Annotated in this window: 46 protein-coding genes and 1 pseudogene (2 of these 47 running past the window's edge); 33 read left to right on the top strand and 14 right to left on the bottom strand. The window is 71.3% G+C overall.

Going from position 1 to position 57,671, the window contains the following annotated elements; translation table 11 throughout:
- Window positions 1-295, bottom strand: partial view of a type II toxin-antitoxin system RelE/ParE family toxin gene (locus NBY69_RS05185; protein ID WP_250298530.1) — the 5' portion only. 89 nt of this gene lie to the left of the window's left edge; 295 of the gene's 384 nt are visible here — the first part of the coding sequence; it begins with the start codon at window positions 293-295; the stop codon falls past the left edge of the window.
- Window positions 296-464: 169 nt separating this feature from the next.
- Between NBY69_RS05185 and NBY69_RS05180 the strand changes: the two genes are divergently transcribed.
- The 6 genes from NBY69_RS05180 to NBY69_RS05155 all read left to right on the top strand — a co-directional run bounded on the left by NBY69_RS05180 (window position 465) and on the right by NBY69_RS05155 (window position 11,842).
- Complete coding sequence (locus NBY69_RS05180; protein ID WP_250298529.1) at window positions 465-1,391, top strand: serine hydrolase; 927 nt, start codon at window positions 465-467, stop codon at window positions 1,389-1,391.
- Window positions 1,392-1,503: 112 nt separating this feature from the next.
- Window positions 1,504-5,280, top strand: coding sequence for an ABC transporter ATP-binding protein (locus tag NBY69_RS05175; RefSeq protein ID WP_250298528.1), 3,777 nt, complete (start codon window positions 1,504-1,506; stop codon window positions 5,278-5,280).
- 204 nt (window positions 5,281-5,484) lie between these two features.
- Window positions 5,485-5,856 (top strand): hypothetical protein, encoded by a 372-nt coding sequence (locus tag NBY69_RS05170; RefSeq protein WP_250298527.1) that lies wholly within the window; start codon window positions 5,485-5,487, stop codon window positions 5,854-5,856.
- On the top strand, window positions 5,840-9,775 hold the full coding sequence (locus NBY69_RS05165) for a hypothetical protein (RefSeq protein ID WP_250298526.1): 3,936 nt from the start codon (window positions 5,840-5,842) through the stop codon (window positions 9,773-9,775). The genes NBY69_RS05170 and NBY69_RS05165 overlap by 17 nt, the downstream gene beginning before the upstream one ends.
- A gap of 118 nt (window positions 9,776-9,893) precedes the next feature.
- Window positions 9,894-10,298, top strand: a complete 405-nt coding sequence (locus NBY69_RS05160) for a hypothetical protein (RefSeq protein ID WP_266645052.1) — start codon at window positions 9,894-9,896, stop codon at window positions 10,296-10,298.
- Window positions 10,299-10,408: 110 nt separating this feature from the next.
- Complete coding sequence (locus tag NBY69_RS05155) at window positions 10,409-11,842, top strand: S28 family serine protease (RefSeq protein WP_250298524.1); 1,434 nt, start codon at window positions 10,409-10,411, stop codon at window positions 11,840-11,842.
- Between the two features lie 106 nt (window positions 11,843-11,948).
- Here the strand turns inward: NBY69_RS05155 and NBY69_RS05150 are convergent, their stop codons facing one another.
- The gene (locus NBY69_RS05150; protein WP_250298523.1) at window positions 11,949-13,760 is read right to left on the bottom strand and encodes a glycoside hydrolase family 3 protein; all 1,812 of its coding nucleotides are present in this window, start codon (window positions 13,758-13,760) and stop codon (window positions 11,949-11,951) included.
- Window positions 13,761-14,002: 242 nt separating this feature from the next.
- Here NBY69_RS05150 and NBY69_RS05145 point away from each other — a divergent pair, with 242 nt between their 5' ends.
- Complete coding sequence (locus tag NBY69_RS05145) at window positions 14,003-14,560, top strand: DinB family protein (RefSeq protein WP_250298522.1); 558 nt, start codon at window positions 14,003-14,005, stop codon at window positions 14,558-14,560.
- Window positions 14,561-14,659: 99 nt separating this feature from the next.
- Here NBY69_RS05145 and NBY69_RS05140 read toward each other — a convergent pair whose 3' ends face one another.
- A complete protein-coding gene (locus NBY69_RS05140) occupies window positions 14,660-15,568 on the bottom strand; it encodes a LysR family transcriptional regulator (protein ID WP_250298557.1) in 909 nt (302 codons plus the stop codon).
- Window positions 15,569-15,680: 112 nt separating this feature from the next.
- Here NBY69_RS05140 and NBY69_RS05135 point away from each other — a divergent pair.
- Window positions 15,681-16,625: pseudogene (locus tag NBY69_RS05135) on the top strand (EamA family transporter); the annotation flags it as partial.
- Here NBY69_RS05135 and NBY69_RS05130 read toward each other — a convergent pair.
- Window positions 16,513-17,310 carry a sugar phosphate isomerase/epimerase family protein gene (locus tag NBY69_RS05130; protein WP_308409463.1) on the bottom strand — a complete coding sequence of 266 codons (798 nt, stop codon included), beginning with the start codon at window positions 17,308-17,310 and terminating at the stop codon, window positions 16,513-16,515. The pseudogene NBY69_RS05135 and the gene NBY69_RS05130 sit on opposite strands and share 113 nt — an antisense overlap.
- A gap of 140 nt (window positions 17,311-17,450) precedes the next feature.
- Window positions 17,451-18,512 carry a LacI family DNA-binding transcriptional regulator gene (locus NBY69_RS05125; protein ID WP_250298520.1) on the bottom strand — a complete coding sequence of 354 codons (1,062 nt, stop codon included), beginning with the start codon at window positions 18,510-18,512 and terminating at the stop codon, window positions 17,451-17,453.
- 122 nt (window positions 18,513-18,634) lie between these two features.
- Between NBY69_RS05125 and NBY69_RS05120 the strand changes: the two genes are divergently transcribed.
- The 6 genes from NBY69_RS05120 to NBY69_RS05095 all read left to right on the top strand — a co-directional run bounded on the left by NBY69_RS05120 (window position 18,635) and on the right by NBY69_RS05095 (window position 25,916).
- Complete coding sequence (locus NBY69_RS05120) at window positions 18,635-19,795, top strand: Gfo/Idh/MocA family protein (RefSeq protein WP_250298519.1); 1,161 nt, start codon at window positions 18,635-18,637, stop codon at window positions 19,793-19,795.
- Window positions 19,792-20,952, top strand: a complete 1,161-nt coding sequence (locus tag NBY69_RS05115; RefSeq protein WP_250298518.1) for a dihydrodipicolinate synthase family protein — start codon at window positions 19,792-19,794, stop codon at window positions 20,950-20,952. Before NBY69_RS05120 ends, NBY69_RS05115 begins: the two co-directional genes overlap by 4 nt.
- On the top strand, window positions 20,949-21,785 hold the full coding sequence (locus tag NBY69_RS05110) for a sugar phosphate isomerase/epimerase (RefSeq protein WP_250298517.1): 837 nt from the start codon (window positions 20,949-20,951) through the stop codon (window positions 21,783-21,785). The genes NBY69_RS05115 and NBY69_RS05110 overlap by 4 nt, the downstream gene beginning before the upstream one ends.
- 376 nt (window positions 21,786-22,161) lie before the next feature.
- Complete coding sequence (locus NBY69_RS05105) at window positions 22,162-23,571, top strand: family 2B encapsulin nanocompartment shell protein (RefSeq protein ID WP_250298516.1); 1,410 nt, start codon at window positions 22,162-22,164, stop codon at window positions 23,569-23,571.
- Window positions 23,572-23,761: 190 nt separating this feature from the next.
- Window positions 23,762-25,021: a family 2 encapsulin nanocompartment cargo protein terpene cyclase gene (locus tag NBY69_RS05100; RefSeq protein WP_250298515.1), complete on the top strand. Its 1,260-nt coding sequence runs from the start codon at window positions 23,762-23,764 to the stop codon at window positions 25,019-25,021.
- A 16-nt stretch (window positions 25,022-25,037) separates the two neighbouring features.
- Window positions 25,038-25,916, top strand: coding sequence for a geranyl diphosphate 2-C-methyltransferase (locus NBY69_RS05095; protein ID WP_250298514.1), 879 nt, complete (start codon window positions 25,038-25,040; stop codon window positions 25,914-25,916).
- A gap of 345 nt (window positions 25,917-26,261) precedes the next feature.
- Here the strand turns inward: NBY69_RS05095 and NBY69_RS05090 are convergent, their stop codons facing one another.
- Window positions 26,262-27,167 (bottom strand): ribokinase, encoded by a 906-nt coding sequence (locus NBY69_RS05090; RefSeq protein WP_250298513.1) that lies wholly within the window; start codon window positions 27,165-27,167, stop codon window positions 26,262-26,264.
- 15 nt (window positions 27,168-27,182) lie between these two features.
- Window positions 27,183-28,208 (bottom strand): LacI family DNA-binding transcriptional regulator, encoded by a 1,026-nt coding sequence (locus NBY69_RS05085; RefSeq protein WP_250298512.1) that lies wholly within the window; start codon window positions 28,206-28,208, stop codon window positions 27,183-27,185.
- Between the two features lie 198 nt (window positions 28,209-28,406).
- Between NBY69_RS05085 and NBY69_RS05080 the strand changes: the two genes are divergently transcribed.
- Together NBY69_RS05080 and NBY69_RS05075 are read left to right on the top strand one after the other, a co-directional pair.
- On the top strand, window positions 28,407-30,677 hold the full coding sequence (locus NBY69_RS05080; RefSeq protein ID WP_250298511.1) for an ATP-dependent RecD-like DNA helicase: 2,271 nt from the start codon (window positions 28,407-28,409) through the stop codon (window positions 30,675-30,677).
- Between the two features lie 133 nt (window positions 30,678-30,810).
- Entirely contained in the window at window positions 30,811-32,100 is a 1,290-nt protein-coding gene (locus NBY69_RS05075) for a citrate synthase (protein WP_250298510.1), read from the top strand.
- Window positions 32,101-32,833: 733 nt separating this feature from the next.
- Here the strand turns inward: NBY69_RS05075 and NBY69_RS05070 are convergent.
- Complete coding sequence (locus NBY69_RS05070; protein ID WP_250298509.1) at window positions 32,834-33,550, bottom strand: TetR/AcrR family transcriptional regulator; 717 nt, start codon at window positions 33,548-33,550, stop codon at window positions 32,834-32,836.
- Window positions 33,551-33,730: 180 nt separating this feature from the next.
- Here NBY69_RS05070 and NBY69_RS05065 point away from each other — a divergent pair, with 180 nt between their 5' ends.
- A complete protein-coding gene (locus NBY69_RS05065; RefSeq protein ID WP_250298508.1) occupies window positions 33,731-34,978 on the top strand; it encodes an FAD-dependent monooxygenase in 1,248 nt (415 codons plus the stop codon).
- 148 nt (window positions 34,979-35,126) lie between these two features.
- Here NBY69_RS05065 and NBY69_RS05060 read toward each other — a convergent pair whose 3' ends face one another.
- The 3 genes from NBY69_RS05060 to NBY69_RS05050 form a co-directional block, all read right to left on the bottom strand.
- Window positions 35,127-35,447, bottom strand: a complete 321-nt coding sequence (locus NBY69_RS05060; protein WP_250298507.1) for a heavy-metal-associated domain-containing protein — start codon at window positions 35,445-35,447, stop codon at window positions 35,127-35,129.
- A gap of 175 nt (window positions 35,448-35,622) precedes the next feature.
- Complete coding sequence (locus tag NBY69_RS05055) at window positions 35,623-35,817, bottom strand: AlpA family transcriptional regulator (protein WP_250298506.1); 195 nt, start codon at window positions 35,815-35,817, stop codon at window positions 35,623-35,625.
- Window positions 35,818-36,108: 291 nt separating this feature from the next.
- Window positions 36,109-37,008 carry a sugar phosphate isomerase/epimerase gene (locus NBY69_RS05050; protein WP_250298505.1) on the bottom strand — a complete coding sequence of 300 codons (900 nt, stop codon included), beginning with the start codon at window positions 37,006-37,008 and terminating at the stop codon, window positions 36,109-36,111.
- 187 nt (window positions 37,009-37,195) lie between these two features.
- Between NBY69_RS05050 and iolC the strand changes: the two genes are divergently transcribed.
- The 9 genes from iolC (at window position 37,196) to NBY69_RS05005 (ending at window position 48,723) form a co-directional block, all read left to right on the top strand.
- Window positions 37,196-38,212, top strand: a complete 1,017-nt coding sequence (gene iolC / locus NBY69_RS05045) for a 5-dehydro-2-deoxygluconokinase (RefSeq protein ID WP_250298556.1) — start codon at window positions 37,196-37,198, stop codon at window positions 38,210-38,212.
- A complete protein-coding gene (locus NBY69_RS05040; protein WP_250298504.1) occupies window positions 38,209-39,111 on the top strand; it encodes a deoxyribose-phosphate aldolase in 903 nt (300 codons plus the stop codon). Before iolC ends, NBY69_RS05040 begins: the two co-directional genes overlap by 4 nt.
- Window positions 39,111-40,031 carry a 5-deoxy-glucuronate isomerase gene (gene iolB, locus NBY69_RS05035; protein ID WP_250298503.1) on the top strand — a complete coding sequence of 307 codons (921 nt, stop codon included), beginning with the start codon at window positions 39,111-39,113 and terminating at the stop codon, window positions 40,029-40,031. Before NBY69_RS05040 ends, iolB begins: the two co-directional genes overlap by 1 nt.
- Window positions 40,028-41,920 carry a 3D-(3,5/4)-trihydroxycyclohexane-1,2-dione acylhydrolase (decyclizing) gene (iolD, locus tag NBY69_RS05030; RefSeq protein WP_250298502.1) on the top strand — a complete coding sequence of 631 codons (1,893 nt, stop codon included), beginning with the start codon at window positions 40,028-40,030 and terminating at the stop codon, window positions 41,918-41,920. The genes iolB and iolD overlap by 4 nt, the downstream gene beginning before the upstream one ends.
- A gap of 11 nt (window positions 41,921-41,931) precedes the next feature.
- Window positions 41,932-43,431, top strand: coding sequence for a CoA-acylating methylmalonate-semialdehyde dehydrogenase (locus tag NBY69_RS05025; protein WP_250298501.1), 1,500 nt, complete (start codon window positions 41,932-41,934; stop codon window positions 43,429-43,431).
- Between the two features lie 196 nt (window positions 43,432-43,627).
- The gene (locus NBY69_RS05020) at window positions 43,628-44,929 is read left to right on the top strand and encodes an EfeM/EfeO family lipoprotein (RefSeq protein WP_250298500.1); all 1,302 of its coding nucleotides are present in this window, start codon (window positions 43,628-43,630) and stop codon (window positions 44,927-44,929) included.
- Window positions 44,926-46,236, top strand: coding sequence for an iron uptake transporter deferrochelatase/peroxidase subunit (gene efeB / locus NBY69_RS05015; RefSeq protein WP_250298499.1), 1,311 nt, complete (start codon window positions 44,926-44,928; stop codon window positions 46,234-46,236). Before NBY69_RS05020 ends, efeB begins: the two co-directional genes overlap by 4 nt.
- Window positions 46,237-46,439: 203 nt before the next feature.
- Entirely contained in the window at window positions 46,440-48,326 is a 1,887-nt protein-coding gene (locus NBY69_RS05010; RefSeq protein WP_250298498.1) for a phospholipase C, read from the top strand.
- A 211-nt stretch (window positions 48,327-48,537) separates the two neighbouring features.
- Complete coding sequence (locus NBY69_RS05005; protein ID WP_250298497.1) at window positions 48,538-48,723, top strand: hypothetical protein; 186 nt, start codon at window positions 48,538-48,540, stop codon at window positions 48,721-48,723.
- Window positions 48,724-48,813: 90 nt separating this feature from the next.
- On the opposite strand, the gene NBY69_RS05000 is transcribed toward NBY69_RS05005, so the two are convergent.
- Window positions 48,814-49,662, bottom strand: a complete 849-nt coding sequence (locus NBY69_RS05000) for a hypothetical protein (RefSeq protein WP_250298496.1) — start codon at window positions 49,660-49,662, stop codon at window positions 48,814-48,816.
- Window positions 49,663-49,825: 163 nt separating this feature from the next.
- Here NBY69_RS05000 and NBY69_RS37590 point away from each other — a divergent pair, with 163 nt between their 5' ends.
- From NBY69_RS37590 to NBY69_RS04970, 6 genes are all read left to right on the top strand, one after another.
- Window positions 49,826-49,984, top strand: a complete 159-nt coding sequence (locus NBY69_RS37590; protein WP_374211209.1) for a Scr1 family TA system antitoxin-like transcriptional regulator — start codon at window positions 49,826-49,828, stop codon at window positions 49,982-49,984.
- Window positions 49,985-50,004: 20 nt separating this feature from the next.
- Window positions 50,005-50,184: a DUF397 domain-containing protein gene (locus NBY69_RS04990; RefSeq protein ID WP_250298495.1), complete on the top strand. Its 180-nt coding sequence runs from the start codon at window positions 50,005-50,007 to the stop codon at window positions 50,182-50,184.
- Window positions 50,185-50,219: 35 nt separating this feature from the next.
- Window positions 50,220-51,026: an aminoglycoside phosphotransferase family protein gene (locus NBY69_RS04985; RefSeq protein WP_250298494.1), complete on the top strand. Its 807-nt coding sequence runs from the start codon at window positions 50,220-50,222 to the stop codon at window positions 51,024-51,026.
- Window positions 51,007-51,549, top strand: coding sequence for a nucleotidyltransferase domain-containing protein (locus NBY69_RS04980; protein WP_250298493.1), 543 nt, complete (start codon window positions 51,007-51,009; stop codon window positions 51,547-51,549). Before NBY69_RS04985 ends, NBY69_RS04980 begins: the two co-directional genes overlap by 20 nt.
- A gap of 193 nt (window positions 51,550-51,742) precedes the next feature.
- Window positions 51,743-54,361, top strand: a complete 2,619-nt coding sequence (locus NBY69_RS04975; RefSeq protein WP_250298492.1) for an alpha/beta fold hydrolase — start codon at window positions 51,743-51,745, stop codon at window positions 54,359-54,361.
- Window positions 54,358-55,269 carry an ABC transporter permease gene (locus NBY69_RS04970; protein WP_250298491.1) on the top strand — a complete coding sequence of 304 codons (912 nt, stop codon included), beginning with the start codon at window positions 54,358-54,360 and terminating at the stop codon, window positions 55,267-55,269. Before NBY69_RS04975 ends, NBY69_RS04970 begins: the two co-directional genes overlap by 4 nt.
- A 280-nt stretch (window positions 55,270-55,549) precedes the next feature.
- Here the strand turns inward: NBY69_RS04970 and NBY69_RS04960 are convergent, their stop codons facing one another.
- Window positions 55,550-56,005 carry a tellurite resistance TerB family protein gene (locus NBY69_RS04960; RefSeq protein ID WP_250298490.1) on the bottom strand — a complete coding sequence of 152 codons (456 nt, stop codon included), beginning with the start codon at window positions 56,003-56,005 and terminating at the stop codon, window positions 55,550-55,552.
- A 120-nt stretch (window positions 56,006-56,125) separates the two neighbouring features.
- Window positions 56,126-56,767, bottom strand: a complete 642-nt coding sequence (locus NBY69_RS04955; RefSeq protein WP_250298489.1) for an HAD family hydrolase — start codon at window positions 56,765-56,767, stop codon at window positions 56,126-56,128.
- A gap of 353 nt (window positions 56,768-57,120) precedes the next feature.
- Between NBY69_RS04955 and NBY69_RS04950 the strand changes: the two genes are divergently transcribed.
- Window positions 57,121-57,671: the 5' portion of an Lrp/AsnC family transcriptional regulator gene (locus NBY69_RS04950; protein ID WP_250298488.1), read on the top strand. 349 nt of this gene lie beyond the right edge of the window; 551 of the gene's 900 nt are visible here — the first part of the coding sequence; the start codon lies at window positions 57,121-57,123; its stop codon lies off the right edge, out of view.

Genomic DNA, 57,671 nt, shown 5'->3' with positions numbered 1-57,671 from the left:
GAGCGACCTCGGCGTCTTCGCGCGATCTGGTCTTGCGGAAGATCGTCAGCAGCACGATCCGGCGGTCCGGTGCGAGCCAGTACGAGACCCGTATGGCATCTCGATTGTGCCCCAGAGCGAAGCGCAACTCTCTTACACCGTCGCCCAGATGTCGCGAGTAGGGCTCCCCGAGGGTGGTCGGGCTGTCTGCCAGTCGCCCGGCGACGTGGTCCACCACTGCGTAGTCCCGGTCCGAGAGGTTCATCAACCACAGCCGGACCTCCGGTTCGATCTCGATCACATAGGGGGCATCCATATAGCCGAACGTATAGCTACTCCAGTGTATATCGGCACGTTCATCTGCGGAATCAGCCTCAGGAGTGAAAGACGCAGGGTCCTGCCGTGCAACTTTCCGGCCGCCCGCGAGTCATCTGAGGCGGGGCGCCAGGGCGCTCCCGAATGACCTCAGGGGACGGGAAACCTCCATGACACACCACCGAATACCCCGCCGGACAGCTGCCGCGACCGCCGCGGCGCTGGCCGCCGGAGTCCTCGCGCCGCTCGCCTTCACGGCGGCTCCGGCGGAGGCCGCGACGCCCGCCGTGGCGTGCACCTCCGCCAGGGCCGGGCTGGCCGCGAAGCTGAAGACGGACATCACCGCCGCGCTCAAGGGGCGGAAATCGACCGTCGCGGTCGGTCTCTACGACCGGTCGACGAAGACCACCTGCACCCTGCGCGGGGACACGACGTACGACTCCGCGAGCGTCGTGAAGGCCACCGTGCTCGCGACGCTGCTCTGGGACAACAAGAAGCACAACCGCTATCTGACGGCCCGCGAGACCAGCCTCGCCACCGCCATGATCACCAAGTCGGACAACAACGCCACCTCCACCCTGTGGAAGCAGCTCGGCGCGACGAAGGTCAAGGGCTTCCTCAAGGCGGCGGGCATGACCCGGACGGTTCCCGGTTCCGGCACGTACTGGGGGCTCACGCAGATCACCGTCCGGGACGAGCAGAAGCTGCTGGCCCTGCTCACCGCCAAGAACTCCGTACTGAGCGACAGCTCACGGGCGTACGAGCTCGGGCTGATGCACAAGGTCATCTCGTCCCAGCGCTGGGGCACCCCCGCCGGGGCCCCGGCGGGAGCGACCGTACAGGTCAAGAACGGCTGGCTGCAGCGGTCCACGCACGGGTGGCGGGTGCACTCGATCGGGGCCTTCACCGGCAAGGGCCACGACTACACGATCACCGTGCTCACCCAGGACAACAGGACGATGACCGACGGCGTGAACACCATCCAGGCCGTCGCCCGCGCGATCCACAAGGACCTCAACGCCAAGGCCGCTCTGCGCGCGACCGTCGAGCCGCCGGCCACGCCCCACGAGGTGGCCCCCGCGGTCCCGAACGCGTAGGTCCGGCGACCGGTCTCCCCCGGCCTTCCGGCCCGTGATTGTTGCGGCGGGATGAAATCCCCTGGTCGCCGCGTTGGTTCCTTCCGGTGGTATCGGACAACGGGAGGCACCAGTGGCGGACGCCGCGACAACACGGGAACAGGGCTGGGGGAGACGGCTCACCGGGTACGCCTGGCGCTACCGGCGCAATGTGCTGCTGGCCCTCGGCTCCTCACTCGCCGGGATGGCCGTCATGGCCCTCGTCCCGCTGGTCACCAAGGTGATCATCGATGACGTCATCGGGAACCACACGCGGTCCCTCGGGGTGTGGACGGGGCTGCTGATCGGCGCGGCCGTCGTCGTCTACGTACTCACCTACATCCGGCGGTACTACGGCGGCCGTCTCGCCCTCGACGTCCAGCACGACCTCCGGACCGAGATGTACGGCACGATCCTGAAGCTGGACGGGCGGCGGCAGGACGAACTCTCCACCGGCCAGGTCATCGGCCGTGCCACCAGCGACCTCCAGCTGATCCAGGGCCTGCTCTTCATGCTGCCGATGACCCTCGGCAACGTCCTGCTCTTCGTGATCTCCCTGGGGATCATGGCCTGGCTCTCCCCGCTGCTGACCCTGATCGCCGTCGCCGTCGCCCCCGCGCTGTGGATCATCGCCAAGCGCAGCAGGACCCGGCTCTTCCCCGCCACCTGGTACGCCCAGGGGCAGGCGGCGGCCGTCGCGGGCGTCGTGGACGGGGCCGTCACCGGCGTCCGCGTGGTGAAGGGCTTCGGCCAGGAGGACCAGGAGACGGGCAAGCTCCGCGAGGTCAGCCGCAGGCTCTTCGCGGGCCGGCTGCGCACCATCAAGCTGAACTCCCGCTACACCCCGGCGCTCCAGGCCGTCCCCGCCCTCGGGCAGGTCGCGATGCTGGCGCTCGGCGGCTGGCTGGCCACCCGCGGCGAGATCACCCTCGGCACGTTCGTCGCCTTCTCCTCCTACCTCGCCCAGCTCGTCGGCCCGGTCCGGATGCTGGCGATGGTGCTCACCGTCGGCCAGCAGGCACGGGCGGGCGTCGAGCGCGTACTGGAGCTGATCGACACCGAACCGTCCATCCCCGACGGGACGAAGGAACTCCCCGCGGACGCCGGGGCGAGCGTCGAGTTCGACGACGTGTCGTTCGGCTACGCGCAGGAGCGGCCCGTGCTCGACGGCTTCTCGCTGGCCATCGCGCCCGGCGAGACCGTCGCCGTCGTCGGCTCGTCCGGCAGCGGGAAGTCGACCGTCTCGCTGCTGCTCCCGCGTTTCTACGACGTCTCGCACGGCGCCGTACTCATCGGCGGCCACGACGTACGCGAACTGACCCTGGAATCGCTGCGGGCCGCCATCGGCCTCGTGCCCGAGGACAGCTTCCTGTTCTCCGACACCGTCCGCGCCAACATCGCGTACGGCCACCCCGACGCCACCGACGAGCAGATCCGCACCGCGGTCCGCGCCGCCCAGGCCGACCGCTTCATCGACGAACTGCCCGCCGGGTACGACACCACCGTCGGCGAACACGGCCTCACCCTCTCCGGCGGCCAGCGCCAGCGCATCGCCCTGGCCCGCGCCATCCTCACCGACCCCCGGCTGCTCCTCCTCGACGACGCCACCTCCGCGGTGGACGCCCGCGTCGAGCACGAGATCCACGAGGCACTGCGCGGCGTGATGGCCGGCCGTACGACGCTGCTCATCGCCCACCGCCGCTCCACCCTCAACCTCGCCGACCGCATCGCGGTGCTCGACGGGGGCCGCCTCGCCGACATCGGTACGCACGAGGAGCTGGAGGAGCGCTGCGCGCTCTACCGGCGGCTGCTCACCGACCCCGAGGAACTGGGCGGGGTCTCACCCGGCCACGCCCTCCCGGCCGACGCCGACGCGCTGGAGGACACCTCCGTACGGGACGAGCTGGACGCCGAGTTCGACGTCGAGCGCGGCATCACCCCGCCCCTGTGGGTACGCACCGAGGCGCCCGCCGGGAGCGCTGAAGGCGCGCCCGCCGCACCCGGCGGGATGCCCGCCACCCCCGAACTCCTCGCCCAGGTCGAGGCGCTGCCGCCCGCCACGGACACCCCGGACGTCGACGAGGCGCACGCCGTCACGGCCGAGACGTCCTACGGACTGCGCAGACTACTGCGCGGCTTCGGACCCGTCCTGCTGATCAGCCTGCTGCTGGTGGCGGTCGACGCGGGCATGGGGCTGCTCCTGCCGGTACTGATCCGGCACGGCATCGACCAGGGCGTCACCCGGCTCGCCACCGGCGCGGTGTGGACCGCGGCCGGGCTCGCGCTGGTGACCGTGGCCGTCCAGTGGCTGGCGCAGACCGGCGAGACCCGGATGACCGGACGGACCGGCGAGCGCGTTCTCTACACCCTCCGTCTGAAGATCTTCGCCCAGCTCCAGCGGCTCGGACTCGACTACTACGAGCGCGAGTTGACGGGCCGGATCATGACCCGGATGACCACCGACGTGGACGCGCTGTCCACCTTCCTGCAGACCGGTCTGGTCACCGCGTTCGTCTCGGTCGTCACGTTCTTCGGCATCCTCGTCGTGCTCGTCGTGATCGATGTGCAGCTGGCTCTGGTGGTCTTCGCCACGCTGCCGTTCCTGATCGTCGCCACGTACTTCTTCCGGAAGAAGAGCGTCAAGGCGTACGAGCTGGCGCGCGAGCGGGTCTCCGCCGTCAACGCCGACCTCCAGGAGACGGTGTCCGGGCTGCGGATCGTGCAGGCCTTCCAGGGCGAGGGCACCGGCTCGGCGCGCTTCGCGGGCCGCAGCGACCACTACCGGCAGGCGCGGGTGCGCGGGCAGTGGCTGATCTCGGTCTACTTCCCCTTCGTGCAGCTGCTGTCGTCGGTGGCCGCGGCGGCCGTACTGATCGTGGGCTCGGGCCGCATCGAGGGGGGCACGCTCACCACGGGCGCGCTGGTCGCGTACCTGCTCTACATCGACCTGTTCTTCGCCCCCGTGCAGCAGCTCTCGCAGGTCTTCGACGGGTACCAGCAGGCCACGGTCTCGCTCAAGCGCATCCAGGAACTGCTCCAGGAGCCCACGTCGACGAAGGGCGCCGCCGCGCCACTGGACGTGACCTCGCTGCGCGGCGAGATCGCCTTCGAGGGCGTCTCGTTCGCCTACGGTCCCGCCGACGGCGGCGCGGACGGTCCGGCCGACCAGCCCGAAGCGGCGCTCAGCGGCATCGACCTGCGGATCCCGGCCGGGCAGACGGTCGCCTTCGTGGGGGAGACGGGCGCGGGCAAGTCCACGCTGGTCAAGCTGGTCGCCCGGTTCTACGACCCGACGTCGGGCCGGGTCACCGCGGACGGTACGGATCTGCGGGACATGGACATGACGGCGTACCGCCACCGGCTCGGCGTCGTCCCGCAGGAGGCGTACCTCTTCGCGGGTACGGTCCGGGACGCCATCGCCTACGGCCGCGCGGACGCGACGGACGCCGAGGTCGAGGCGGCGGCGCGGGCGGTCGGCGCGCACGACATGATCGCCACGCTGGACGGCGGCTATCTGCACACCGTGGCCGAGCGGGGACGCAATCTCTCCGCGGGGCAGCGGCAGCTGATCGCGCTGGCCCGCGCGGAGCTGGTGGACCCGGACATCCTGCTGCTCGACGAGGCGACGGCCGCACTCGACCTGGCGTCGGAGGCCCAGGTCAACCAGGCCACGGACCGGATCGCGGGCCGTCGTACGACGCTGGTGGTGGCCCACCGCCTGACGACGGCGGCGCGGGCGGACCGGGTGGTGGTGATGGACCACGGACGGGTCGTCGAGGACGGCACGCACGAGGAACTGCTGGCGCTGGACGGCAGCTACGCGCGGCTGTGGCGGACGTTCGTGGGGGAGCCCGCCGAGGTGGTGGCGTAGGGAGTCCGGTCCTCCGGGGGGTCGGCGGCCCCCGGGGATCCGGCTGTTCCAGGAGCGCGGCAGCTGCCGGGAGTCCGGCTGCTCCGGGAGTTCGGTTGTTCCCGGGACCGGAGCCGTGGACGGCGTTACCATGACGATCTGTCAGGTAGGGGGGGCGGGATGGATCCACTGGTTTTGGCCGCCGGGACAACCTTGGTCAGTGCGATGGCCACGGACGGGTGGCAGCAGGCCCGTGAGTCGGTCCTGGGGCTGTGGCGCCGGGTGCACCCCGAGCGGGTGGACGCCGTCGGGGCGGAACTCGCCGAGGTCCGTGCCGAGTTGCTGGCAGCCCGCCGGGCCGGAGACGAGCAGACGGAAGCGGAACTGGCGGCCGACTGGCAGCGTCGGCTGCGCCGGCTGCTGGAGCGCGACCCGAGCCTCGGGGGCGAGCTCCGTCGCGTTCTGGACGAGGAGCTGGGTCCGCTGGTTCCGCCGCCGGGCCCGCACTCGGTGACGCAGCGGGCCACGGTCTCCGGGCGCGGCAACAGAACCTTCCAGGCAGGAGGCAGCATCACCCACCATGAGTCAGCCCCCTGAGTTACCCGCACCGGCGGATTCTGTTCAGCAGCACGCGACGGCCTCCGGTGACAGCCAGATCGTTCAGGCGGGTCGCGACGCGTACGTCGTCTTCACCAGCGGGTTTGTCGCGTCCGGGGAGCTGCCGGGGCAGGAAGCCCGCCAAGCCGTGCCCGCGGAAGGCGAGTTGTGCCCGTACCCCGGCCTGGCGTCCTTCGGAGTGGAACAGGCCAGATGGTTCTTCGGCCGTGAGGCGCTGATCGGGGAACTGCTCGGACAGCTCGTCGAGGGCAGCCCACTGGCCGTGGTCGGCCCGTCCGGAGCGGGCAAGTCCTCCCTGCTGATGGCGGGTCTGCGACCGGCACTGACCAGCGGCAGGCTTCCGGTCGACGGATCCCGTGAGTGGCCGCACGCGGTTCTCACACCCACCTCGCGCCCCATGACGGTGCTGGCCGAACAGCTCGCCCTCGCTGCCGGAGGCAGCGTGGAAGCCGTTCGGCAGGCTCTGGACGCCGACCCCGGGGCGTACGTCGCGGAGCTGCGCAGGACACTCGGCGCCGGAGCGGGGTCCCCGGCGAGCCGGCGACTCGTGCTGATCGTCGATCAGTTGGAAGAGCTCTTCACCCTCTGCGCGGACAAGGCCGAACGCGCGCGCTTCATCGACGTGATCAGCCGGCTCGCGACGCCCGGGGACGGATGCACACGCCCCGACGTCCTGCTGGTGCTCGGCCTCCGGGCGGACTTCTACGGTTACTGCATCGCCGAGCCGCTCCTGCGCGCGATGCTGCAGGACCGTCAGGTGCTGGTGGGACCGATGGCGGAGAGCGAGCTGCGGGACGCGATCACCGCACCCGCGGCGGCCACCGGGCTGACGATGGAGCCGGGCCTCGAAGAGCTGCTGCTCCGGGATCTGGGCGTCTTCCCCTCGGACCTGAGCAGGGACCGCCCCGATACCGGCACGTGGTTCTCCGCGGGCAGGCTGCCGCTGCTCGCGCACGCACTGCAGATGACATGGGTCCAGCGCAGGGACCGGGTCCTCACCGTCGCCGACTACCAGGCCACCGGGGGGATCCACCGGGCGATCTCCAGGACTGCCGAGCGGCGTTTCGAAAGCCTGGACGCGTCGGCCCGGCGGGGAGCGGAAGCGCTGTTCCTGCGCCTGGTCAGAATCGGTGACGGGGCGGAGGACACCCGCAAGCGGGTATCGCTCGGCATGTTGGAGGCAAGCGATACGGAGGCCTCGGCAACCGCCGCCGCGCTGACCGCGTTCACCCGGGAGCGGTTGCTCACCGTGGACGGGGATCTCGCGGCGGTGGCCGACATGACGGTCCAGATCACCCATGAGGCCCTGATCAAGGCGTGGCCGCGGCTGCGCCGGTGGATCGAACACGGCCGGTCCGACGTCCTGGTCCGCCAGGAACTCGAAGAGGCCGCCCGGGGGTGGGACACCCAGCGCTCGGACGGCTCCCTGCTGTACCGGGGCAGCCGACTGGAGAGCGCGGCCAGGGCTGCCGCAGCCGCGCCGGGGCACCTGAGCCGGACCGCTCTCGACTTCCTCGCCCTGTCCAGGCAGCAGGCGGCGAGGGCGGCCCGGGTCCGCCGAAGCGTCATCGCCGTGCTGACAGCGCTGGTACTCGCCGTCTCCGGAACGGCGATCTTCGCCTTCCAGCAGCGCGCGACGGCGCAGAGCCAGCGTGACTCCGCCCGGGAACAGCGGGACACCGCGGTGGCGGGCCAGATCGCCATCGAGGCCGACCGGATCCGCTCCACCGACCCCTCACTCGCGGCCCAGCTCGACCTCGCCTCGTACCGCATGCGCCCCAACGACAGCACGTACACGAATCTGCTGGCGTGGGAGAACAGCCCGCTGTCCACCGTGCTGCCGGGCGCGGTCGGCACACCGGTGTTCGACAGGGACGGGCACCGGCTGGTGACGCGGCAGGGCGACGGCTCGCTCCGTCTCTGGGACAGCCGTGATCCGGCCCGTCCGAGGCCGCTCAGCCCGCCGATCCATGCCCTGAAGGGGACGGGCGGTATCGCGCTGAGCGCGGACGGGCGCACCCTCGTGGCTCATGTCGCCGGACAGGGCACGGCACCGGGGCACGACGGCGGGCCGGCCCTCTGGGATCTCTCCGATCCGGCTCGGCCACGGCGGTCCGGTCCGCCCATCGGCAGCGCCGACGACTGGATCATCGGCCTCTCGCCGAACGGCCGCACGGTGGTGACCAGAGACCAGGACAAGATGACCACGACGCTCCGGGACGTCACCGACCCCACGAACCCGACCGTCCTCACGACGCTGCCCGGCACAGCCGTTGCCCTGAGCCCGGACGGCAGGACCCTCGCCGTCTGGCAGGACGTGGAAAACGCCCTCCAGTTCTTCGACATCTCCCGCGCCGCGGCCCCGGTGCCGCTGCTGCCGAACGGTTTGGACGTGGTGAGCACGCTGCGGCCGGGGGCCGTGTTCAGCGGGGACGGCCACCGGTTGGTCACGACCGGCGATCCGGGCGGCAACGGTGTGGTCAGTGCGGACGGTCAGGACACGATCCGGGTGTGGGACGTGACGGAACCGCGCCACCCGCGCCTGCGCAACGAAGGGGTGGTTGCCCGTGGTTCGGCGCTTGCCCTGGCGTTGCGGCCCGACGGCCAGGTGGTTGCCACCGCGGGCCAGGACCGCACGATTCAGCTCTGGAGAACCGACGACACCGAGGGCGGTGAACCGGCGCCTCCGTCCTCCTCGGACCCGGAGCGGGCCGGCGCACTCGTGGAGATGAACGCACCGCTCGGCGGACACACCGATGCCCTCGCCGATCTGGTGTTCAGTCCCGACGGCTCGGCCCTGGCCAGCAGCGACGGCAGTACGGTCCGGCTGTGGTCCCTCCCGCGCGCGGCCTCCACCCCCGGCGGAACAGCGGACCGGCTGGCGATCACGCAGAAGGGGAAGACCCTCGTCACCGGCACCGAGGACAGCACCGGTGTGCACCCACGGCTGGTGAGGCTGTGGGATCTCACGGCTCCCCGCGGGCCGAAGCCGCTCGGCGGATCCCTGGTCGGGAACATCGGGAAATTCACCGTGCCGGCGGCGGTCAGCCCGGACGGCAGGACCCTGGGCACGCTCGACAAGGACTCCGCGATCCGTCTGTGGAACATCGCGGACCCGGCTCACCCGGTGCCCTACGGTGTCCCGTTCGCCGGTACGGGCAGCGGGGACAGCCTGGACTTCGCACCGGACGGCCGCACGCTGTGGAGGGTGGATCCGGTCGGCAGGATCCATGTGTGGAATGTCGCCGATCCGGCGCATCCCCGAGCCGTCGACTTCTCCGGCCCGGAGGGCCTGACCAATGTCCGCGCGTTCAGCCCGGACAGCCGCATTCTCGTCAGCAGTGACACCAGCGACACCAGCACGGCGCGGTTGTGGGACATCAGTGATCCGGCGGAGCCGAAGGAACTGAGCCATGTCGGGGCCGACACGAGCCACGACAACCCCGCGGCGTTCTCCGCGGACGGGCGCATCCTCGCCACGCCGGGGAGCGACCGCACGGTGCGTCTCTGGGACGTCAGCGATCCACGGCATCCCGCCGCCGTCGGCGGTCCGCTGGCCGGGCACACCGACACCGTCACCGCCATTGGCTTCGTGCCGCACACCCGGCTGCTGGCCACCGCCGCCCGGGACAACACCGTCAGGCTCTGGGACCTCTCCGACCTCAGGCATCCCAAGGCGAAGGGACGCGCGGTCAGCGCGCCCGGGGCAGGTCCGCTCGGCTTCAGCCCCGACGGGCGGACCTTGGCCACCGGTGGGGTCTCCGGGACGGTGCAGGTCTGGGACCTGGATGTGGAACACGCCGCAGCGCGTATCTGCTCCGCCACCTCCCATGTCCTGAGCGCGGAAGTATGGGAGCGGCACTTCTTGGGAATTCAGTACCGCCCCGCCTGCCGCTGAGCGGTTGCACCGAACCTGTCACCATCTGTCCGTTTATGCGGTGCAACCGGTGGGCGGCCCTGTGCGTCCGTACGTACATACATACGACCGTGTGGCCGAGGGGGAAGAAGTGTTCGACATGTGGCGCGGACCGAGGCGCGTACGGCGTGGTGTGCGGCGCGGAGCGGGGGCGCTGACCGCAGCCGCCGCGCTGGCCCTCGCCTTCGTGGGGCCCGGCACGCAGCCCGCCGCCGCGGCGTCCGGCTGTCCCGGGCACCAGGTGAGGACGGTGCCCTTCGCCACCGGGCAGTTGCAGGTCTACCGGAGCGGCCAGTACGTCTGTGCCGTCACGCTCGCCAGGTCGCCGGGCCCCAGGAGGCAGATGTCCGTCTCGCTCCAGGCGCGTGGCGCCCGAGCGGTCGTGGACAGCGGCCGGTTCACCCGACTGGCGGGGCCGGTGAAGGTCCGTGCCACGCACCGCTGTGTGCGGGCCGTGGGCGTGGTCTCCGGCAAGAAGGGCGCCTCCGGCTGGATGCTCTGCTGAGTGCCCGACCTCCCTCCGATGGTCAACGGATGGTCAACTGGGTCTGGCGTGCCATGCGTTACCCCCGCTAGGTTCGCGGCTACTCGTAGTGATCTCCAGGGGAGGGCTGAATGCGCAAGGCGCTCAGATGGCTGCTCGCGTTCGTGGTGCTCATAGGCACCTTGAGCGTGGCAGGAGCTTCGGCCGGTGCGGCCACCGCGGCAGGACCGGACACGCCGGACATCAAGGACCGGATCCTCGCGATACCGGGAATGAAGCTCATCGAGGAGAAGCCCTACACGGGCTACCGTTTCTTCGTCCTCCAGTACACCCAGCCCATCGACCACCGTCACCCGTCGAAGGGCACCTTCGAGCAGCGCCTCACGCTGCTGCACAAGGACACCAGCCGGCCCACGGTCCTCTACACCGGCGGCTACAACGTCTCCACCAGTCCCAGCCGCTCCGAGCCGACCAGGATCGTCGACGGCAACCAGGTGTCGCTGGAGTACCGGTACTTCACCCCCTCCCGGCCGCAGCCCGCCGACTGGTCGAAGCTGGACATCTGGCAGGCCGCGAGCGACCAGCACCGGCTGTTCACGGCGCTGAAGAAGATCTACACCAGGAACTGGCTCACCACCGGCGGTTCCAAGGGCGGCATGACCGCCACCTATTACGAGCGTTACTACCCGCGCGACATGGACGGGGTCGTCGCCTACGTCGCCCCGAACGACGTCGTCAACGACGAGGACTCGGCGTACGACCGCTTCCTCGCAGGGGTCGGCACCAAGGAGTGCCGCGACAGGCTGGAGGGCGTGCAGCGCGAAGCGCTCGTCCGGCGGGAGCCGCTGGAGAAGAAGTACGCCCAGTACGCGGCGGACCACGGCTACACCTTCACCACCACCGGCTCCCTCGACCGTTCCTACGAGGCCGTGGTGATGGACTACATCTGGGGCTTCTGGCAGTACAGCCTGCTCTCCGACTGCGACACCGTCCCCGCCGACGCCCCGCACGCCACCGACCAGGCCATCTGGGACTCCGTCGACACGATCTCCGGCTTCTCCTTCTACACCGACCAGGGGCTGGAGCCGTACACGCCGTACTACTACCAGGCGGGCACCCAGCTCGGTTCGCCGGACATCCAGCAGCCCTGGCTCGGCAAGCTGAGCCGCTACGGCTACCAGGCGCCGCGTCACTTCGTGCCCCGCTCCATCCCGATGCGGTTCCAGCCGTCCGTGATGGCGGACGTGGACCGCTGGGTGAAGCACAACGCCCACCACATGCTCTACGTGTACGGGCAGAACGACCCGTGGGGCGCCGAGCGCTTCAGCGTCGGGAAGCACGCGGACGACAGTTACGTCTTCACCGCGCCCGGGATGAACCACGGCGCCAACGTCGACGGGCTCGCCCCCGCCGACAAGGCGAAGGCCACCGCCCGCATCCTGGCCTGGGCCGGCGTCGCCCCGGCCGCGGTCCAGGCCGACCCGGCGCAGGCCGCACCGCTCGCCGCGTACGACGCGCAGCTCGACAGGACCACCGTGGGACGCGAGCGGGTCCTGCGGCCCTGACGCACAACTCCACGCACAACTCCACACACTGTGCCCGCCGTCGACCGGAGTTCCGGACGCGGCGGGCACAGCCGTGCGGTGGTGCCTGGACCGGTGAATGCGGCGGTCAGTACGTCAGACCGTGGCCGACCGGGTACAGCACCTGCGTGGGATCGTCGGCGCGCTGGACGGGCACGGGCAGTTGGCCCCGCGGCTCCGCCCGTCCGGCGATCACCCGGGCCGCGGCCCGGAGTTCGACGTCGGTCCAGCTGTAGGTGGCGAGCGCGGCGCCGACACCGGGCAGGTTCGCGATGTCGTACGGGTTGCGGATCGCGATCTGCACCACCGTGGCACCGGCCGCCAGGAGCGCGGCCACCAGCTTGGACTGCGCGTCACCCGCCGCCACGTCGTACGTGCCGACGATCACCGCGTCCTTGCCCCGCGCGGCGGCGACGGCGCCCTCGATCTGCGCCGCGGTGGGAGCCGTGCCGGTGGACAGCACCGTGGTGGTGAACCCGAGCCCGGTCAGCTCCTTGCCCAGCACGCCCGTCGGCGGCCCCGTCGTCCCCGAGGGCGAAGCCGGGTCGGCGCCGACGACCAGCAGGCTGCGGGTGCGCCGCCGGGAGAGCGGGAGGAGCCGGTCCCGGTTCGCCAGCAGGGTGGTGGTCCGCTCCGCGATCCGGTCGGCGGTGGCCAGATGGGACCGGGTGCCGACGACGTGGTCCACCTGGCGGTCGTCCACGTACGGAGCGCGGAACAGCCCGCGCCGCTCCTTGAGCCGGAGGATCCGCAGGATCGATTCGTCGAGCCGGTCCTCGGTGATCTCCCCGCTCTTCACGGCGCTCAGTACGCCGTTCCAGGCGGTGGCGAGGTCCGGCGGGTTCAGCAGCTGGTCCGCTCCCGCTCCGAGTGCCAGCACCGGGACCCGGTCGTCGCCGTACTTGTCCCGTACGCCCTGCATCCCCAGCGAATCGGTGATGACCACGCCGTCGTACCCGAGTTCCTCGCGCAGGATGCCGGTGAGGATCGGGCGGGACAGGGTGGCCGGGTCGTTGCTCGGGTCCAGTGCGGGGAACTGGATGTGCGCCGTCATGATCGAGTCGATCCCGGCGGCGACGGCCGCCTTGAACGGCGGTGCGTCGATGCGCTCCCACTCCTCGCGGGTGTGGGTGATGATCGGGATACCCGTGTGGCTGTCGACCGAGGTGTCGCCGTGGCCGGGGAAGTGCTTGGCGGTGGCGGCGACCTGCGAGCTCTGGTAGCCCTGCACCTCGGCGCCGACCATCCGGGCCACGGCCGCCGGTTCGGAGCCGAAGGACCGGACCCCGATGACCGGGTTGGCGGGGTTGACGTTGACGTCCGCGTCGGTCGAGTAGTCCTGCCGGATGCCGATCGCGTGCAGTTCGGCCCCGGAGATGCGGCCCACCGTACGGGCGTCCTCGCGCGAGCGGCCCGCACCCAGCGCCATCGCGCCGGGGAACAGCGTGGCCGGGTAGCCGACCCGGCAGACGATGCCGTGTTCCTGGTCGGTGGCGATCAGCAGGGGCACGGGGGTGGGCTGGGCGAGCCCCGCCCGCTGGATGCCGTTGGAGAGGGCGGCGATCTGGTGCGGGTCCCGGGTGTTGTGCGCCCAGGTGAAGTAGATGATGCCGCCGACGTGGTACTTCGCGATCAGTTCGGCGGCGGTGCGGACCCCGATCTCAGCGAGGTTGGCGTCGATGTCGGCCTGGTCGGGCGCTGTCGCGGAGTGCCCGTACACCCGCATCACGAAGAGCTGACCGACCTTCTCCTCGATGCTCATGCGGGCGATCAGCTTCTTGAGCTGCCGGTCCTGACCGTGGTCGCGGGGGTCGGCGTACGCCGTGGTCCCGGTGGCTGCCACCGCGGCCACCGCGGCGGTAGCGGTGAGCAGGGTGCGTCTGGAGGTGCGGTACTGCACTGGTGCCCCTTCCGGCCGTACTGCGCAAGGAAAATGAAGGAAACTTCCAAGGGGAACGGATATCCGGAAAGTAACTGCCAGGTCAAGGGTGCGGGCAGAATGAAGCCCATTGGCGCACACGGGGGAACGGCCGGCGTCGTGCTCGGACTGCGATCAGCCCGCGATAAAGGTCAGACGCTGACCTAGTCGGCCTCTAGCGTGCTTCTCGTCCGGCGGAACAGGAACGACAGAAGGCAGAGACCATGAACGCCAATGACCCGATCGCCCACGACGAGGCCGGAGTTCCGGCCGTCACCGGCGAGCGTGCCGACCTGCTGGAGGCGCTGGCCAAGCAACGGCACTTCCTGCGGTTCACCACCCGTGACCTCACCGACGAGCAGGCCGGGCTGCGGACCACCGCGGGTGAACTGTGCCTCGGCGGTCTCATCAAGCACGTCGCCGCGGTCGAGCGGACCTGGGCGGGCTTCATCGTGGACGGCCCGTCGGTGATGAGGGACTTCACCGCCATGACCGAGGCCGACTGGGTCCAGCGGGCCGACGAGTTCCGGCTGCTGCCCGGTGAGACGCTGGCAGGCGTGCTGGCCGACTACGCCGAGGTGGCCCACCGGACCGACGAACTGATCGCCACCCTGCCCGACCTGGACGCCGCCCGGCCGCTGCCGAAAGCCCCTTGGTTCGAGCCCGGCGCGCGGTGGTCGGCCCGCCGGGTGCTGCTGCACCTCATCGCCGAGACCGCTCAGCACGCCGGTCACGCCGACATCCTCCGCGAGTCCCTGGACGGCGCCAAGTCCATGGGCTGACCGGCGGCGCGGCCGGGCCCGGCCGGATCCCCGTCGGATCCTCAGGCCCGGCCGGATCCCTGTCGGATCCTCAGGCCCGGCCGGATCCCTGTCGGATCCTCAGGCCCGGCCCCCGCGGGCCCGGTGCTCCTGGAGCATGCGTACGGTCTCGGTGATCGCGGGGCGCCGGGCGGCGCCCGTCCGCCACAGCGCGTACAGCCTGCGCACCGGCATCGGATCGAGCGGCACCGCCACCGCCCCGTCCGGCACCGGCCCCCGCCCCAGCCGGGGGATCACCGCGACCCCGAGCCCGGCGGCGACCAGGGCGAGCAGGGTGGGGTTCTCCTCCGCCTGGTGCACGATGTCCGGCTCCTGACCGGCCGCGCGCAGGGTGCGCACCAGCCAGTCGTGGCAGACCCGGCCGGGCGGCTGGCAGACCCACCGCTCCCCGGCCAGCTCCTCGCGCCGTACCGCGGTGCGCCCGGCCAGCGGATGCCCGCCGGGAACGAGCAGATCGCACACGTCGTCGCCGATCACCGCCTGTTCGACCCCTTCGGGGGCGGGCAGCGGGGCGATGTCCCAGTCGTGCGCCACCACCAGATCCGTCACGCCCTTCGCCACCAGATCGAGCGAGAGGTGCGGATCGACCTCGGTGAGCCTGGTGTCCAACGACGGGTGGGCGACGGCCAGTTCGGCCAGCACCCCGGGGAGCAGCCCGCGTGCGGCGGACGCGAACGCGGCGATCGTCAGCCGTCCCGTCGGCCGGCCCTTCCGCTCCTCCAGCGTCGTCTCCGCGCGCTCGACGATCGCCAGCAACTCCTGGGCGGTGGCGGCGAGATGCAGCGCCTCCTCGGTCAGCGCGATGCCCCGGCCGCGGCGCTCCAGCAGGGTGGTCCTGGTCTCCCGTTCCAACTTGGTGATCTGCTGCGAGACGGCGGACGGGGTGTACCCGAGCGCGCTCGCGGCGGCGACCACCGAACCGTGTACGGAGACCGCGTGCAGGGCGCGCAGCCGGGCGAGATCGAGCACGGGGCGCCCTTCCGTTCCGTCGGTCCGTTCCGCCATTCATAAGCGATGCTCAATTCAACCATGAAGAATTCCGCGCTGGTGCTACATGGTCCGCTCCGGTGATGCTCGGTCCATGCGTCCCCTCCACATCGCCCTCGCCGTGGTCGTCACCGCGGTCTGGGGGATCAACTTCACCGTCATCGAGGTCGGCCTCGGCCACTTCCCGCCGCTGCTCTTCTCCGCCCTGCGGTTCCTGGTGGCCGCGCTGCCCGCGGTGTTCTTCGTGGGCCGCCCGAAGGTGGCCTGGAAGTACGTCGTCTCCGTCGGACTGGTGCTGGGGGTGGCCAAGTTCGGGCTGCTCTTCATCGGCATGGACCACGGGATGGACGCCGGGCTCTCCTCGCTGGTGCTCCAGGTCCAGGCGGTCTTCACCGCGCTGTTCGCCGCCGTGGCGCTGGGGGAGCGGCCGGGCCGGACACGGATCGCCGGGATGGCCGTGGCGCTCGCGGGCATCGCCGTCGCGGCCGTCGACGAGGGCGCGAGCGGCCCGGTGACCGCCTTCGTGCTGGTCGTCGCGGCGGCGGCCTGCTGGGGAGTGTCGAACGTCCTCACCCGCAGGGCCGCCCCGCCCGACGCGCTGAACTTCATGGTGTGGGTGTCCACCGTGCCGGTCCTGCCGCTGTTCGGACTCTCCCTGCTCTCCGAGGGCTGGAGCGCCGACGCGCACGCCCTGACCTCCCTCGACCCGAGCGGCGTGGGCATCGTCCTCTACGTCGCGTGGGTCACCACGGTCTTCGGCTTCGGCGCCTGGGGATTCCTGCTCAGCCGGCATCCCGCGTCGTCGGTGGCCCCCTTCACCCTGCTCGTCCCGGTCTTCGGGATGTCCTCGGCCGCGCTGGTGCTGCACGAGGGGATGACCCCGCTGCGCTGGTGCGCCGCGGTGCTGCTGGCCGGCGGGGTCGCCGTCACTTCACTGTCGCGCCCCGGCTCAGCTGCTCCAGGTACTCCCGCCCCGCCACCAGCAGACCGGGCAGCTCCGCCGCTTGCGGGTACCAGCGCTTCTCGTACTCCCAGCACAGCCATCCGTCGGGCGAGTTGAGCAGCTCCACGCACTCGCGGAGCGGCAGCACGCCCGCCCCCAGCGGCAGCGGGGTGGTGTCCTCGGCCGACGCGATGTCCTTGACCTGGGCGTAACCGAGGTGCGGGGCGAGTACGGCATGGCTGGCCGCCGGGGACTCGCCCCCCAGCCAGGTGTGCATCACGTCCCAGAGCGCTCCGGCGTTCCGGTGGCCGACCGGGCCCAGTACCCGGGCCGCGTCGGCGCCGGTGCGGTGCGAGTCGTGGGTCTCCAGGAGGATCCGTACGCCCTTGTCGGCGGCGATCTCGGCGGCTGCGCCGAGCCGTCGGGCGGCAGCCGCGTCCGCCTCCGCCGGTTCCTGGCCGCCCGCGCCGGGGAAGACCCGGACGAACGGGGCGCCGAGGTCGGCGGCGAGGAAGACCAGCTCGGCGAGGCCGGCCTCGATCTCCTTGTCGTCACCCTCGGCGGCCACCCGTACGTACCCGGCGACCCCGAGGATCTCGATGCCGCCGCGCGCGAACTCCTCGGCCGCGGCGGCCCGTTCCCGTGACCCGGTGCCGGGGTGCAGCGCCTCCTCGGGGTGCGCGCGCAGCTCGACCCCCTGATAGCCGGTGTCCGCGGCGAGTCGCACCACGTCCTGGACGGTGATTCCTGGCACCCCGAGGGTGGAGAACGCGTACTTCAACGCACTGTTCCTTCCTGAAGCCTGAGCATCTCGAACGTGAAGACCGATGCCTGCATGATTGCTGTCGGTGCCAGGACATCATTGGTCCACGACGCCCGTTCGCGGTAGCCCGGCTCGCGGGCGGGGGCCGCCGCACCCCCTCACCGGCCCGGCGCCGCCGTGGACGCCCGAGCCATCAGCTCGCCCGGCACCACCGAGATGCCGCCCTCCGGAGCCGCCTCCCGGCCCATCGCCAGCCGCCCCGCCCGCGCCCCCGCCGCGTGCAGCGGCAGCCGCACCGTCGTCAGTGCGGGCATCGCGTCCACCGAGAACGGCAGGTCGTCGAAGCCGGCCACCGAGATGTCCTCGGGAATCCGCAGCCCCTGGTCCCGCACGGCCGCGCACGCGCCCAGCGCCACCGTGTCGTTCGCCGCCACGACCGCCGTCAGCCCCGGCTCCCTGCGCAGGAGTTCCCGCGTCGCGTCGTAGCCGGAACGGCGGTCGTACGGGCCGTGGACCGTGAGCCCGTCCTGCCCGTCGCCGAGCCCCGCCCGCGCCATCGCCACCCGGTGGCCGTCCAGCCGGTCGCGGGTCGTGGTGCGTTCCGCCGGCCCCGCCACGTAGCCGATCCGCCGGTGCCCCAGCGACAGCAGATGCTCGGTGAGCTGCTGTCCGCCGCCCCGGTTGTCGAAGGTCAGCGTCGTCACCACGGACTCGCTGCCGGGAATGGGGGGCCGCCCGCAGAGCACCACCCGGGTCCCCGCCCCGGCCAGTTTCGCCAGCTTGGCGGCGACCGCCGCGGTGTGCCCGGGGTCCTCGATCGCGCCGCCGGTCAGCACCACGGCCGCCGCGCGCTGGCGCTGGAGCAGGGTGAGATAGGTGAGTTCGCGCTCCGGCGAGCCACCCGTGTTGCAGACCACCGCCAGCTTCTCGCCGCCCGCCCGCCCGGTGCCCTCCTGGCCGCCGATCTCGGACTGGGCCGCGCCCGCCATGATCCCGAAGAACGGGTCGGCGATGTCGTTGACGAGGATGCCGACCAGGTCGGAGGTGGCGGCGGCGAGGGAACTCGCGGGCCCGTTCAGCACGTAGTCCAGTTCGTCCACGGCCCGCAGCACCCGTTCCCGAGTGGCCACGGCCACCGGGTAGTTGCCGTTGAGCACGCGGGAGACCGTCGCCGGGGACACCCGGGCGCGGGCCGCCACGTCCGCGAGGGTCGCTGTCATCTCTGCCTCCGTACCGCTCGGACCACATGTCTTGCCCGTGCCTCTTGTCGGGGCCGGTGTCCGCAGGTTAGCTTCATACTGCGTAGAAAGCGCTTGCTATGGGTTTCGTGGAGGGAACTTTCGTGACACGTAAGACAGTGCGGATCGCCATGAACGGCGTGACCGGCCGGATGGGTTACCGCCAGCACCTGGTTCGTTCCCTCCTCGCGATCCGTGAGGAGGGCGGGCTCGACCTCGGTGACGGCACCGTGCTCTGGCCCGAGATCGTCCTGGTCGGCCGCCGTGAGCACGTACTCAGGGCGATGGCCGAGAAGCACGGCCTGGAGCACTGGTCCACCGACCTCGACGCCGTGCTCGCCGCCGAGGGTGACGAGAAGATCGACATCTACTTCGACGCGCAGGTCACCTCGGCCCGCGAAGAAGCGCTCAAGAAGGCCATCGCGGCCGGGAAGCACATCTACACCGAGAAGCCGACCGCCACCGGCCTCGACGGAGCCCTGGAGCTGGCCCGGCTGGCCGAGGCCGCCGGGATCAAGCACGGCGTCGTCCAGGACAAGCTGTTCCTGCCGGGGCTGCTGAAGCTCAAGCGGCTCATCGACGGCGGCTTCTTCGGGAAGATCCTCTCCGTCCGCGGCGAGTTCGGCTACTGGGTCTTCGAGGGCGACTGGCAGGAGGCCCAGCGCCCCTCGTGGAACTACCGCGCGGAGGACGGCGGCGGCATCGTCGTCGACATGTTCCCGCACTGGGAGTACGTCCTGCACGAGCTGTTCGGCCGGGTCACCTCCGTACAGGCGCTCACCGCCACCCACATCCCGCAGCGCTGGGACGAGAAGTCCGAGCCCTACGAGGCGACCGCCGACGACTCGGCGTACGGCATCTTCCAGCTGGAGGGCGGCGCGATCGCCCAGATCAACTCCTCCTGGTCGGTCCGGGTCAACCGCGACGAACTCGTCGAGTTCCAGGTCGACGGCACCGAGGGTTCCGCCGTCGCCGGGCTGCGCAACTGCCGTGTCCAGCACCGCAGTTCCACCCCCAAGCCGGTCTGGAACCCGGACCTGCCCGTCACCCACTCGTTCCGCGACCAGTGGCAGGAGGTCCCCGACAACGGTGACTTCGACAACGGCTTCAAGGTCCAGTGGGAGCTCTTCCTGCGCCACATCGCGCTCGACGAGCCGTACCACTGGGACCTGCTGGCCGGCGCGCGCGGCGTGCAGCTCGCCGAGCTGGGGCTGAAGTCGTCCGCCGAGGGCCGCCGGCTCGACGTACCGGAGATCTCCCTGTGACGATCCTGCTTCCGCGCGCGGGCGGCGGTACGTACCGCTACACCCCCCGCACCGCACCGGCCGCGTTCACCACGGGCGGCGCGCCGCTCGCCTCCCGTACGGTCTTCTCCGCCGCGCACGTCGTCGCCGACCCGTACGCCGACGTCTCGCCGGACGGCCCGGCCGCCGTCGACTGGGACGCCACCCTGGCCTTCCGCCGTCACCTCTGGTCGCACGGGCTCGGCGTGGCCGAGGCCATGGACACCGCGCAGCGCGGCATGGGCCTGGACTGGGCGGGAGCGGCCGAGCTGATCCGCCGGTCGGCCGCCGAGGCCAGGTCGGTCGGCGGCGCCATCGCCTGCGGGGTCGGCACCGACCAGCTCCCGCCCGGCGACGTCACGCGGGAACAGGTCGTCGCGGCGTACGAGGAACAGCTCGCCCTGGTGGAGGAGTCCGGCGCCCAGGCCATCCTGATGGCCTCGCGCGCACTCGCGGCCACCGCGAAGGGCCCCGAGGACTACCTGGAGGTCTACGGCCACCTGCTGCGCCAGAGCGCGGAGCCGGTCGTGCTGCACTGGCTCGGCCCGATGTTCGACCCGGCGCTCGACGGGTACTGGGGCTCGACGGACCTGGACGCGGCGACCGAGACCTTCCTGGAGGTCATCGCCGCCCACCCGGACAAGGTCGACGGCATCAAGGTCTCCCTGCTCGACGCCCGGCGCGAGGTGGACCTCCGCCGCCGCCTGCCCGACGGGGTCCGCTGCTACACCGGCGACGACTTCAACTACCCCGAGCTGATCGCGGGCGACGAGCGCGGCTTCAGCCACGCCCTGCTCGGCATCTTCGACCCGCTCGGGCCGCTGGCCGCCGAGGCCGTACGCCTGCTGGACACCGGCGACGCGCGCGGTTTCCGTGAACTGCTCGACCCGACGGTCGAGTTGTCCCGGCACCTCTTCCAGAAGCCGACCCGTTTCTACAAGACCGGTGTCGTCCTCCTGGCCTGGCTGGCGGGCCACCAGTCCCACTTCACCATGGTGGGCGGCCTCCAGTCGGCCCGCTCGCTGCCGCACTTCGCGCGGGCCTACGAACTCGCCGACGGCCTCGGCCTCTTCCCGGACCCGGCGCTCGCGGAGGCCCGGATGACGTCCCTGCTCACCGTGTACGGAGTCCCGCAATGACTGCTGACCTCGCGCGCTTCAGCATCAACCAGATGACGGTGAAGCAGCTCTCGCTGCCTGAACTCGTCACCGCCTGCACCGACCTGGGTGTGCCCGGTGTCGGGCTGTGGCGTGAGCCCGTGCAGCAGTACGGGGTCGCGGCGGCGGCCGGACTGGTACGGGACGCGGGCCTCACCGTCACCACCCTCTGCCGCGGCGGCTTCCTCACCGCGATCGGCCCCGCCGAGCGGGCGGCGGCGCTGGCCGACAACCGCGCGGCGGTCGACGAGGCGGTGACGCTGGGCACGGACACGCTGGTGCTGGTCTCGGGCGGCCTCCCGGCCGGATCGAAGGACCTGCACGGGGCGCGGGAGCGGATCGCCGACGCGCTGGCGGAGCTGGCGCCGTACGCGGGGGAGCGGGGCGTACGTCTCGCGATCGAGCCGCTGCACCCGATGTTCGCCGCCGACCGCTGCGTGGTCTCGACCCTGACGCAGGCGCTGGACCTGGCGGAACGCTTCCCGGCCGAGCAGGTGGGCGTCGCCGTGGACACGTACCACATCTGGTGGGACGACCAGGCGCCCGCGCAGGTCGCCAGGGCGGGCGCGGGCGGCCGGATCCACACCTTCCAACTGGCCGACTGGACCACACCGCTGCCCGCCGGCGTGCTGAACGGGCGCGGCCAGATCGGCGACGGCTCGGTCGACATGCGCGAGTGGCGGGAGCGGGTGGACGCGGTGGGATACGCGGGCCGCCCGATCGAAGTCGAGATCTTCAACGAGGAGTTGTGGGCGCGGGACGGCGTGGAGGTACTGCGCGAGACGGCTGAGCGGTTCGTGCGGTACGCGGTGTAGCCACCGGGGGCGCGACGAGCCCGAACATAACGAGCCAGCGCAGCGACCCGGAGCTCCTGCGAGCCCGGCGCGCAACCAGACAGAACACGGCAAGAAGGGCGACCGCCCGAGCGGTCGCCCTTCTTGCGTTCCACCGGCGCCGACCTTCACGGCTGAATACCGCCGCTCATCCGAATAAACCTGATGCGCGCAGAGATCGCTGAATCGAGGTAACTCGGCGGGCGATCCGACGGAGTTGGCAGAACCCGCCATTAGCGTTCCCGTGGATCCGGACGGACCGCCAGTGATCCACCCGCACGTTCCCCCTCCGCCTTTCCTCTTTCACGGGTCGGCGCGCCTGCGCCGATCACCGCCGCCGCAAAGGAGAACTCGTCAGATGACCGTTGAGACCGGCCCGGAAGTGCAGCCGGAGCCGTCCGCGCAGTCCAGTCTGAGCACGGCGGCTGCCCGCAACCTGGCGACCACGACCAAGTCCGCCCCGCAGATGCAGGAGATCACCTCCCGGTGGCTGCTGCGGATGCTCCCCTGGGTGGAGACCAAGGGCGGCACCTACCGGGTGAACCGCCGGCTGACCTACACCGTCGGCGACGGGAAGATCGAGTTCGTCCAGGACGGCAGCGGTGTCCGGGTGATCCCCCGCGAGCTGGGCGAACTGGCCCTGCTGCGCGACTTCGACGACGTCGAGGTGCTGACCGCGATCGCCGACCGGTGCGTGCAGCGGGACTTCCGCGCCGGAGAGGTGCTCGCCGAGCGGGGCAACGCCGCCGAGCAGATCCATCTGGTCGCCCACGGGCGGATCAAGCAGACCTCCGTCGGCAAGTACGGGGACGAGGTCGCCGTCGCCCTGCTCGCGGACGGCGACCGGTTCGGTGAGAACGCCCTGCTGGACGCGGACGCGAGGTGGGACTACACCGCCACGGCCGAGACCGCGGGCACGCTGCTCACCCTGTCCCGCGCCGACTTCGACGCCGTACAGGCCGCGGCGCCGGGACTCCGGGCCCACCTCCAGCAGTTCGGCTCGCTCGCCGACCGGCCGCAGACGCGGCACGGTGAGGCCGAGATCGCGATGTCGGCCGGTCACACCGGCGAAGCGGCGCTGCCGGGCTCCTTCGTCGACTACGAACTCCGGCCGCGCGAGTACGAACTCTCCGTCGCCCAAACGGTTCTGCGCGTCCACAGCAGGGTCGCCGACCTCTACAACGGGCCGATGAACCAGACGGAGGAGCAGCTCAGGCTCACCATCGAGGCGCTGCGCGAGCGCCAGGAGCACGAGCTCGTCAACAACCGCGAGTTCGGTCTGCTCCACAACGCCGCCTTCAAGCAGCGGATCCAGACCCACTCCGGCCCGCCCACCCCGGACGACCTCGACGAACTGCTCAGCCGCCGCCGCGGCACCAAGCTCTTCCTCGCCCATCCCCGGACGATCGCGGCGATCGGCCGTGGGTTCAACGCCTACGGCCTCTACCCGGACCACGTCGACCTCGGCGGCCAGCAGGTCCCGGCCTGGCGCGGGGTGCCGATCCTGCCCTGCAACAAGATTCCCATCAGCAAGGAGAACACCAGCTCGATCCTTGCGATGCGTACCGGTGAGGACAACCAGGGCGTCATCGGCCTGCGTCAGACGGGCCTGCCGGAGGAGTACGAGCCGGGCCTGTCGGTGCGCTTCATGGGCATGAACGAGCAGGCGATCATCTCGTACCTGGTCACCACGTACTACTCGGCCGCCGTCCTGCTGCCCGACGCGCTCGGCGTCCTGGAGAACGTCCAGATCGCCCACCGCCGCTAGGCAGCATCCGGCCCGGTTCCAGCCGGTTCCAGACGTTTCAAACTGGTTCCGGAACGTTCCCTACGGTTCCAGTCGATGTCAGCCGGGTCAGGCCGGGTTCCGGCACGTTCGGACCGGTCCTGCCGGTCCCGGGCCGGGGCGAGCACGCCCGGCCCGGGGGCAGCCCACCCACCTCACCAAGGAGCTACGGATGCCCGATCCCGGGTCTTCCCCTCTGCAGCCGAGTCTGCCTGTCACCGGGGCCCTCGCCGGGGTACGCACCCGGGCAGCCGGCTCCGTACCCGACAAGGGACCGAGTGGCGACCTGATCGCTCCACGTCTGGAGGAGGGCGCCTCGGTGCGGCAGCCGAGCGCCGCCCTGCAACGGATCCTGTGCGGCCCCAGCGGTCTGGGCACGGCGGGCCTGCACCTGGCCCGGCGCGCGGAACCGCCCGCTCCTGCCGAGCCCGCGGAACTCGCGGAACCGGCGGAGGGCACGCCGATCCCGGGCCTCTACCACCATCCGGTGGCGCCGCCCGACCCGGTGCGCGTGGAGGAGGTCAGCCACCGGATCAAGGCGTGGGCGGTGGACGAGGTCCAGGCGTTCCCCCCTGAGTGGGAGGACCAGTTCGACGGATTCTCCGTCGGCCGCTACATGGTCGCCTGCCACCCGGACGCCCCCACCGTGGACCATCTGATGGTCGCCACCCGCCTGATGGTCGCCGAGAACGCGGTCGACGACTGCTACTGCGAGGACCACGGCGGCTCGCCCGTCGGACTCGGCAGCCGACTGCTGCTGGCTCACACGGCGCTCGATCCCCTGCACACGACGCAGGAGTACGAGCCGCAGTGGGCGGAGTCGCTCCAGTCGGACGCGCCCCGGCGCGCCTACCGCTCCGCCATGGAGTACTTCAACCGGCAGGCCACCCCCTCGCAGACCGACCGGTACCGGCACGACATGGCCCGTCTGCACCTGGGGTACCTGGCCGAGGCCGCGTGGGCCGAGGCGGATCACGTCCCCGAGGTGTGGGAGTACCTGGCGATGCGCCAGTTCAACAACTTCCGCCCCTGCCCCACCATCACGGACACCGTCGGCGGCTACGAACTCCCCGCCGACCTGCACGCCCAGCCGGCCATGCAGCGGGTCATCGCGCTCGCCGGCAACGCCACCACGATCGTCAACGACCTGTACTCGTACACCAAGGAGCTCAACAGCCCCGGCAGACACCTGAACCTGCCCGTGGTGATCGCCGAACGCGAGAGCGTCTCCGACCGGGACGCCTATCTGAAGGCGGTCGAGGTCCACAACGACCTCATGCACGGCTTCGAGAGCGAAGCCGCCGCGCTGGCAGCCGACTGCCCCGTCCCGAGCGTGCTGCGTTTCCTCCGGGGAGTGGCCACCTGGGTCGACGGCAACCACTACTGGCACCAGACCAACACCTATCGATACAGCCTGCCCGATTTCTGGTAAGGAGCGGACTTCAACTATGACCAGCACCGAGCTCACCACCGACGCCCCCGTTTTCATCCCGGCCCCGGTGTCGCCCTACCAGGGTGACATCGCCCGCTACTGGGACCAGGAGGCCAGGCCCGTGAACTTGCGTCTCGGTGACGTCGACGGGCTCTACCACCACCACTACGGCATCGGCGATGTCGACCACGCCGCCCTCGGGGACACGCTCGACAGCGAGTACGAGAAGAAGCTGATCGCCGAGCTCCACCGCCTGGAGTCGGCGCAGGCCGAAGTCCTCCTGGACCACCTCGGATCCATCGGGCGTGACGACATGCTCGTGGACGCGGGCTGCGGCCGGGGCGGTTCGAGCGTCATGGCCCACCAGCGCTTCGGCTGCAAGGTCGAGGGCGTCACCCTGTCGGCCAAGCAGGCCGAATTCGGCAACCGCCGTGCGCACGAACTCGGCATCGAGGACCACGTCCACGCCCAGGTCTGCAACATGCTCGCCACGCCCTTCGAGACGGGGCAGGCCGCGGGCTCGTGGAACAACGAGTCGAGTATGTACGTCGACCTGGACGACCTCTTCGCCGAGCACTCCCGCATCCTCCGGGTCGGTGGCCGCTACGTGACCATCACCGGCTGCTGGAACCCGCGTTACGGCCAGCCGTCGAAGTGGGTCTCCCAGATCAACGCGCACTTCGAGTGCAACATCCACTCCCGCCGGGAGTACCTGAAGTCGATGGCCGACAACCGTCTCGTACCGCAGACGATCATCGACCTGACGGCTGCGACGCTGCCCTACTGGGAGCTGCGGGCCACGTCCTCGCTGGTCACCGGCATCGAGGAGGCGTTCATCAACTCGTACAAGGACGGCTCGTTCCAGTACCTCCTGATCGCGGCCGACCGGGTCTGATCCCGGCTGACGGCCGCGTCCGATCCTGGCCGACGACCTCGTCCGATCCGGGTCGGTAGCCGATCCGATCCCGGCCGGCGGCCGACCGGAAAAATAACTCCCCGCATCCGTACAACCCTTTCCCCGTAACGGCAGTCGTACGTGGCATCAGGGCTTCGGGGGGACGGATCTGGGGGGATACGGGAAGCTCTGGTATCAGGGGAGGGGAACGCGACGAGGGCCCGGTCCAGCGGACCGGGCCCTCTCGCACGGCTCATCTCCCGTACTGCACAAGCCACTTCACCCGGCGACGGGCCACTTCGGCTCAGGCGCAGGGGAGTTGACGGGTAAGGGTGCCCGCCGTACTCACCGTGCGGAGACCTCGTCGGCGGTCGGGTAGGACTCCTGCGCACCGGCCTTCGTGACGGCCGCCGCACCCACCCGCGCGGCGAACGCGGCGGCCTCCGCCAGCTCTTCGCCCAGCCCGAGCCGCCAGGCCAGCGCGGCGGTGAAGGCGTCACCGGCGCCCGTGGTGTCCACGGCCTCGACCCGGGGGCTCGGTACCCGCGCGACCGTACCCGTACGGCCGTCCGCGACCAGCGCGCCCGCCGCGCCCAGCGTGATCACCACGGAGCGCGGCCCGAGCGCGAGCAGCGCCCGCGCCCAGTCCTCGGGGGAGTCGCCCGCCGTGCCGCCCAGCACGACCGCCGCCTCGTGCTCGTTGACCACCAGCGGGTCGCAGGCCGCCAGCACGTCGTCGGGCAGCGGCGCGGGCGGGGAAGGGTTCAGGACGAACCGGACCCCGGCCGGAAGGGTGCGCGCCACCTCGGTGACCGTCTCCAGCGGGATCTCCAGCTGCGCCGACACCACCCGCGCCGCGGCGAACAGGGCGCCCGCCGCGCGGATGTCGTCGGGGGTGAGCCGGGCGTTGGCGCCCGGTGAGACGACGATGCTGTTGTCGCCCGACGGGTCCACGGTGATCAGGGCGACCCCGGTGGGCGCTCCGCCGACGAGAACGCCGGTGGTGTCGACCCCGGCCGCGCGCTGGGAGTCCAGCAGCAGCCGCCCGTGGGCGTCGTCCCCGACCCGGGCCAGCAGGGCGCTGCGGGCGCCGAGCCGGGCGGCGGCCAGCGACTGGTTGGCGCCCTTGCCGCCCGGGTGGACCGACAGGTCGGAACCGAGCACGGTCTCGCCGGGGGCGGGGCGGCGTTCGACGCCGATCACCAGGTCGGCGTTGGCCGACCCCACGACCAGCAGGTCGTAGTCGTACATCTCTGTCCTGCTTTCCTATTTCCTGGAGTTGCCGGTCCGGTGCGGCGCGGGCGGCTCGCCGCAGGAGCGCCGGACCACCAGCCGGGCGGGGAGGATCGCGGACCGCGGGACCCTGCCCTCGATCCGGTCGATCAGGGCCCGTACGGCGGCCCGGCCGAGTTCACCGGTGGGCTGGGCGATGGCCGTGACCGGCGGGTCGGTGTGCACGAACCACGGGATGTCGTCGAAGGCCGCGAGCGCGATGTCGTGCGGGATGCGCAGCCCGCGGGCCCGGATCGCGTCCATCGCGCCGAGGGCCATGAGGTTGTCCGCGGCGAAGACGGCCTCGGGCGGCTCGGCGAGCGCGAGGAAACGCTCGGTCTCGCGGCGCCCGCTCGCCGCCTGGAAGTCGCCGTGTCCGATCAGGGCGTCGGGGAGCGGCAGCCCGTGCTCCCGCAGGGCGTCGCGGAAGGCTTCGACGCGCTCGCTGCCGGTGGTGGTCGTGGCCGGGCCCGCGATGATGGCGAGCCTGCGGTGGCCGAGCGCGTAGAGATGGGCGACCAGGTCGCGGACGGCGGCGTCCCCGTCGGACCGTACGACGGGGACGTCCACCCCCGGGATCCAGCGGTCCACGAAGACCATCGGGGTACCGGCCCGTACGGTGTCCAGCATCAGCGGGGAGCCGCCGTCGGTGGGGCTGACGAGCAGGCCGTCGATGCGCCGGTCGACGAGGGTGCGGATGTGGTGGTCCTGGAGGGCGGGCTGTTCGTCGGCGTTCCCGATGACGACGCTGTAGCCGTGGGCGCGGGCCTCGTCCTCGACGGAGCGGGCCAGCTCGGTGAAGTACGGGTTCAGTACGTCGCTGATGACCAGGCCGAGGGTGCGGGTCTGCGCGGTGCGCAGGGAACGGGCCACCGCGTTCGGCCGGTAGCCGAGGGCCTCCACGGCGGCCGTCACCCGGGCGCGGGTGTCGGGCCGGACCGACGGATGGCCGTTGAGCACCCGGGACACCGTGGCGACGGAAACGCCCGCACCGGCAGCGACGTCCTTGATGCTCGCCATCGCAGGGCCGCCTCCTCATACGCCGCATGGAATCGATTACACGGTTGATTGAAATCGATTACACGGGTGCGGGTCAAGAAGCCTCCAGCACTCCGTGACCCGATCGTGACGGTGCCGTCCCGGTTTGTGCCCGGGTGCCCCGGGGCGCGCAGACGCTCCCCGGGACGGCCTGTCGGACCCGGGCGGTAGCGTCTTCCCATGTCCAACATGGCAGTGCTGGAAGGGGTCCTGGAGCGGATCACCTACGCCAACGAGGAGAACGGCTACACGGTCGCCCGCGTCGACACCGGCCGCGGCTCCGACCTGCTGACCGTCGTCGGCTCGCTGCTCGGCGCGCAGCCGGGGGAATCGCTGCGCATGGAGGGGCACTGGGGCTCGCACTCCCAGTACGGCAAGCAGTTCACCGTGGAGAACTACACGACGATCCTCCCCGCGACCATCCAGGGCATCCGGCGCTATCTGGGCTCCGGCCTCATCAAGGGCATCGGCCCGGTGATGGCCGACCGGATCACCACGCACTTCGGCCTGGACACCCTCGACATCATCGAGCAGGAGCCCAAGCGCCTCGTCGAGGTCCCCGGCCTCGGGCCCAAGCGCACGAAGATGATCGGCGCCGCCTGGGAGGAGCAGAAGGCGATCAAGGAAGTGATGATCTTCCTCCAGGGGGTCGGTGTCTCCACCTCCATCGCCGTGCGCATCTACAAGAAGTACGGCGACGCCTCGATCTCCGTCGTGCGGAACGAGCCGTACCGGCTGGCCGCCGACGTCTGGGGCATCGGCTTCCTCACCGCCGACCGCATCGCCCAGGCCGTCGGGATCCCGCACGACTCGCCGGAGCGGGTGAAAGCCGGCCTCCAGTACGCGCTGTCCCAGTCCACCGACCAGGGTCACTGCTTCCTCCCCGAGGAGCAGCTCATCTCCGACGCGGTCAAGCTCCTCCAGGTCGACACCGGCCTGGTCATCGACTGCCTCGCCGAACTAGCCGTGGAGGAGGGCGTCGTACGGGAGCGGGTGCCGGGCCCCGAAGGCGGTGAGGAATGGATCAGCGCGGTGTATCTGGTCCCCTTCCACCGCGCCGAGATCTCCCTCGCCTCCCAGGTCGTCCGGCTGCTGCGCACCGAGGAGGACCGGATGCCCGCCTTCCGGGACGTCGACTGGACGCAGGCCCTGACCTGGCTCGCGGGGCGTACGGGCGCGGAGCTGGCCCCCGAGCAGCAGGCGGCGGTCCGGCTCGCGCTCACCGAGAAGGTCGCCGTCCTCACCGGCGGCCCCGGCTGCGGCAAGTCCTTCACGGTCCGCTCGGTCGTCGAACTGGCCCGCGCCAAGAAGGCCAAGGTCCTGCTGGCCGCCCCCACCGGGCGCGCCGCCAAGCGGCTCTCCGAGCTGACCGGCGCCGAGGCGTCCACCGTGCACCGCCTCCTGGAGCTGAAACCGGGCGGCGACGCGGCGTACGACCGGGAGCGCCCGCTCGACGCGGACCTGGTCGTGGTGGACGAGGCGTCGATGCTGGACCTGCTCCTCGCCAACAAACTGGTCAAGGCCGTCGCCCCCGGCGCCCATCTGCTCCTGGTCGGCGATGTGGACCAGCTGCCCTCGGTCGGCGCGGGGGAGGTGCTGCGCGATCTGCTCTCCGCCACCAGCCCCGCGCCGAACGTCCGGCTGACCCGGATCTTCCGCCAGGCCCAGCAGTCCGGCGTCGTCACCAACGCCCACCGGATCAACTCCGGTACGCACCCGATCACCCAGGGCCTGCCGGACTTCTTCCTCTTCGTCGAGGACGAGACGGAGGAGGCGGGCAGACTCACCGTCGACGTGGCGGCCCGTCGCATCCCGCGGAAGTTCGGCCTCGACCCGCGCCGGGACGTCCAGGTGCTGGCCCCCATGCACCGCGGCCCGGCCGGCGCGGGCACCCTCAACGGACTGCTCCAGCAGGCGATCACCCCGGCCAGGCCCGGCCTGCCGGAGAAGCGGTCCGGCGGCCGGGTCTTCCGGGTCGGCGACAAGGTCACCCAGATCCGCAACAACTACGACAAGGGTGCCAACGGCGTCTTCAACGGCACGGTGGGCGTGGTCACTTCGCTCGACCCGGAGGACCAGAAGCTGACGGTGCGCACCGACGAGGACGAAGAGGTGCCGTACGACTTCGACGAGCTGGACGAGCTGGCGCACGCGTACGCCGTGACGATCCACCGTTCGCAGGGCAGCGAGTATCCGGCGGTAGTCATTCCGGTCACCACGGGCGCCTGGATGATGCTCCAGCGAAATCTGCTCTACACGGCCGTGACCCGGGCGAAGAAGCTGGTCGTCCTGGTCGGCTCCCGCAAGGCGATCGGCCAGGCGGTGCGCACGGTCTCCGCGGGCAGGCGGTTTACCGCGCTTGACCACAGACTGGCAGGGGGAAGGCCCGAGGCGCAGCCGTGGCAAACGTCACCCCGGGTTTCCGGTGTCGGAGGGCAGAGGGCAGGATAGATAAGTTGGCGGCACTCAGTGCCGCTAAATAGCCCAATGGGCGACCCCGAGTGCACTCTGCTGAGCCAAGTGGGGGATGGTAGAGACAGTCAGGGCACCTCGAAGAAGAGGCACTAGGTCGGTGAGGGATGACGTGAGCGACAACTCTGTAGTACTGCGGTACGGCGATGGCGAGTACACCTACCCGGTGATCGACAGCACCGTCGGCGACAAGGGCTTCGACATCGGGAAGCTCAGGGCCCAGACCGGTCTGGTGACACTGGACAGCGGATACGGCAACACCGCCGCGTACAAATCCGGGATCACCTACCTCGACGGCGAGCAGGGCATTCTGCGCTACCGCGGATACCCGATCGAGCAGCTCGCCGAGCAGTCGACCTTCCTTGAGACGGCGTATCTGCTGATCAACGGCGAGCTTCCCAAGGTCGACGAGCTGGCGACCTTCAAGAACGAGATCACGCAGCACACCCTGCTGCACGAGGACGTCAAGCGGTTCTTCGACGGCTTCCCGCGCGACGCGCACCCGATGGCGATGCTGTCCTCCGTGGTCAGCGCGCTGTCGACGTTCTACCAGGACAGCCACAACCCCTTCGACGAGGAGCAGCGTCACCTCTCGACGATCCGCCTGCTCGCGAAGCTGCCGACCATCGCGGCGTACGCGTACAAGAAGTCGATCGGCCACCCGTTCGTCTACCCGCGCAACGACCTCGGGTACGTGGAGAACTTCCTGCGGATGACCTTCTCGGTCCCCTCGCAGGAGTACGTGCCCGACCCGGTCGTGGTCGCGGCGCTGGACAAGCTGTTCATCCTGCACGCGGACCACGAGCAGAACTGCTCGACGTCCACCGTGCGTCTGGTCGGCTCCTCGCAGGCGAACATGTTCGCCTCGATCTCCGCCGGTATCAGCGCGCTGTGGGGCCCGCTGCACGGTGGCGCCAACCAGTCGGTGCTGGAGATGCTCGAAGGCATCAAGCAGTCCGGCGGCGACGTCGACAGCTTCATCCGCAAGGTGAAGAACAAGGAAGACGGCGTGAAGCTCATGGGCTTCGGGCACCGCGTCTACAAGAACTTCGACCCGCGGGCGAAGATCATCAAGGCGGCGGCGCACGACGTCCTCTCGGCTCTCGGCAAGGACGACGAGCTGCTGGACATCGCGCTGAAGCTCGAAGAGCACGCGCTGGCCGACGACTACTTCGTCGAGCGGAAGCTCTACCCGAACGTGGACTTCTACACGGGTCTGATCTACCGGGCCATGGGCTTCCCGACCGAGATGTTCACCGTGCTCTTCGCGATCGGCCGGCTGCCCGGCTGGATCGCCCAGTGGCACGAGATGATCAAGGAGCCGGGAAGCCGTATCGGCCGCCCGCGCCAGATCTACACCGGTGAGGTCCTGCGCGACTTCACGCCGGTCGAGGGCCGCTGACACAGTCAGCCCCGCCGACGCACCCGGCCGACGCCTCGCGCGAACGCCGGGTGCTTCTGCGGCCTCCCCCGTTGATGACGGTGGAGGCCGTAACCGAAAAGCGCCCCGCCGCCGATCCCCCCACGGGTCGACGTACGGGGCGCTTTCCGTTTCCCCGGGCGGATTCCCCCCACGGGATCCGGTCCGGGCGTCTGGTGAGCGCGTGACCGCTGGCGCGGTCTGCCGGGGTACGTACTCGACGGGAGGGCCGCTCAAGCTCCCCGTGGCACGTGCCCCGGCCAACGCTTGCCTGGAACGTCCCCCAAGACATTCCGTTGGACGTCCCCCAAGACATCCGTGGCATCGTTCACTTAGACACTCGACCCACCGGAATGGTTACCCCACAAAGCGTGTGATCTAAGTCTCGTTGTGAACGTCATGTGAAGGTACGCAATCCCGGGCTGTTTGTCACTACGAACAGCGAAGAGTTGGCCATGACAAAACCCACGTCCACGGGGCTGAACAGGCCCGCTGTCGCGTGCCGGGTGGTCGCCGTGTGACGGCCGGGTGTCCGGCGGGTTGCCCCTGAAGGGCGAGGCGGGGGCGGTGGCCGCCAGGGGATCTCCACGTACGGGCATGGAGTGTGCCCGACTCCGGGCCGCCTGTTCCGCGCGGTCGGCCCGTTCCCTCCGGTCGGCCTGTTCTCTCCGGTCGGGCCGCTCCCTCCGGTCGGGCCGTTCCGCGGGCGGTGCGGTCAGTGCGGTCGCTGCTCGACGATCACGGCCAGGCCGTCCAGGATGCGCTGCAGGCCGAACTCCCACGCCTGGTCCTGCCCCCCGGACCGGGCCTCCGAGGCGAGCGCCGCGGTGAGTGCGGGGAAGCGCTCGCCGTGTGTCCGCATCAGCTCGCCGAGGACGGCGCCCAGCTGGGCCCCGGGGTTGTCCGCGGGGCCCGCCGCGACGGCCTGCTGGGTGATGCTGCGGACGTGCCCGGTGAGCAGGACGGCCGTGTCCATCCGCTCGGCGCCGCTCAGCCCCGTACCGTCCAGCGCGGAGATGGCGCGCTCCATCCAGGACAGCTCCCCGGGCCCCATGATCCGCGGCCCGCTGGTGACGTCCAGCGCCCACGGGTGCTGGTGGAAGACGGTGTACAGCCGACGGGCCCAGTCCTCCAGCTGTTCCCGCCAGCCCTCCTGCGGCCCCTCTGCTGCCGGGTAGGGGCCGATCGCCGCGTCCACCATCAGGGCGACCAGCTCGGCCTTGCCGGGCACGTACCGGTACAGCGCCATCTTGGTGACGGACAGCTGCGCGGCGACCCGCTGCATGGACACATCGGCCAGCCCCGCGGTGTCGGCGATCTCGACCGCGGCCCGCGCGATCCGGTCCAGATCGAGGGTCGGCCTCGGGCCCCGGGCCGGCTTGGGGTGCGGCCCCCACAGCAGCCGTGCCGTCTCTGCGTACGTGTCGGCCATGCCGGTCGCGCCCTCCTGGCTGGGTCTTGTCGCACGAGTGGCTGGCTCTTGTCGTGCGAGGCTAACTGTGTCTATGGTACACAGTAAATAACAGTATCCAATGGACGCAGTTTCGATGTCGTCCGGTGCTGCTCAGTGCTGCCCGGTCGCGCTCGGGCCGGGCCCCGCCATGGAGGAACCATGAACAACGCGAACACCACGAGAAACACGAACGCCGCCAGAAACACGAACAGGACGGTCCTCATCTCCGGCGCGAGCATCGCCGGTCCCGCGCTGGCCTACTGGCTGGGGCGTCACGGCTTCGAGCCCACCGTCGTCGAGCTGGCTCCGGCGCTGCGCGAGGGGGGCCAGGCCGTCGACTTCCGCGGTGAGACCCACCTGACCGTGCTGGAACGGATGGGCCTGCTTCCCGAACTGCGCCGGATCCAGACCGGCGGCAGTCCGATGCACTTCGTCGGCGAGGACGGCCGGACGCTGCTGCGGCTGCCCGCCGAGTTCGCCGGGGGCGCCGTGGAGGTGCTCCGCGGCGACCTGGCCCGGGTGCTGTACGAACGCAGCCTCCCGCACACCGAGTACGTCTTCGGCGACTCGATCACCCGCCTCACCGAGACCCCCACCGGTGTGCGGGCCGACTTCCGGCACGGGGCGTCACGCGAGTTCGGTCTGGTGATCGGCGCGGACGGGCTGCACTCCCACGTCCGCCAGCTGGCCTTCGGCCCCGAACGGGACTTCGTGAGTCATCTCGGCTACTACGCCGCCGCCTGGACGCTTCCCAACTACCTCGGTCCGGGAAAGGGGCCGGCCGGCTACAACGTGCCGGGACGGCTCGCCTCCGTGGGTGTCGATCACCGGAACCCGGAGCGGGCCAGGGCCTTCTTCGTCTTCGCCGCGGACGAGCTGGCGTACGACCGCCACGACCCCGAGCAGCAGAAGCAGCTGATCGCCCAGGCCTTCTCCGGCCTCGGCTGGGAGGTGCCCCGGCTGCTCGACTCGCTGCGGGAGGCCCCTGACCTGTACTTCGACTCGATCAGCCGGGCGGACGTGGCGACCTGGTCCACCGGGCGGGTCGCTCTCGTCGGCGACGCCGCGTGCGGAGCCACCATCGGCGGCATGGGCACCGGTACGGGCGTGGTCGCTGCCTATGTGCTCGCCGGGGAACTCGCGCGCGCCGACGGTGACCACCGGGCGGCCTTCACCCGGTACGAGAACCGGCTCCGGCGGTACGCCGAGGGCTGCCAGAAGAGCGGCGACCGCACCGGGAAGTTCCTCGCGCCCGGCACCGCGCGCGGCATACGGTTCCGCAACGGCCTGCTGTCCCGGCCCCTGTTCCTGAACCAGATGCTCAAAATGGGCGAGAAGATCAGCAGCATCGCGGACCTGCCCGACTACTCCGGCAGACCCGCCGAGTCCGGCCTGGCCGACCGGTGAGGGGCGGAACCCCGCGCGGTCCCGGCGGCCGGAAACGACGGCGAGCCCCTGAAGCCCTTCCGGGCTCCGGGGCTCCGCCGGCCGGTCTGCCGGGCCCGGCCCGACCGGACCCGACTCGCTCAGGCCCGCTCACTCAGACCTGGCTCACTCAGACCTGGCCCACGAACTCGTATCCGGCCTCGTCGATCGCGGTGCGTACGGCCTGTTCGTCCAGCGGGGCCCGGGAGCCCACGGTCACCCGGCCGGTCGCGGCGACGGCCGTCACCGAGGTGACACCGGGAAGCTCCGCGATCTCCAGCGAGATGGCGCCCTCGCAGTGGCCGCAGGTCATCCCGGCCACCTGGTAGACGGTGGTCACCGCGCCCACCTCCACCTCGGCCGCGCCGCCGCCGCAGCTTCCGCCGCCGCAGCAGCCGGAGGCGGTGTCGGTGTCGGTGGTCTGGGTTGCCTGGGGGGTCTCGGCGGTCATGCTGCTCTCCTCTGCGCGGATGTGCGTTCCATGGTGCGCCAGGGGGTCGCGGGAATGCCGGTGATCCCTGGCGTCTGCCACGTTATACCCCTAGGGGGTACTTTCGCGAGCGGGTGCTCCGACGGGTGCTCCGACGGGTGCTCCGACGGGCACTCCGGTGGACGCGGCCCCGCTTCTAGGATCTGCCCCTGTTGCTGGGCCGTCGTGACACCCAGAGCCGGATGGTGTCCGCGAACCAGTACGGCTTGCCGTTCTCCACGCGGTCCGGCGGCGGCAGCAGCCCGTTCTTGCGGTACGAGCGGACGGTGTCCGGCTGCACCCGGATGTGTGCGGCGATCTCCTTGTAGGACCAGAGCCTTCGGTCGGTCATCTTCGACGCCTCCCAGCGCCGTCCGCGACGCCGGCCTGGCGGCCGTCGGGGGAGTCGCGGAGTCGGCGCATTGGTGATCAATTCAGCCTCTCCCCGGACAACGGCGGCCGAAGAGGGCGGAGGAGAGGCTGTTGATCTCCCGTGACGGAAGGTCCGCGTAACGGCGACATGCGTGACGAGGGGGTAACTGTTGTGACGTAAGCGGCACATGGGGATGAAGAGCGCCGATGCGCGAACGGCGCCGGCAGCCGGCGGGCCCCGCCGGGACCGGCCGGCTGCCGTCAGGACACCTCACGCCCCGCAGGACCGGAGGAAGGCGCGGGTGCGGCGGGCGATGGGCAGGGGGCGGTCGGGCGGGCACGGGTACATGTCCTGCTCCACGATCGCGAACAGACCGGCCGGGCCGGTGTCCAGGCGTCGCGCGGCGTCCAGCACCGGTCCCAGCGCGGGCACACCGTTCGGCGGTTCGCACATCACCCCACGGGCCACCGCGGGCCCGAACGGCAGTTGCTCCGCCCGCACTTCGGCCAGGACCGCCGGGTCGACCTGCTTGAGGTGCAGATAGCCGATCCGCTCCCCGTACGTCTCGATGAGCCGCACGCTGTCCCCGCCGCAGTACGCGTAGTGGCCGGTGTCCAGGCAGAGCGCGACCAGGTCCGGGTCGGTCGCGTCGAGGAAGCGGGCGACGTTCTCCTCGGTGTCGATGTGGGTGTCCGCGTGCGGATGGACGACGATCCGCAGCCCGAACCGCTCCCGCACCTCCCGGCCCAGCCGCTCGGTCTGGGTGGTGAGTTCCCGCCACTGCCCGGCGTCGAGGGTGTCGGCCTCCTTGACCTCGCCCGTCTTGTCGTCGCGCCAGAACGACGGGATGACGACGAGGTGCTGCGCCCCCGCCGCCTGCGCCAGGGCGGCGACCTCGGCGACATGGGCCCAGGTCGCGTCCCAGACGCCGGGGCCGTGGTGCAGCCCGGTGAAGACGGTCCCGGCCGACACGCGCAGCCCGCGCCGGGACAGCTCGTCGCCCAGGAGGGCCGGGTCCGTGGGCAGATAGCCGTACGGGCCCAGCTCGATCCACTCGTATCCGGACGCGGCGACCTCGTCGAGGAAGCGGGTCCAGGGGACCTGGAGCGGGTCCTCGGGGAACCAGACCCCCCAGGAGTCGGGCGCGGAACCGATCCGGATGTGCGTCATACGGGTAAGGCTTCCGCCGTCCCCGGAAAGCTGTCAAGCGTTCGTCCGAATGTAAGGACAATGCGTTGACAGGGGTCCGAGGGGAGAGTTAGACCTGTGGGCCTGTGGCCCGGGGTACCAGTGGGGCCATGGCCCAGGGGCCCGCTTGCCGACCGAGAGGACGTGCACGGTGTACGACCTGATCACGATGGGCCGGATCGGAGTGGATCTCTACCCGCTCCAGGCCGGAGTACCGCTGGCGCAGGTCGACACGTTCGGGAAGTTCCTCGGCGGCTCGGCGACGAACGTCGCGGTCGCGGCGGCCCGGCTGGGGCGGCGGACCGCCGTCGTCACCCGGACGGGCGCCGACCCGTTCGGTGAGTACCTGCACCAGGAACTGCGGGGGTTCGGGGTCGACGACCGGTGGGTGACGCCCGTCGCGGGCCTGCCGACGCCGGTCACCTTCTGCGAGGTGTTCCCGCCTGACCACTTCCCGCTGTACTTCTACCGGCAGCCGAAGGCACCCGATCTGGAGATGTACGAGGCGGAGCTGGACCTCGAAGCGATCCGGGCGGCGCGGGTGTTCTGGGTGACCGGGACCGGGCTGTGCGCGGAGCCGAGCCGGTCGGCGACGCTGGCCGCGCTGGCGGCGCGGTCCGTCGAGCGGCCCGTCGCACCGCGTTCCGCCCCGGGGTCCGCACCGGGCCCCGCACCGGGCTCCGCCGCTCACGTACCGGAGGGGCCCGACACGCCCCGTTTCACCGTCTTCGACCTCGACTGGCGTCCCATGTTCTGGGCAGCCCCGGAAGAGGCCCGCCCCCACTACGCGCAGGCCCTGCGCCACGCCACCGTCGCCGTCGGCAACCTCGACGAGGTGGAGATCGCCACCGGCGAGCGCGACCCGCACGCCGCCGCCGACGCCCTGCTCGGCCACGGCCTCGAACTCGCCGTCGTCAAACAGGGCCCCAAGGGAGTCGTCGCCGTCCACCGCGACGGCCGCACCGCCGAAGTGCCGCCCGTGCCCGTCGAGGTCGTCAACGGCCTCGGCGCGGGCGACGCGTTCGGCGGCGCCCTCTGCCACGGCCTCCTCGCGGGCTGGGAACTGGACCGCACCATGCGCTACGCCAACGCGGCGGGCGCCATCGTCGCCTCACGGCTCGCCTGCTCCTCCGCGATGCCGTACGCCTCCGAGGTCGACGAGGCCCTCCGGGCGGCCCGGCCGTGACCGGGCCGATCCCCCTCGGCGAACTGGTGGCCCTGCGGACCCGCCACCCCGAAGCCATCGCCGAGGCCGCCGCCCGCCGCGTCCGCCGTCCGCTCATCGGCGACAGCGGACGGCTGATGATCGTGGCCGCCGACCACCCGGCCCGCGGCGCGCTCGCCGTCGGCGACCGGTCCCTCGCCATGGCCAACCGGCTGGACCTGCTGGAACGCCTCTGCCTCGCCCTCTCCCGGCCGGGCGTCGACGGGGTGCTCGCCACCGCCGACATCCTGGAGGACCTGCTGCTCCTCGGCGCGCTGGAGGGCAAGGTCGTGATGGGCTCCATGAACCGCGGCGGGCTCGCGGGCGCGGCCTTCGAACTCGACGACCGCTTCACCGGCCACCGGGCCCAGGACCTGGCCCGCCTCGGCTTCGACGCGGGCAAGCTCCTGCTCCGTATCGACTACGAGGACCCCGGCTCGCCCGCCACCCTGCACTCCACCGCCCGCGCCATCGACGAGATGGCGGCCCTCCGACTGCCGGTCTTCGTCGAGCCGTTCATCTGCCACCGGGTGGACGGGCGGCTCCGCAACGACCTCACCGCCGACGCGGTCACCCGTTCCCTCGCCATCGCCTCCGGGCTGGCCGGCACCTCCGCGTACACCTGGCTGAAGGTGCCCGTCACCGCCGACCCCGACGACATGGCCCGGGTGATGGAGACCTCCACACTGCCCGCCGTCCTGCTCGGCGGCGCACCGGGCGGCGCCCAGGAGGACACGTACGAGCGGTGGCGCCTGGCCCTCCGACTCCCCACCGTCCAGGGCCTGGTGGCCGGGCGGACACTGCTCTACCCGCTGGACGGGGACGTGGCGGGCGCCGTGGACACCGCCGTGGGACTGCTCCGACCGCCCGGGAGGCACTGATGGTGATGACCGACGACGACCTGGTGGTACGGGCGGGGAGCGCGGCCCGTGGCCCGTACGCCCTGGACATCGGCCCCGAGCGGGCCGGATGGGACCGCTCCGCGCTGCGGATCCTGGAACTCGCGCCGGGGAGCACACATCTTCTCTCCACAGAAGAAAGCGAATGGATCCTGCTGCCCCTCGCCGGGGCATGTACGGTCCAGGTGGACGGCGAGATCATGGAACTGCGCGGCAGAGCAGGGGTGTTCAGCGGAGTCAGTGATTTCGCCTACGTACCGCGCGACGCCCACGCCCAGATCTCCTCCGGCGCGGGAGGCCGCTTCGCCCTGGCAGGAGCGAAGTGCGAGCGACGTCTCCCCGCCCGCTACGGCTCCGCGCCGGAGGTTCCCGTCGAGCTGCGCGGCAGCGGCAGCTGCTCGCGCCAGGTCAACAACTTCGCCGCCGCCGACACCTTCGCGTGCGACCGGCTGATCGCCGTCGAGGTGCTGACGCCCGGCGGCAACTGGTCCTCCTTCCCGCCCCACAAGCACGACGAGTACCGGCCGGGCGAGGAGTCCGTGCTGGAGGAGATCTACTACTTCGAGATCGCGGGCGACGGCCCCGGCTACCACCGGGTCTCCCCGTCCAGGCCCGGCGGCACCGACCTGCTGGCCGAAGTCCGCAGCGGGGACACGGTGTTGATCCCCGACGGCTGGCACGGTCCGTCGATGGCCACCCCCGGGCACGACATGTACTACCTCAATGTGATGGCGGGGCCGGGCGCGGAGCGTGAGTGGCTGATCAGCGACCACCCGGACCACGCCGGTATCCGTACGGCCTGGGAGTCGCAGCCCGTCGACCCCAGGCTTCCCCTGTACGGGCCGGGCGCGGACCCCGGCCCCCGGCTTCCCCTGTACGAACCGGAGGCGGACCCCCGATGAGCACCACCCTTCCCGCCACCCGGCGGCTCACCACCGCCCAGGCCCTGATCGCGTTCCTGGCCCGCCAGTACACCGAACGCGACGGACACCGCCACCGGCTGATCTCCGCCACCTGGGGCATCTTCGGCCACGGCAACGTCGCCGGAATCGGCCAGGCGCTCGTCGAGTCGGGCCCGGACACGATGCCGTACCACCAGGGCCGCAACGAACAGGCCATGGTGCACGCGGCCGTCGGATACGCCCGGCAGTCCGGACGGCTCTCCGCGCACGCCGTCACCACCTCCATCGGCCCCGGCGCCACCAACCTGGTCACCGGTGCCGCGCTCGCCACCGTCAACCACCTGCCGGTACTGCTGCTGCCCGGCGACACCTTCGCGACCCGCCCCGCCGACCCGGTGCTCCAGCAGCTCGAAGTCCCGTACGCGGGCGATGTGTCGGTCAACGACTGTCTGCGTCCCGTCTCGAAGTACTTCGACCGGATCACCCGCCCCGAGGCGCTGATCCCGGCCGTGCTCGCCGCGATGCGGGTCCTCGCCGACCCCGCGCAGACCGGTGCGGTGACGCTGGCGCTGCCCCAGGACGTCCAGGCCGAGGCGTACGACTGGCCCGAGGAGTTCTTCGCCGAGCGGGTCTGGCGGGTGCCGGTGCCCCGGCCCGACGAGCGGGAACTGGCCGACGCGGTCGCCGCGATCCGGGCCGCCCGCCGCCCGCTGATCGTCGCGGGCGGCGGCGTCCGCCACAGCCGCGCCGAGGACGCCCTGCGCGGGCTCGCCGACGCGACCGGCATCCCGGTGGCGTCCACCCAGGCGGGCAAGGGCTCGCTGCCGTACGACCACCCGGCGGACGTCGGCGGCATCGGCCACACCGGGACCGCCACCGCCGACGTGCTCGCCCGCGCCGCCGACCTGGTGATCGGCGTCGGCACCCGCTACTCCGACTTCACCACCGCGTCGTCCACCCTGTTCCAGGCCCCGGACGTGCGCTTCGTCAACGTCAACATCACCGGCTTCGACGCCCACAAGCTCGCCGGGCTCCCGCTGGTCGCGGACGCCCGCGCCACCCTTGAGCTGCTGACCGACGCACTGCGGGCCCACCGGGTACCCGCCGCGTACGAGGGCGCCTACCACGCGGCGAAGGCCGACTGGGAGGGTCGGGTCACCGCCGCGTACGCCGTCCGCCACGACGACCGGCCGCCCACCCAGGCGCAGTTGCTCGGGGTGCTCGACTCCCTGGTGACGGGCGAGGACATCGTCATCAACGCGGCCGGCTCGCTCCCCGGCGACCTGCACCAGCTGTGGCGCACCCGCTCCCGCGACCAGTACCACGTCGAGTACGGCTACTCCTGCATGGGTTACGAGATCCCGGCCGCGATCGGCGTCCAGCTGGCGGCCCCCGGGCGCCCCGTCTGGGCCCTGGTCGGCGACGGCACGTATCTGATGAACCCCACCGAAATCGTCACCGCCGTTCAGGAGGGCCTGCCCGTCAACATCGTGATCCTCCAGAACCACGGCTACGCCTCCATCGGCGGTCTCTCCGAGTCGGTGGGAGCCGAGCGCTTCGGTACGGCCTACCGCTTCCGGGCCCCGGACGGTACGTACACGGGCGCGCCGCTGCCCGTCGATCTCGCCGCCAACGCGGCCAGCCTCGGCCTGACCGTGCTGCGCGCGAAAACGGTGCGTGACCTGCGGGAAGCTCTGGCCGCGGCGCGTGCGTCGGACCGTCCCACATGTGTCTACGTGGAGACCGAAACCGCAGACACAGTGTCGGGGCCCCCTCCGGCACAGGCGTGGTGGGATGTTCCGGTAGCTGAGACCGCGACCCGCCCGTCGGCGGTCGAGGCCCGGGAGGAGTACGACCGGCAGGTCGCAGCCCGACGCCGCCATCTTTAAGGAGCATGTACATGAAGACCGTCAACCACTGGATCGGTGGCAAGGCCGTCGAGGGCACGTCGGGCAACTGGGGCCCGGTCACCGACCCGGCGACCGGCGCCGTCACCACCCAGGTCGCGCTGGCCTCCGTCGAGGAGGTGAACGCGGCGGTCGCCTCGGCGAAGGCCGCGTACGAGACGTGGGGCACCGCCTCCCTCTCGGCCCGCACCGCGGTCCTCTTCCGCTACCGCGCGCTGCTCGACGCGCACCGCGACGAGATCGCCGCGCTGATCACCGCCGAGCACGGCAAGGTGCACTCCGACGCGCTCGGCGAGGTCGCCCGCGGTCTGGAGATCGTCGAGCTGGCCTGCGGTATCACCACCCAGCTCAAGGGCGAGCTGTCCACCCAGGTCTCCACCCGGGTCGACGTCTCGTCGATCCGCCAGTCGATCGGTGTCGTCGCGGGCATCACGCCCTTCAACTTCCCGGCCATGGTGCCGATGTGGATGTTCCCGCTGGCCATCGCCTGCGGCAACACCTTCGTACTGAAGCCCAGCGAGAAGGACCCGTCCGCCGCGAACCGGCTGGCCGAACTGGCCACCGAGGCCGGTCTGCCGGACGGTGTGCTCAACGTCCTGCACGGTGACAAGCTCGCCGTGGACACCCTGCTGAGCCACCCGGACGTCGACGTGGTGTCGTTCGTCGGCTCCACGCCGATCGCCCGCCACATCCACACCACGGCCACCGCCCACGGCAAGCGCGTCCAGGCGCTCGGCGGCGCGAAGAACCACATGCTGGTGCTGCCCGACGCCGACCTGGACGCCGCGGCCGACGCCGCCGTGTCCGCCGCGTACGGCTCGGCCGGTGAGCGCTGCATGGCGATCTCCGCCGTCGTCGCCGTCGCGTCCATCGCCGACGAACTGGTGGCGAAGATCCGGGAGCGCGCCGAGAAGATCAAGATCGGCCCCGGCAACGACCCCACGTCCGAGATGGGCCCGCTGATCACCAAGGTCCACCGGGACAAGGTCGCCTCGTACGTCACGGGCGCGGCGGCCCAGGGCGCCGACGTCGTGCTCGACGGCACCGGCTTCACGGTCGAGGGCCACGAGGACGGCCACTGGATCGGCCTCTCGCTCCTCGACAACGTCTCGACCGACTCCGACGCGTACAAGGACGAGATCTTCGGCCCGGTGCTGTGCGTGCTGCGCGTCGGGACGTACGAGGAGGGCGTCGCCCTCATGAACGCCTCGCCGTTCGGCAACGGCACCGCGATCTTCACCCGCGACGGCGGCGCGGCCCGCCGCTTCCAGCTGGAGATCGAGGCGGGCATGGTCGGCGTCAACGTCCCGATCCCGGTCCCCGTCGGCTACCACTCCTTCGGCGGCTGGAAGGACTCGCTCTTCGGCGACCACCACATCTACGGCAACGACGGCGTGCACTTCTACACCCGCGGCAAGGTCGTCACCACCCGCTGGCCGGACCCGGCCGACGCCCCGGCCGGTGTGGACCTGGGCTTCCCGAGCAACCACTGAGGATCGCGCGCTCCGGGTCGCCCGCCCCGGCCCGGAGCGCGTGGTGCGGGGCCCCCGGTCCCTGGGATGTCACCACGGTGAACTCTCGGGGAACTGCCACCGGGAGAGGCCCCGGACGGTAGTTGGGGCGGGGGACGGATGCCTAGCATGAACGGCGTCCGACCTCCCCCGACTGCCGTCCGAGCGGAGCCCCGTTGTGCCCAGCCGTCGTACCGGCTCCGACTCCCGTACCGACCCAGGTGTCGGCACCGGCCCGGTCCGTAGCACCGGCTCCGACTCCGTGGAGACCCCTGCGATCCACCGCCGAATATGGGCGGCGGTCGCCGTCCTGGCCACCGTCACCGCGGTCACCCTCGGTGCCTTCCTCGCCGCCGACACCCCGGCGGCAGGACGCGCGGCGAACTCATCGGGATCCGCGACCCCCGACGGTCTGCGGCACACCTCCGTCGAGGTCTCGCTCGGCGCGTGCGGCCACGGCTGGACCCGGCCCCGCCCCGGCACCCAGGTCTTCGACCTGCGCAACACCTCCACCGGCCCGGCCGAGGTCGACCTCGTCGACCCCCGGACCGGAGCCGTCCACGCCGAGGTCGAGGGACTGGCCCCCGGCACGACCCGCGAGATGCGGGTGACGCTCGGCGGTGGCTCGTACGCGTTCCGGTGTCTGCCCGACGACGCGGACGCCGTCACCGGACCGACCGTACGCATCCCGGGCAACGCCCGCGGCGGCCCGCACGTGGTGCCGGTGACCGAACACGACCTGATCCCGCCGACGCTGACGTACCAGAAGTGGATCGGCGAGCGGACCATCGAACTCGCCCGGAAGACGGACGTGCTCAAGAAGGCCGTCGACAGCGGTGACCTGGCCGCGGCCCGGAAGGCCTGGCTGCCCGCGCATCTCGTGTACGAGCGGATGGGCGCGGCCTACGGCACCTTCGGTGACGCGGACGCCGCCGTCAACGGCACCGACGCGGGACTGCCCGAGGGCCCGCACGACCCGGACTTCCAGGGCTTCCACCGCGTCGAGTACGGCCTGTGGCACGGTGAGTCGGCCGCCTCGCTGCGCGGCCCTACCGACCGGCTCGCGCACGCCGTCCACGCCCTGCGCGACAACTGGCCGCAACAGCGGATGGACCCGGCGGACCTGGGACTGCGCGCCCACGAGGTGCTGGAGAACACGATCCGGTTCGAACTGACCGGGCGCACCGACTTCGGCAGCGGCAGCAACCTGGCCACCGTCCGCGCCAACCTGGACGGCACCCGCGAACTCCTCTCCGTACTGCGCCCGTTGCTCACCACCCGCGATCCGGATCTGGCCCGGACGGACGCCTGGCTGGACCGTACGGAGCGCACAGTGGAAGGCTTCGGGCACGACGGTCGCTGGACACCCTTGGACCGGCTGGCGACCGCGGACCGTGAACGGCTCAACGGCGATGTCAGCGAGGCGACGGAACTGCTGTCGTCGGTCGCGGCCATCTGTGACCTGCGGAGGACGGCATGACCGAGGGCAGCACGAGCGGGACGGGCACGACCGGGGACGGTACGAGCGTGACCGACGGCGGTACGCACAGCGAGGTGCGCCGGCGCGGCTTCCTGCGGAGCGCGGCGCTGGGCGTGGGTTCGGTGGTGGCCGGAGCCGGACTGGTCGGCGCGGACCGGCCCGAGGCCGCCCCGCAGGTATCCGCCGAACAGATCGCCCAACAGAGCCCCGCACGTACGGAGTTCCACGGCGCCCACCAGGCGGGCATCCTCCAGCCCCCGCAGCGCGCCACCGCGTTCGCCTCGTTCGACGTCACCGCCGACGGCCGCAGGGAACTCACCGAACTGTTCCGTACGCTCACCGACCGGGCCCGCTTCCTGACCACCGGCGGCACCCCGCCCCCGCTCGGCATCACCGCCCCGCCCGCCGACTCGGGGGTCCTCGGACCGCAGGTCCCGGCGGGCGGGCTGACCGTCACCGCGGGCGTCGGCGCGTCCCTCTTCGACGACCGCTTCGGGCTGAAGAGCCGCAAGCCGCTGCGGCTCACCACCATGCCCGCCTTCCCCGACGACGACCTCCAACAGGCCTCCTGCCACGGTGACGTGAGTGTCCAGCTGTGCGCCGAGAGCCCAGACGTGGTGCTGCACGCCCTGCGGGACATCGCCCGCCACACCCGTGGCGCCATGCAGGTGCGCTGGCGCATGGACGGCTTCACCAGCCCGTCCCGGCCCAGCGGCACCCCCCGTAACCACCTCGGTTTCAAGGACGGCACGGCGAACCCGGACGTCACCGACCAGGCCTCGATGGACCGTCTCGTCTGGGTGGACGGCGGCCCGGAGCCGGAGTGGGCCACCGGGGGCAGCTACCAGGTGGTGCGGTTGATCCGGATGCTCGTGGAGTTCTGGGACCGGGTCTCGCTCACCGAACAGGAGCGGATGTTCGGCCGCAACCGCGACACCGGCGCACCCCTCGACGGGACGCACGAGTTCGACGCGCCGCGGTACGCCCAGGACCCCAAGGGCGATGTGATCCCGCTGGACAGCCACATCCGGATGGCCAACCCCCGTACCCCGAAGTCCGAGCAGCAGCGGCTGCTGCGGCGCGCGTACAACTACGACCGGGGCATGGACTCCAACGGCAACCTCGACATGGGGCTGCTCTTCTGCTGCTACCAGCAGGACCTGGCCCGGCAGTTCGAGACCGTGCAGAAGCGGCTGGCGGGGGAGCCGCTGGTGGACTACATCTCGCCGTTCGGCGGCGGGTACTTCTTCGCGCTGCCGGGGGTCCGCGACCGGGCCGACTGGCTGGGCCGCGCGCTGCTCGCGTAGGCCCTCCCGGCGCCTTCGACGAGCGGCGCCAACGGTCAAGGGGCGGTCAAGTTTTGGCCTGGACTTCCTGACTGCCTGTTCACCCCGGCGACACAGCCGCGCAGTCGCCAGGTCGTGGACCCGGCGGAACATCGCTCTCCGTAAGCCACACGGCAGCCACCCGGCAGCCACCGGCGACAGTCGACAGCGGAGGCACGGAGAGCATGGTCAGCACAGGGAGAACGGCGGGGCCCGGACGCCGGGCGATACGGTGGGGCGCCTTCGCCGGAGCTGCGGCGCTCACCGTCCTCGGGGGTTCGGCCCCCGCGTTCGCGCAGTCGCACGGCCACCACGGCGGCTCTTCGACGGCCACCCCGGTCAAGCACCTGGTGGTGATCTTCCAGGAGAACGTCTCCTTCGACCACTACTTCGGTACGTACCCGAAGGCGGCCAACACCGACGGCACGAAGTTCACGGCCGACAAGCACACGCCCAAGAACATCGACACCCTCAGCGCGGCCGGGCTGCTGAAGAAGAACCCGAACCAGTACGCCCCCCGGCGGCTCTCCCCGTCCCAGGCGCTGACCTGCGACCAGAACCACAACTACGCGGCCGAGCAGTACGCGGCCAATGGCGGCAAGGCCGACCAGTACGTCCAGAACACCGACTCCGGCAAGTGCTCGGGCAACCTCTTCGGCGAGCCCGGCCTGGTCATGGACTACTACGACGGCAACACGGTCACCGGGCTGTGGAACTACGCCCAGCACTACTCGCTCGGCGACAACTCGTACAGCACCACCTACGGCCCGTCCACGCCCGGCGCGCTCAACCTGATCTCCGGTCAGACGCACGGCGTGACCTCCGTCGACCCGGCCTCCGGCACGGAGCACCCGAAGCAGACCGCCACCCCCGACCCGTACACGGTCCTCTCGCCGGACGCCAAGGGTGTCGGCACGGTCGTCAACGACCCCGACCCGGCGTACGACGATTGCTCGGACGGCGACCACACCAGCAAGAACGCGCTCGCCACGATGCAGGGCAAGAACATCGGCGACCTGCTCAACAAGCAGGACGTCAGCTGGGGCTGGTTCCAGGGCGGCTTCCGTCCCAGCACCGCCTGGAGCGGCAAGCAGGGCGAGTACGCGAAGTGCGCGGGCAACACCCACACCAATGTGGGCGGCGCCGCGTCCGTCGACTACAGCCCGCACCACTCGCCGTTCCAGTACTACAAGTCGACGTCCAACCCCCACCACCTGGCCCCGAAGAACGTCAGCGAGATCGGCCACAACGGTCAGGCGAACCACAACTACGACCTGACGGACTTCGACTCCGCGCTGAAGGCGGACAAGCTGCCCGCGGTCAGCTTCCTGAAGGCCGCGGAGTTCCAGGACGGCCACGCCGCCTACTCCGACCCGATCGACGAGCAGCACTTCCTCGTCGGCCAGATCAACAAGCTCCAGCAGTCCCCGGCGTGGAAGGACACCGCGGTCGTCCTCGCCTACGACGACTCCGACGGCTGGTACGACCACGCGTACGCCAAGCCGCAGAACGGCTCGAAGGACACCGCGACCGGCTCCAACGGCAAGGCCACCGACAGCCCCGCCTGCCAGGCCGGACCGCGCTCGGCGGGCGGCTACGCCGACCGCTGCGGCCCCGGCACCCGGCAGCCGCTGATGGTCATCTCCCCGTACAGCAAGGTCAATTCGGTCGACCACACGCGCACCGAGCAGACCTCGATCACCCGGTTCATCGAGGACAACTGGCACACCGGGCGCATCGGTGACGCCTCCTTCGACGCCCGCGCGAACTCGCTGACCTCGGCCTTCGACTTCAAGCACCCGAACAACAAGCAGGTGTTGCTCAACACGGACGGCTCGGTGCGGTCGGTCGGATCCATCCCGACCCACCCGGGTCACCCGTCGCACCCTGCGCACCCGCACGGCGCGGCGGCGCAGGCGGGCCTCACCGCCCGCTCCGACCTGGCTGCCGGTGACCTCGCGGACAGCAGCCCGTCCCCGGCGGTCCTGCCGGCCGGGATCGCCGCGGCGCTGGTCGCCGCGGGCGGCGTCGCCTTCGCGGTCCGCAGGCGCAGGGGCCGTACGGAGAGCTGACATCTCGGATCCGGGCACGCCCTGTCGCGCCCTGGCGCGCCCGGATACGGGTCGGCCTAGCGCGAACGCATGCCGGATCAAGGGGTGTTGACCGCAGTACGGATCAGACCGTCCCTCCCCGCAGCGTGGTTCCACCACCTGCTCACCGCACCGTTCATCGAGATCGACGGGCGGGAACGCCGGGGACGCTGGGGGGACGACCGAGATCACCGTGGCGCCGGGGCCGCACCGGATCGGCGTCTGCTTCCGCTACCGGGGACAGCGCCGCCGGGCGCGGCTCGCGGAGGCGAGCCGGGAGTTCACGGTGGACGAGTCGGCGCGCCGGGTCGAGATCGAGATCAGGCTCGGCGTGCGCAACGGCAGCGATTTCAGGATCGCCGAGCCGGTCACCCGCTGACCTGACGGAGGCCGCCGGTCACCCTTCCCGAGAAGGGCGACCGGCGGCCTCCTGACGATCCCGGGCCCGCAGAGCGGACCGGCCGGCGACTCAGCCGGCCGTCTGGCCGGACTGCTGCCCCTTGACCGCGTCGGTCAGATCCGCGGTGTCCGAGGCCGGCGGGGCCTTGATGTCCTTCGCGGGGCCGAACTCCTTGAAGTCCATCGCGACCTTCATCGCGCCGATGTCTTCCTTCATCCGGACCGGCATGTCGTGGCCGTCCACCCAGACGTCGTAGGAAATCGAGTCCACGGTCCCGGTGAACTCGCCGAGCAGCGACTTCTTGTCCTCCGGCGAGAGCGCGGCCCCGGCAGCTCCGAGGTCCTCCTTGGACAGAGTGGCCCGGTAGTGGGTGGTCTCCTTGCCGAGGACGGTCTCCTTGCCCACCACCTTGGCGTCCTTGGCGTACTTCAGGGACTTGAGGCCCCGCGTCGGGTCGGCGTTGCTGCTCACCAAGGCGTCCGAGCTTTCCTTGCCCAGAACGGCCGACATGTCGACCCGCATCCAGTGCTTGCCCTTGAGCGGGCCGCTCTTCTGCGGGGTGACGTGGTAGTAGTACGAGCCGTGCGTCATCCGAACATTGATGGTGTCGCCGGACGTCAGCGAGGCCATTCCGGTGGACTTCGCGTCCATCTGCGCGTCGAGGGCGAGACCGTTCCCCCAGGAGTACGTCCCGACCATCTCCGTGGTGGGGGTGCCGGACCCCGAGGTTCTGACATCGACGTCGGCGGAACCGTACTTCTTCGTGCTCTCCGTCGCCCGCTGGAGCGCGGCCAGCGGTTGCGCCGCCACCTTCACGGCTCCGTCGGCCGCCTTCTTGGCAGTGTCGGCCGAACAACCGGTCATCCCCACGACCGCCGCGACCGCCGCCACGCCTATCGCGGCGCTGCTTACCTTCATGTCCCCACCCCTTGTGTTCGCTTGTGGCAAGGAAGTTTAGTTGCCGGGACCGACAGCGAGAGTGGCGAGGTGCAGCTCGAACCACACACCCTTGCCGTCCCGCCCTCCGAGACCGAGCGGCGCACCCGGCTCCGTGCTCTACGCGGGAGGTGCCGTACCCGAGTTGGACACGGTGCAACTGGACGCGGCGCACGGCAGTATCTTCGTCGATGCTGCGCCTCAGATGCAGAAATACCGTGCTCTCTACGAGAAGATCGAAGGCGCGGCGCTCTCCGCCGCCGCGTCGCGTGACTTCATTCACCGCATCGCGCAGGACATGTGAAAGGCCCCGCAGTGCCTCAGATGACCAACTGGCAGAAGTCCTCGTTCTCCGGGACGGGGGACGACAACAACTGCGTAGAGTTGGCCGCGTCCCCCGAGGGGCTGCACCTCCGCGAGAGCGACGCCCCTCGCGCTGTACTCCGTACCGATCCCCACGGTCTGCGCGCTCTCCTGGCTGCCGTGAAGTCCGGCCACATGTGAACCGAGACCGACTTATCGCCCGGTTCGGTCCCCAAGTGGCTTCCTGGTACGACGCGTTGCCCGCCCTTGTCGCTGAGCTTGCCGTCCGGTGGGGGCTCGGCGTCGGCGAGGCCGGGGGAGGCGGTACGTCACGGGTGTACCGCTGCCTACGCGACGGTGAAACCGTATGGCTGAAGCTGACACCGGACCCCGTCATCGCCACCGACGAAGCCGAAGCGCTGCGGGCCTGGGCCGACACCCGTTCCGTCGTCGGGCTGCTCGACCAGGACCTCCGCGTCGGGGCCCTGCTCCTCGCCGGGGTCGAACCGGGAACACGGCTCATGGAGAGCGGCTGGCAACTCGCCCACGTGGCCCGGCTGCTGGTCGAGCTGCGTTCGGTCACGTATGACCGCTCGCCCCAACTGGCGCCGCTCGCCGACCGGATCACCTTCCTGTACGACCTCGCCGACCGCCGTGGCACCGCCGACCCGGACCTGCTGAGCCGGGGACGCGCCGCCGCGCTGGAGATGGCGCGCACCGGGCCCGCCGACGGGCTGGTCCACGGCGATCTGCACCCCGGAAACGTACTGATCGGGGCAGGCGGGCGGCTCGTCGCCATCGATCCCCGGCCGGCCCTCGGCGACCCGGACTTCGACGCCGTCGACTGGGTGATCGAGGGGGTCGAGGACGAGCAGCAGCTGGAGCGGCGGATCGTCGAACTGGCCGCGCTCGTACCGGGGATGTCTGCGGCCCGCGTCCTCGGATGGTGCCGGGCGACCGCGCCGCTCATCGGGGGCGCGCCTGCGTTTCTTGCCCCGTGGCCGCCGCATACCCTGCCCCCTCATGGACAAGCAGCGCGCTGATCAACAGCTACGGCAGATCGCCGGGACCGTGGATCTGGCCCGGACCCTCGGGGTCGATGTCTGGCTTCGCGGGGGCTGGGCCATGGACTTCTTCCTGGGGGAGGTCACGCGGGACCACGGCGACATCGACTGGTTTCTCTGGGCCGACGATGCCCCGGCCCTGGCGGAGGCCCTGCAACGGCTCGGCTGGCAGCCGGTGCCGGGGCCGCCTCCCGGCCTGCAACTCGACTTCGCCAAGGACGGGCTGGAGAGCAGCTTCACGTTTCTGGACAGGGATGCGGACGGCCGTGTCGTGGTCGCGGGCGGCCTCTGGGCCGGGACGCCCTGGCCCGAGGGGATGCTCGATGCCGTGCCCGGTCGTATCGGGGAGTTGCGGTGCGCGATCGTCAGCGCGCGGGTTCAGATCGAGATCAAGCGGATGACGCCCGTCTGGGATCCCGCACGGCCGCGCCGGAGCAAGGACGCCGAGGACATCGTCCGGCTGGAGGCGGCACTCGACGCACCGGGCAAGGGATCCGGCTGAAGGCTCCTGGGCGTTGGCCGTGCGTGGTCGCCGGTGGCGCCGGGACCGTACTGACCGACCGGGGGCTCGGGTGGCGCCGGGACCGTACTCCCGCTGCGGTACGAACCCCCGCGCCGCTACTCCGCCGGTACGCCCGCCAGTTCCCCCCGGGGGGCCCGTCCCCTTGTCGGTGGTGGCGCTTAGGGTTTCAGGCATGAAGCTACGCAAACCCCGCGGCCGGGTCGTCGCCGGCGCGGCTGCCGCGCTCGCCGTCCTGGTCGGGGCCGGTACGTGGACGGCCGTCGCCACCGAAGGCCCCGCGCCCGTGCACCGCGAGGACCGGGTGATGGCGGTGGACGGGGTGCGCCTCGACACCTCGTACTTCACCGCGGGCGGCTCCGGACGGCGGCCCGCCGTGCTGCTGGGGCACGGCTTCGGGGGCAGCAAGGACGACGTGAAGGGGCAGGCGCAGCAACTGGCCCGCGACGGATACGCGGTGCTGACCTGGTCGGCGCGCGGCTTCGGGAAGTCGACCGGGCAGATCGGGCTCAACGACCCCGATCACGAGGTCAAGGACGTGTCGCGGCTGATCGACTGGCTGGCCGGGCGCCCCGAGGTCCAGCTGGACAAGGCCGGGGACCCGCGCGTCGGCGTCACCGGCGCTTCGTACGGGGGCGCCATCTCGCTGCTCGCCGCCGGGTACGACAAGCGCGTCGACGCCATCGCCCCGCAGATCACCTACTGGAACCTGGCCGACTCCCTCTTCCCCGACGGGGTGTTCAAGAAGCTCTGGGCCGGGATCTTCATCAACAGCGGCGGTGGCTGCGTCCGCTTCGAGAAGCAGCTCTGCACGATGTACGACCGGGTCGCCGAGAGCGGCAAGCCGGACGACGCGGCCCGCAAGGTGCTCGACGAGCGGAGCCCGTCGGCGGTGGGGGACCGGATCAAGGTGCCCTCGCTGCTCGTCCAGGGGCAGACCGACTCACTGTTCCCGCTGGGACAGGCCGATGCCGCCGCCCGGCGGATCGAGGCCAACGGCGCGCCCGTCGCGGTGGACTGGATCGAGGGCGGCCACGACGGCGGGAACGCCGAGACGAGCCGGATCGACGGCCGGATCACCTCCTGGTTCGACCGGTACCTCAAGGGCGACAAGGGCGCGGACACCGGGCCCGCCTTCCGGGTCACCCGGACCGGCGGGGTCGATTCGACCGACGGCGCGACCCAGTTGAAGGGCGCGAGCAGCGACACCTACCCCGGCCTGGAGCACGACGGGCACCCGCTCCCGCTGACCGGCCGCGAACAGACCGTCGAGAGCCCGGCGGGCGGCACCCCGCCCGCGATCTCCGCCGTGCCGGGCGTCGCCGCGCTCTCCCAGCTGTCCGGGCTCGGCATGGGGCTCTCCCTGGACTTCCCCGGGCAGAACGCGCACTTCGACACGGCGCCGCTGACCACCGCCCGGACGATCACCGGCTCCCCGACCGTGCGGGTCAGGGTGCGGTCGTCCACCGACGACGCGGTGCTCTTCGGGAAGGTGTACGACGTGTCGCCCGGCGGCAAGCAGCAGGTGCTGCCGCACCAGCTCGTCGCCCCGGTCCGGATCACCGGAGCGAAGGCGGGCCGCACGGTCGAGCTGACGCTGCCCGCCGTGGACCACCGGGTCGAGGCCGGACACCGGCTGCGGCTGGTGCTCGCGTCCACCGACCTCGGCTACGCCTCGCCGGCCGCCCCCGCCACGTACACCGTCTCGCTCGCCGGAACGCACAGCCTGACCGTGCCGACGGTGCCCGCCCTCAGGACAGGCACGGCCGGATTCGCCTGGTGGGTCTGGGGGCTGCCCGCAATCGGCGCGCTGATCGCGGTGGGGCTGCTCGTCTCCCGGCGCAGGACCGTTCCGGCGCCCGATCCCGAACTGGCGGACGTACCCCTGCGGATCACCGGCCTCAGCAAGAAGTACGCCAGGTCGGCCGACCGTTACGCGGTCCGTGACCTCTCCTTCGAGGTCCGGAAGGGACAGGTGCTCGGGCTGCTCGGCCCGAACGGGGCGGGCAAGACCACCACGCTGCGCATGCTCATGGGCCTCATCACGCCCGACGGCGGCGAGATCAGGGTGTTCGGCCACGCGATCCGGCCGGGCGCGCCCGTGCTGTCGCGGGTCGGCGCGTTCGTCGAGGGCGCGGGTTTCCTGCCGCACCTCTCCGGGCGGGCCAACCTCGACCTGTACTGGCAGGCCACCGGCCGCCCCACCGAGGACTCGCACGTCGTCGAGGCCCTGGAGATCGCCGGACTCGGCGACGCCCTGGAGCGCGCGGTCCGTACGTACTCCCAGGGCATGCGGCAGCGGCTCGCCATCGCGCAGGCCATGCTGGGGATGCCCGACCTGCTGATCCTCGACGAGCCGACGAACGGCCTCGACCCGCCGCAGATCCGTGAGATGCGGGACGTGATGATCCGGTACGCGGCCGAGGGCCGGACCGTGATCGTCTCCAGCCACCTGCTGGCCGAGGTCGAGCAGTCCTGCACCCATCTCGTCGTCATGGACCGGGGGCGGCTGATACAGGCCGGGCCGGTCGCCGAGATCACCGGCAGTGGGGACACCCTGCTGGTCACCTCCGCCGAGGAGATCACCGAGGCGCTGGCCGGGAAGGTGGCCGCGCTGCCCGGTATCGGGTCCGCCGTACGGACGGACGACGGGCTGCTCGTACGGCTCGACGGGGCCACCCCGGCCGCGCTCATCGCCGAACTGGTCCGCCTGGACGTGCCGTTGACCGGTGTGGGAGCGCACCGCCGCCTGGAGGACGCGTTCCTCACCCTGATCGGAGGCACCTCCGCATGAGCACGACCGCGCTGTCGGACAACGCACCGGACAACGCGCCGGGCAACAGTCCGGTGACCGCAGCCGGGACCGCTCCCGGCTACCGGGCCCGGCACACCCTGCCGCTGCGCATCGAAGCCCGACGGCAGTGGAAGCGCAGGCGCACGCTGGCCATGGGCGCGGTACTGACGGCTCTGCCGTTCATCCTGGTCGCCGCGTTCGCGGTCGGCGGCACCCCGAACGGCAGCGGCCGGAACGGCCCGACGCTGATGGACACCGCGACCGCCTCCGGCGCCAACTTCGCCGCGACCTGCCTCTTCGTCTCGGCGGGGTTCCTCCTGGTGGTGCCGGTCGCACTGTTCTGCGGCGACACGGTGGCCTCGGAGGCCAGCTGGTCCTCGCTGCGCTACCTGCTCGCCGCGCCCGTCCCGCGCGCCCGGCTGCTCTGGAGCAAGCTGGTGGTGGCACTGGGCTTCAGCCTGGCGGCGATGGTGGTGCTGCCGGTGGTGGCGCTCGCCGTGGGCACCGTCGCGTACGGCTGGGGGCCGTTGGAGCTGCCCACCGGGGGCGCACTCGCCGCCTCCCAGGCGGTACCGCGCCTCGCGCTGGTCGTCGCGTTCATCTTCGTCTCCCAACTGGTCACCGCCGCGCTGGCGTTCTGGCTCTCCACCAGGACGGACGCGCCGCTGGGCGCGGTGGGCGGTGCGGTCGGGCTGACGATCGTGGGGAACGTACTGGACGCGGTGACGGCGCTCGGCTCGTGGCGTGACTTCCTGCCCGCACACTGGCAGTTCGCCTGGGCTGACGCGCTGCAGCCGCAGCTCGAATGGGGCGGAATGATCAAGGGGGCGGCGGTGTCGGTGGCGTACGCACTGGTCCTGTTCGCCTTCGCGTTCCGGGGGTTCGCGCGGAAGGACATCGTGTCGTAGCGGGGAAGCGAGGGGGCCGCCGGGGCCTGCGATGGCGCTGCCCGCGGGGTCGCTCGCCGCCGCGGCCGACCAGGCGGACGGCGTTGCCCGCGCGGCATTCGAGCCGCGATGGAACCGCCTCCACCTGGTCAGGACGCTGCTGTCCACGGCCGCCTTCGCCCTGGCGGTCGGATCCGCCCCGGCGCGATGTCAGCCGGGGAAGACCTGGAAACCGGTAACGGGTCCTGGAGGGACGGCTGTTGCGACGACCGTGGGGTCAGCGGGACAAGGCCGGGGCGGACTACAGGTCGAACTCGGTCGGCGCGATCCCCAGCGCGAAGCACGCCTCGCGGACCACGGCCTGCTCCGACTTGTCGAAGTCGCCGTCGGCGCCGCCGATGACGATGCCGATCTGGATGACGGCACGCGCCTCCGTCGGCTTCTTGCTGACCTTGCCGATGGTCTGCAACACGCTGACCTTGCCGAAGTCGAAGTCCGCCGTGAGCTTCTGGCAGTAGTCGTTGAAGCGGGTCTGGAGGTCGTCCGCCGTGAAGTTCTTCAGCACCTCATTGGTGGCGATCAGCGAAGCGACCCGCTGCCGCTCCGAGGGGTCGATCGAACCGTCGGCCGCGGCGACGAGCGCGCACATGGCCATGCTGGCATCCCGGAACCCGCCGCTCTTGAGGTCGTTCTTCTTCGCTTCGAGCTGCGTCTGCATCGTCTTCGCAGAGTCCTTGAACCGGTCCCACAGGGCCATCAGCCGTCTCCTCGTTCACCAGGTAGATCACCACTTACAGAGGGACAACGGCCGGACGCGGCGGGAAGTGCCCACCGCGTCATCGGGTCTGCCGCCGGGCCGTGATCCAACCGAAGGGCCCTACTCCGCGAGGGCCGCCGCGAGCCGGGTGAGGCTGCTGATCCGCCAGTCCGCAGCGGCCACCACGTCGGGGTCGTCGGCCCACATGTGCCCCCACGGCCCACGCCGCAGATGCACGGTGCGCAACCCGGCGGCCTTGGCGGGGAAGAGGTCGTGCTGCGGATGGTCACCCACGTAGACGGTCTTCTCGGGGGCGGCGCCCGAGGCCGTGACGACCCGTTCGAAGAACCCCGGATCGGGTTTGCTCACGCCCCACTCCGCCGAGGTCACGACCAGATCGGCGGGCAGATCGAGACCGCGCAGCAGCTCACCGGCCTTCGCCGTCTCGTTCCCCGCGACGACGACCCGGTAGCCGAGCTTGCGCAGCGCCGACAGGGCGGGCCGTACGTCCGGGTAGAGGTCGCTCTCGTCGAGATGTTCGCCCCGGCCCGCGACCTCGCGGGCCCGGTAGGCCTCGTTGATGTCCATGCCGGGTTTGAGGAGCCGCAGCGCGTCGTTGTTGTCCCGCCCTTGGGCGGTGACCGCGCCGACGAGCGCGGACACGGTGTGGGTGGGGATTCCGAGCCAGTCCGCCCAGGAACGCCAGTGCCGGTCGTCCCGGGTGAGGGTCTCGCCGACGTCGAACACGATCGTCTCCATCATCGCCTGCACACTACGGGGGCGGATGAGCTGGAGACGGGCCCTCGGCGGGAACACGCGGGCGGGGTTCCGGTGATGCGGGCCACGGCAGCGCCGGAGCCGGTCCGATCCTGACGGAAGCCCCGGCGCGCCCAGCCGGTGAACCGAAGCCCGGCCGGCGGACCGAAGCCCGGCCGGCGGACCGAAGCCCGGCCGGCGGACCGAAGCCCGGCCGGCGGACCGAAGCCCGGCCGGTGGACCGAAGCCCGGCCGGTGGACCGAAGCCCGGCTGCCGGGACGCGGGCCCGGCCCCGGGACCCACGGTGGCCCCCGAGCCCGGCCTCGCGCCCGGCGGCCCGTGACAGACTTACCGTCCGATGAACCTCGACACCACCGACCTCGCGCTCGTCCACCGGCTCCAGGAGGACGGCCGCACGTCCTACGAGACGCTCGCCGCGCAGGTCGGCCTGTCGCGCGCGGCGGCCCGCGCCAGAGCGCTGCGGCTGATCGAGGACGGGGTGGTGCGGATCGTCGGGGTCATCCACCCCGCGGTTCAGGGCCGTACGGTCAGCGCGCACGTGGCGATCGCGGTCGACGGGCCCGCAGCGCCCGTGGCGCGGACGGTGGCCGAACTGTCCGAAGCGGTCTTCGTGACCCTGACCGCCGGACAGCGGCCGGTCATCGCGGAGCTGAGGACGACCGACTTCGACGCGCTGAGCGGCCTGGTGGCGGACATCGGGCGGCTGCCCGGCGTGCGGGGCGTGGACACCACCCCGTACACCCGGGTGCTCAAGGACCCGTATCTGCCGGTGACTTCTCCCGGCGCCGTGACTCTGGACGAGACGGACCACGCGATCCTGCGCGAGCTCCAGTCCGACGGGCGGATGTCGTACGCCGAACTGGCCGACCGGATCGCCATGTCGGCCGC

This window comes from Streptomyces sp. A 4/2 (assembly GCF_940670765.1).
Classification (GTDB): domain Bacteria; phylum Actinomycetota; class Actinomycetes; order Streptomycetales; family Streptomycetaceae; genus Streptomyces.
The sequence above is the reverse complement of the archived record's forward strand: the minus strand, read 5'-3'. Positions and strand labels throughout refer to the sequence as shown.

Bases quoted from the DNA above. Each gene is read 5' to 3' on its own strand.
- NBY69_RS05055 (WP_250298506.1), bottom strand. From the start codon at position 35,817: ATGACCGACCGAAGGCTCTGGTCCTACAAGGAGATCGCCGCACACATC.
- NBY69_RS05025 (WP_250298501.1), top strand. From the start codon at position 41,932: ATGAAGACCGTCAACCACTGGATCGGTGGCAAGGCCGTCGAGGGCACG.
- NBY69_RS05010 (WP_250298498.1), top strand. From the start codon at position 46,440: ATGGTCAGCACAGGGAGAACGGCGGGGCCCGGACGCCGGGCGATACGG.
- NBY69_RS05065 (WP_250298508.1), top strand. From the start codon at position 33,731: ATGAACAACGCGAACACCACGAGAAACACGAACGCCGCCAGAAACACG.
- NBY69_RS05180 (WP_250298529.1), top strand. From the start codon at position 465: ATGACACACCACCGAATACCCCGCCGGACAGCTGCCGCGACCGCCGCG.
- NBY69_RS04960 (WP_250298490.1), bottom strand. From the start codon at position 56,005: ATGGCCCTGTGGGACCGGTTCAAGGACTCTGCGAAGACGATGCAGACG.
- NBY69_RS05145 (WP_250298522.1), top strand. From the start codon at position 14,003: ATGAACGCCAATGACCCGATCGCCCACGACGAGGCCGGAGTTCCGGCC.
- NBY69_RS05155 (WP_250298524.1), top strand. From the start codon at position 10,409: ATGCGCAAGGCGCTCAGATGGCTGCTCGCGTTCGTGGTGCTCATAGGC.
- NBY69_RS05110 (WP_250298517.1), top strand. From the start codon at position 20,949: ATGACTGCTGACCTCGCGCGCTTCAGCATCAACCAGATGACGGTGAAG.
- NBY69_RS05125 (WP_250298520.1), bottom strand. From the start codon at position 18,512: ATGACAGCGACCCTCGCGGACGTGGCGGCCCGCGCCCGGGTGTCCCCG.
- NBY69_RS04970 (WP_250298491.1), top strand. From the start codon at position 54,358: ATGAGCACGACCGCGCTGTCGGACAACGCACCGGACAACGCGCCGGGC.
- NBY69_RS05085 (WP_250298512.1), bottom strand. From the start codon at position 28,208: ATGGCGAGCATCAAGGACGTCGCTGCCGGTGCGGGCGTTTCCGTCGCC.
- NBY69_RS05060 (WP_250298507.1), bottom strand. From the start codon at position 35,447: ATGACCGCCGAGACCCCCCAGGCAACCCAGACCACCGACACCGACACC.
- NBY69_RS05070 (WP_250298509.1), bottom strand. From the start codon at position 33,550: ATGGCCGACACGTACGCAGAGACGGCACGGCTGCTGTGGGGGCCGCAC.
- NBY69_RS05095 (WP_250298514.1), top strand. From the start codon at position 25,038: ATGACCAGCACCGAGCTCACCACCGACGCCCCCGTTTTCATCCCGGCC.
- NBY69_RS04955 (WP_250298489.1), bottom strand. From the start codon at position 56,767: ATGATGGAGACGATCGTGTTCGACGTCGGCGAGACCCTCACCCGGGAC.
- iolD (WP_250298502.1), top strand. From the start codon at position 40,028: ATGAGCACCACCCTTCCCGCCACCCGGCGGCTCACCACCGCCCAGGCC.
- NBY69_RS05165 (WP_250298526.1), top strand. From the start codon at position 5,840: ATGAGTCAGCCCCCTGAGTTACCCGCACCGGCGGATTCTGTTCAGCAG.
- NBY69_RS05050 (WP_250298505.1), bottom strand. From the start codon at position 37,008: ATGACGCACATCCGGATCGGTTCCGCGCCCGACTCCTGGGGGGTCTGG.
- NBY69_RS05160 (WP_266645052.1), top strand. From the start codon at position 9,894: ATGTGGCGCGGACCGAGGCGCGTACGGCGTGGTGTGCGGCGCGGAGCG.
- NBY69_RS04975 (WP_250298492.1), top strand. From the start codon at position 51,743: ATGAAGCTACGCAAACCCCGCGGCCGGGTCGTCGCCGGCGCGGCTGCC.
- efeB (WP_250298499.1), top strand. From the start codon at position 44,926: ATGACCGAGGGCAGCACGAGCGGGACGGGCACGACCGGGGACGGTACG.
- NBY69_RS05100 (WP_250298515.1), top strand. From the start codon at position 23,762: ATGCCCGATCCCGGGTCTTCCCCTCTGCAGCCGAGTCTGCCTGTCACC.
- NBY69_RS05105 (WP_250298516.1), top strand. From the start codon at position 22,162: ATGACCGTTGAGACCGGCCCGGAAGTGCAGCCGGAGCCGTCCGCGCAG.
- iolB (WP_250298503.1), top strand. From the start codon at position 39,111: ATGGTGATGACCGACGACGACCTGGTGGTACGGGCGGGGAGCGCGGCC.
- NBY69_RS04990 (WP_250298495.1), top strand. From the start codon at position 50,005: ATGACCAACTGGCAGAAGTCCTCGTTCTCCGGGACGGGGGACGACAAC.
- NBY69_RS05000 (WP_250298496.1), bottom strand. From the start codon at position 49,662: ATGAAGGTAAGCAGCGCCGCGATAGGCGTGGCGGCGGTCGCGGCGGTC.
- NBY69_RS04980 (WP_250298493.1), top strand. From the start codon at position 51,007: ATGGACAAGCAGCGCGCTGATCAACAGCTACGGCAGATCGCCGGGACC.
- iolC (WP_250298556.1), top strand. From the start codon at position 37,196: ATGGGCCGGATCGGAGTGGATCTCTACCCGCTCCAGGCCGGAGTACCG.
- NBY69_RS05090 (WP_250298513.1), bottom strand. From the start codon at position 27,167: ATGTACGACTACGACCTGCTGGTCGTGGGGTCGGCCAACGCCGACCTG.
- NBY69_RS05080 (WP_250298511.1), top strand. From the start codon at position 28,407: ATGTCCAACATGGCAGTGCTGGAAGGGGTCCTGGAGCGGATCACCTAC.
- NBY69_RS05170 (WP_250298527.1), top strand. From the start codon at position 5,485: ATGGCCACGGACGGGTGGCAGCAGGCCCGTGAGTCGGTCCTGGGGCTG.